This is a genomic window from Acidobacteriota bacterium (assembly GCA_009691245.1).
In the GTDB taxonomy this organism is placed as follows: domain Bacteria; phylum Acidobacteriota; class Terriglobia; order 2-12-FULL-54-10; family 2-12-FULL-54-10; genus SHUM01.
This window is the reverse complement of sequence record SHUM01000012.1, coordinates 1-57,671: the sequence shown is the minus strand read 5'-3', so window position 1 is coordinate 57,671 and position 57,671 is coordinate 1. Positions and strand designations below refer to the sequence as shown.

At 60.1% G+C, this 57,671-nt stretch carries 38 protein-coding genes (1 of these 38 running past the window's edge); 12 read left to right on the top strand and 26 right to left on the bottom strand.

Going from position 1 to position 57,671, the window contains the following annotated elements:
- Window positions 1-31 carry the 3' end of a 3-phosphoshikimate 1-carboxyvinyltransferase gene (aroA, locus tag EXQ56_04765; protein MSO19765.1) on the top strand. The gene continues 1,286 nt to the left of window position 1, outside the view, so 31 of the gene's 1,317 nt are visible here — the last part of the coding sequence; its start codon lies off the left edge, out of view; its stop codon occupies window positions 29-31.
- 128 nt (window positions 32-159) lie between these two features.
- On the opposite strand, the gene EXQ56_04760 is transcribed toward aroA, so the two are convergent.
- Window positions 160-2,172, bottom strand: coding sequence for a hypothetical protein (locus EXQ56_04760; protein MSO19764.1), 2,013 nt, complete (start codon window positions 2,170-2,172; stop codon window positions 160-162).
- Between the two features lie 106 nt (window positions 2,173-2,278).
- Between EXQ56_04760 and EXQ56_04755 the strand changes: the two genes are divergently transcribed.
- The gene (locus tag EXQ56_04755) at window positions 2,279-3,352 is read left to right on the top strand and encodes a hypothetical protein (GenBank protein ID MSO19763.1); all 1,074 of its coding nucleotides are present in this window, start codon (window positions 2,279-2,281) and stop codon (window positions 3,350-3,352) included.
- 15 nt (window positions 3,353-3,367) lie between these two features.
- On the opposite strand, the gene EXQ56_04750 is transcribed toward EXQ56_04755, so the two are convergent.
- Entirely contained in the window at window positions 3,368-4,378 is a 1,011-nt protein-coding gene (locus tag EXQ56_04750; GenBank protein ID MSO19762.1) for an ABC transporter substrate-binding protein, read from the bottom strand.
- Window positions 4,379-4,630: 252 nt separating this feature from the next.
- Here EXQ56_04750 and EXQ56_04745 point away from each other — a divergent pair, with 252 nt between their 5' ends.
- Complete coding sequence (locus EXQ56_04745; GenBank protein ID MSO19761.1) at window positions 4,631-7,945, top strand: hypothetical protein; 3,315 nt, start codon at window positions 4,631-4,633, stop codon at window positions 7,943-7,945.
- Window positions 7,946-8,300: 355 nt separating this feature from the next.
- On the opposite strand, the gene EXQ56_04740 is transcribed toward EXQ56_04745, so the two are convergent.
- The 7 genes from EXQ56_04740 to EXQ56_04710 form a co-directional block, all read right to left on the bottom strand.
- Window positions 8,301-8,651: a cupin gene (locus EXQ56_04740; GenBank protein ID MSO19760.1), complete on the bottom strand. Its 351-nt coding sequence runs from the start codon at window positions 8,649-8,651 to the stop codon at window positions 8,301-8,303.
- A 41-nt stretch (window positions 8,652-8,692) separates the two neighbouring features.
- A complete protein-coding gene (locus EXQ56_04735; GenBank protein MSO19759.1) occupies window positions 8,693-10,144 on the bottom strand; it encodes a 4-hydroxyphenylacetate 3-hydroxylase in 1,452 nt (483 codons plus the stop codon).
- Between the two features lie 36 nt (window positions 10,145-10,180).
- Window positions 10,181-10,870, bottom strand: coding sequence for a DUF2848 domain-containing protein (locus EXQ56_04730; GenBank protein MSO19758.1), 690 nt, complete (start codon window positions 10,868-10,870; stop codon window positions 10,181-10,183).
- Between the two features lie 30 nt (window positions 10,871-10,900).
- The gene (locus EXQ56_04725; GenBank protein ID MSO19757.1) at window positions 10,901-12,490 is read right to left on the bottom strand and encodes a UbiD family decarboxylase; all 1,590 of its coding nucleotides are present in this window, start codon (window positions 12,488-12,490) and stop codon (window positions 10,901-10,903) included.
- An 18-nt stretch (window positions 12,491-12,508) separates the two neighbouring features.
- The gene (locus tag EXQ56_04720) at window positions 12,509-13,933 is read right to left on the bottom strand and encodes a UbiD family decarboxylase (protein ID MSO19756.1); all 1,425 of its coding nucleotides are present in this window, start codon (window positions 13,931-13,933) and stop codon (window positions 12,509-12,511) included.
- Window positions 13,934-13,982: 49 nt separating this feature from the next.
- Complete coding sequence (locus tag EXQ56_04715; GenBank protein ID MSO19755.1) at window positions 13,983-15,341, bottom strand: MFS transporter; 1,359 nt, start codon at window positions 15,339-15,341, stop codon at window positions 13,983-13,985.
- Between the two features lie 217 nt (window positions 15,342-15,558).
- Window positions 15,559-18,855, bottom strand: coding sequence for a TonB-dependent receptor (locus EXQ56_04710; protein MSO19754.1), 3,297 nt, complete (start codon window positions 18,853-18,855; stop codon window positions 15,559-15,561).
- Between the two features lie 317 nt (window positions 18,856-19,172).
- Here EXQ56_04710 and EXQ56_04705 point away from each other — a divergent pair, with 317 nt between their 5' ends.
- Window positions 19,173-20,183, top strand: coding sequence for an amidohydrolase (locus EXQ56_04705; GenBank protein MSO19753.1), 1,011 nt, complete (start codon window positions 19,173-19,175; stop codon window positions 20,181-20,183).
- 155 nt (window positions 20,184-20,338) lie between these two features.
- Here the strand turns inward: EXQ56_04705 and EXQ56_04700 are convergent, their stop codons facing one another.
- The 4 genes from EXQ56_04700 to EXQ56_04685 form a co-directional block, all read right to left on the bottom strand.
- The gene (locus EXQ56_04700) at window positions 20,339-21,190 is read right to left on the bottom strand and encodes a xanthine dehydrogenase family protein subunit M (GenBank protein MSO19752.1); all 852 of its coding nucleotides are present in this window, start codon (window positions 21,188-21,190) and stop codon (window positions 20,339-20,341) included.
- A 104-nt stretch (window positions 21,191-21,294) separates the two neighbouring features.
- Window positions 21,295-23,715 (bottom strand): xanthine dehydrogenase family protein molybdopterin-binding subunit, encoded by a 2,421-nt coding sequence (locus tag EXQ56_04695; protein MSO19751.1) that lies wholly within the window; start codon window positions 23,713-23,715, stop codon window positions 21,295-21,297.
- Between the two features lie 8 nt (window positions 23,716-23,723).
- Window positions 23,724-24,215 carry a (2Fe-2S)-binding protein gene (locus EXQ56_04690; protein ID MSO19750.1) on the bottom strand — a complete coding sequence of 164 codons (492 nt, stop codon included), beginning with the start codon at window positions 24,213-24,215 and terminating at the stop codon, window positions 23,724-23,726.
- An 82-nt stretch (window positions 24,216-24,297) separates the two neighbouring features.
- Window positions 24,298-25,692, bottom strand: a complete 1,395-nt coding sequence (locus EXQ56_04685; protein ID MSO19749.1) for an amidohydrolase — start codon at window positions 25,690-25,692, stop codon at window positions 24,298-24,300.
- A gap of 164 nt (window positions 25,693-25,856) precedes the next feature.
- On the opposite strand from EXQ56_04685, the gene EXQ56_04680 reads away from it, so the two are divergent.
- Window positions 25,857-26,534, top strand: coding sequence for a hypothetical protein (locus tag EXQ56_04680; GenBank protein MSO19748.1), 678 nt, complete (start codon window positions 25,857-25,859; stop codon window positions 26,532-26,534).
- Between the two features lie 10 nt (window positions 26,535-26,544).
- On the opposite strand, the gene EXQ56_04675 is transcribed toward EXQ56_04680, so the two are convergent.
- The 5 genes from EXQ56_04675 to EXQ56_04655 all read right to left on the bottom strand — a co-directional run bounded on the left by EXQ56_04675 (window position 26,545) and on the right by EXQ56_04655 (window position 32,887).
- On the bottom strand, window positions 26,545-26,997 hold the full coding sequence (locus tag EXQ56_04675) for a homogentisate 1,2-dioxygenase (GenBank protein ID MSO19747.1): 453 nt from the start codon (window positions 26,995-26,997) through the stop codon (window positions 26,545-26,547).
- Window positions 26,998-27,105: 108 nt separating this feature from the next.
- The gene (locus tag EXQ56_04670; protein MSO19746.1) at window positions 27,106-28,707 is read right to left on the bottom strand and encodes an ankyrin repeat domain-containing protein; all 1,602 of its coding nucleotides are present in this window, start codon (window positions 28,705-28,707) and stop codon (window positions 27,106-27,108) included.
- Window positions 28,704-28,940, bottom strand: a complete 237-nt coding sequence (locus EXQ56_04665) for an addiction module protein (protein MSO19745.1) — start codon at window positions 28,938-28,940, stop codon at window positions 28,704-28,706. The genes EXQ56_04670 and EXQ56_04665 overlap by 4 nt, the downstream gene beginning before the upstream one ends.
- A 22-nt stretch (window positions 28,941-28,962) precedes the next feature.
- Entirely contained in the window at window positions 28,963-30,336 is a 1,374-nt protein-coding gene (locus EXQ56_04660; GenBank protein MSO19744.1) for a DUF1552 domain-containing protein, read from the bottom strand.
- A 106-nt stretch (window positions 30,337-30,442) separates the two neighbouring features.
- Window positions 30,443-32,887, bottom strand: a complete 2,445-nt coding sequence (locus EXQ56_04655) for a DUF1592 domain-containing protein (GenBank protein ID MSO19743.1) — start codon at window positions 32,885-32,887, stop codon at window positions 30,443-30,445.
- A gap of 304 nt (window positions 32,888-33,191) precedes the next feature.
- Here EXQ56_04655 and EXQ56_04650 point away from each other — a divergent pair, with 304 nt between their 5' ends.
- The 6 genes from EXQ56_04650 to EXQ56_04625 all read left to right on the top strand — a co-directional run bounded on the left by EXQ56_04650 (window position 33,192) and on the right by EXQ56_04625 (window position 40,839).
- Window positions 33,192-35,228: a glycosyltransferase family 39 protein gene (locus EXQ56_04650; protein MSO19742.1), complete on the top strand. Its 2,037-nt coding sequence runs from the start codon at window positions 33,192-33,194 to the stop codon at window positions 35,226-35,228.
- A 20-nt stretch (window positions 35,229-35,248) separates the two neighbouring features.
- Window positions 35,249-37,078, top strand: coding sequence for a hypothetical protein (locus tag EXQ56_04645; protein MSO19741.1), 1,830 nt, complete (start codon window positions 35,249-35,251; stop codon window positions 37,076-37,078).
- A 64-nt stretch (window positions 37,079-37,142) separates the two neighbouring features.
- Window positions 37,143-38,192, top strand: coding sequence for a phospholipid carrier-dependent glycosyltransferase (locus EXQ56_04640; protein ID MSO19740.1), 1,050 nt, complete (start codon window positions 37,143-37,145; stop codon window positions 38,190-38,192).
- Window positions 38,193-38,525: 333 nt separating this feature from the next.
- The gene (locus tag EXQ56_04635; GenBank protein ID MSO19739.1) at window positions 38,526-39,497 is read left to right on the top strand and encodes a hypothetical protein; all 972 of its coding nucleotides are present in this window, start codon (window positions 38,526-38,528) and stop codon (window positions 39,495-39,497) included.
- Window positions 39,498-39,596: 99 nt separating this feature from the next.
- Window positions 39,597-40,427 carry a glycosyltransferase family 2 protein gene (locus tag EXQ56_04630; GenBank protein MSO19738.1) on the top strand — a complete coding sequence of 277 codons (831 nt, stop codon included), beginning with the start codon at window positions 39,597-39,599 and terminating at the stop codon, window positions 40,425-40,427.
- 22 nt (window positions 40,428-40,449) lie between these two features.
- Window positions 40,450-40,839, top strand: coding sequence for a DUF2304 domain-containing protein (locus EXQ56_04625; protein ID MSO19737.1), 390 nt, complete (start codon window positions 40,450-40,452; stop codon window positions 40,837-40,839).
- An 11-nt stretch (window positions 40,840-40,850) separates the two neighbouring features.
- Here EXQ56_04625 and EXQ56_04620 read toward each other — a convergent pair whose 3' ends face one another.
- Window positions 40,851-42,614, bottom strand: a complete 1,764-nt coding sequence (locus EXQ56_04620; GenBank protein ID MSO19736.1) for a DUF2029 domain-containing protein — start codon at window positions 42,612-42,614, stop codon at window positions 40,851-40,853.
- A gap of 133 nt (window positions 42,615-42,747) precedes the next feature.
- Here EXQ56_04620 and EXQ56_04615 point away from each other — a divergent pair, with 133 nt between their 5' ends.
- Window positions 42,748-43,125 (top strand): DUF393 domain-containing protein, encoded by a 378-nt coding sequence (locus tag EXQ56_04615; GenBank protein ID MSO19735.1) that lies wholly within the window; start codon window positions 42,748-42,750, stop codon window positions 43,123-43,125.
- Between the two features lie 207 nt (window positions 43,126-43,332).
- Here the strand turns inward: EXQ56_04615 and EXQ56_04610 are convergent, their stop codons facing one another.
- The 7 genes from EXQ56_04610 to EXQ56_04580 all read right to left on the bottom strand — a co-directional run bounded on the left by EXQ56_04610 (window position 43,333) and on the right by EXQ56_04580 (window position 57,358).
- Window positions 43,333-46,572, bottom strand: coding sequence for a TonB-dependent receptor (locus tag EXQ56_04610; GenBank protein ID MSO19734.1), 3,240 nt, complete (start codon window positions 46,570-46,572; stop codon window positions 43,333-43,335).
- Window positions 46,573-46,855: 283 nt separating this feature from the next.
- Window positions 46,856-50,128 carry a TonB-dependent receptor gene (locus EXQ56_04605; protein ID MSO19733.1) on the bottom strand — a complete coding sequence of 1,091 codons (3,273 nt, stop codon included), beginning with the start codon at window positions 50,126-50,128 and terminating at the stop codon, window positions 46,856-46,858.
- A gap of 188 nt (window positions 50,129-50,316) precedes the next feature.
- Complete coding sequence (locus EXQ56_04600) at window positions 50,317-52,221, bottom strand: hypothetical protein (protein ID MSO19732.1); 1,905 nt, start codon at window positions 52,219-52,221, stop codon at window positions 50,317-50,319.
- Between the two features lie 37 nt (window positions 52,222-52,258).
- Window positions 52,259-53,113, bottom strand: coding sequence for an MBL fold metallo-hydrolase (locus EXQ56_04595; GenBank protein ID MSO19731.1), 855 nt, complete (start codon window positions 53,111-53,113; stop codon window positions 52,259-52,261).
- 288 nt (window positions 53,114-53,401) lie between these two features.
- Window positions 53,402-55,306 carry a hypothetical protein gene (locus EXQ56_04590; protein MSO19730.1) on the bottom strand — a complete coding sequence of 635 codons (1,905 nt, stop codon included), beginning with the start codon at window positions 55,304-55,306 and terminating at the stop codon, window positions 53,402-53,404.
- 173 nt (window positions 55,307-55,479) lie between these two features.
- Entirely contained in the window at window positions 55,480-55,740 is a 261-nt protein-coding gene (locus tag EXQ56_04585; GenBank protein ID MSO19729.1) for a hypothetical protein, read from the bottom strand.
- Window positions 55,741-55,828: 88 nt separating this feature from the next.
- Complete coding sequence (locus tag EXQ56_04580) at window positions 55,829-57,358, bottom strand: UbiD family decarboxylase (protein MSO19728.1); 1,530 nt, start codon at window positions 57,356-57,358, stop codon at window positions 55,829-55,831.
- Window positions 57,359-57,671 lie beyond the last annotated feature (313 nt).

Sequence of the window (57,671 nt, the reverse complement as noted above, 5' to 3'; positions counted from 1 at the left end):
CTATGATGATCTGAGCCGGGTGTCTGAGTGACCCTGTTACTTTGAGGTCGTCATTCCGAGCGAAGCGAGGAACCTGCTTTCCCATACTTCCTCATGAAATGCAAAAGCAGGTTCCTCGTTGCGCTCGGAATGACGACTATGGAATAATGCGGAGCACCCCTAGAACTCTTCCTTGAGTTCCAGCAGTTGCTGCAGATCGATGGTACGCGCGGGCAGGTCGAAACGGAAGTGGAGTTGCGGCCCTTCGGGCGCGATGCCCAACTGCTGCGCCAACTCCTCACGTAACACGCTTATCTTACCGCCCAACACGGTCATCAATGGAATCACGCTGGGAATCTCGCCTTCGGGAATGGTGAAGTAATCCTTGTCGAACACCACGAAATCAGCGAGCTTGCCCGGCTCCAGCGTGCCGATCTGTTTCTCGCGCAACAAGTAGGGCGCGGCCCACACGGTGGACATCTTCATCAGCGTTACGCGATCCACAGCCTCTTTCTGGGCAACCACGAAACCATCGGAGCGCTTGCGCGTGATGAAGGGGTAGTAGCGCGCGAACGCCGTGGGCACGGCCGCTTCCATGCCGTTGCCGCCGCCTTCATTGGCCACCATCAGGCCGCCGGAGATCATGCTGCGGATGGGCGTGATACGGTCGGCGTACTGCTCGCCATAGATGCGCAGGTACGCTCCCATGTCTTCAATCTGTGAAGCCCCACAACTGAAGGCCATGCCGAAACGCGCCATGCGCGGAATCTGATCAGCGCGGGGATAGAAGCCGCAGTGGTCTGAAGTGATGCGCAGCGAGCGAATATAATCGAGCGTGATGCTGGGATCATCGGCCATCACCTTGTCGACGATGTCCATGAAGATGTCGAGACTCTTGTCGCCCTTCACATGATTAATCACGTAGCGCAGCCGCGAGCGCAGCGCCGTGTAGATGGAGTCGTAGTAGTGCGTGCCGGGCACGGTGCGGCACAGCTCCAACTTTTTGATTTCGGGCGGCGCGGCGATGGTGCTGCAGAAGTTGGGCGGGTCAGTGTCCAAGCCGCCGAGCGTTACGCCGATGTTCCACATAGTGTCATTGCCGAGACCCGCGGCGTCGCCGAGGCGGAAGAAGCAGCCTTCGATGTCGGCGGAGGTCATCTGGCAGAAGCGGTGTGTGAAGGCGTAGCGCACGGGGAGGCGGCCTTGGCGCGATAGCATCAGGTAGCCATCGTGAATCGGGAAGCCGGTGGAGTGCGAGCTGAACGTCGTGAATCCCAGGGCGGAGAAGTGGTTGAGACCGTCTTCAAGTATGTCGGCCATCAGTGGGACGCGCGGGCGAAAGTATATCTCCGTAAGCAGCGCGCGGCTGAACTGCGGCGTGGTGAGCGCAAGAGCTTCATTCTCATCAGTCGGTTTGACGTGAAACAGTTTTAGGAAGGCGTCGCGGCCCGCGGTGTTCATCAGGAACGCGCCTTCAGATTCAATATAGACAGGCGTGGTGGGCGCGATGCTGTCAAGCTTTGCGCGCGTGATATGCTTTGCTGAAATAAACTCCTTGCCGATGCCGCGCTTCTTGGGGCCGGGCAGGTCAATGGTGATCCACTGGCCGGGCTTGAGCTGCGGAGCATTGTCTTTGAACAGCACCGTAATCCCCGCCGTGAGTTCGTCGAAGCTGCGACCGCTCACCGTGAACTGCTTGCGGTAAGTGAATATCTCCTGAGGATGCTTGCGCGCCCATTCGCCGACGTAGATGTCATGCAGATGATTGTGCGTGTCAATCAGGCCGGGAACAACCGTGCGCCCCTTCAGATCAAACTTGCGCGTGCGTGGACCGGCGTAAGCGAGTATCTGTGCGTTGGTTCCCAGCTGTTGTATCCGATCACCGCGCACAGCCATCGCTTGATAGACGCGGCCCACCGAAGTGTTCACCTGCGGATCATCCATCGAGACAATCTTGGCGTTGTGGATAATCAGGTCGGGGTACTGCACCAACTCCTGCGGCACGCGCACCATCTGCTGCGCATGGGCCTCGGCGAGAACAATGAACAGCACGGAGAGATACCATGCGAGGCTCAAACCGGCTCGGTAGACATGCTGGAACAGGGACAGTAATATACTGCCATGCAGACCAAGTTGTGACATGTGATGAACACCCATCTCAGGATTGCGTCTGGGCTGGTGCGGCAATCCCATTCATTATAATCCCACTCGTATTGTGAGTTGGTGAAAGTAGGGAAGCGGATTACAATAGGCGCAGGTGCACGCAGGTATTGGAGCAGGGACAAGGAGTCACTCGGCCATGATTTCCAAAATCAGAACTATAGGAATCGCTAATTGCTTGATGGGATCGGTGATGGTTTTGGCGTTTGCCGTAGGGCTTTGGCACGGTGGCAGTGTTGCGACTGCATACGCCCAGTCCTCCAGCGCCATTCCGGTGGCTATGGTGGCTGGGGAGCCGGTCTTCGAGAAGGAGTTCCAGGTCCAGGTCCGCCCGCAGGTCTATAAGTTGCAGTTGCAGGAATACACGGTGCGCAAGAAGGCGCTGGACGATGTAATCAACAATAAATTGCTAAAGGCCGAGGCGGATCGGATAGGGATCAAAGAAGACGAGTTGCTCAAGCGCGAGGCCGATTCAAAGATCAAGCCGCCAACGGATGAAGAAGTGGAAGACAACTTCGTGCAAATGATGTTTCAGGGCGGCGGGAACGTCACGAAGGAACATGTCCGCGAGCAATTGCTGCAACAGTTTTTGGGCGAAGCGCGGGGCGAATACTTTGCCGGACTGCGCGCCAAGGCGGGCGTGATGCTGCTGCTCTCGCCGCCGCGTATGCCGGTGGACATTGATATGCAACGCATTCGTGGTAATCCCGATGCGCCGATTACCATTCTGGAGTTCTCTGACTTTCAATGCCCCTACTGCCTGCAAGCGTATACCACGGTGAAGGAAGTGCTAAAGAAGTACGAAGGCAAAGTGAAGCACTCCTACCGTGATCTGCCTTTACGCGAGGCGGGCGGCGATGATGATGGATCCCCCGGTACTGCCGATGCGGCGCGTTGCGCGCAGGAGCAGGGCAAATTCTGGGAGTATCACGATCTGCTCTTCGAGAATCAGGATGACACCGGCAGCCGCGTATTTCTCAGCTACGCGGAGATGCTGAAGATCAATATGGAGCAGTATAGCGCCTGCCTGGAGACTCGTAAGTTTCGTGAGCCGATACAGGCTGATTTCCGCGAGGGAGTGAGCTTGGCCATTCCCGGTACGCCATTTTTCTACATCAACGGCATCCCGCTCAACGGCGCGCGACCCCAGCAGGAGTTCGTCGCGATTATTGACGCGGAGCTGGCCCGGTTGGAGATGGCCGCGAAGAAATAACTCTGCCGAATCCGACTATTTCGCCATCAGGCTGGCTGCTGCTTTTTCCTGATGGGAAGTATCCGCATATTTTTCCATGGGTGCCAGCGGCGGTTTGAGCAGATCACTCTCTGCCATCAATTCCAGCACCTGCTGGAAACCTGAGCGGCTGATGGCCGCCTTCGGTATCAATCCCGTTTTCACGAAAGCATCGTAACTTCCCGGCCAGGATTTCGGATCGATCTTTACGCGCCGCGCCGCGATGGCGATGGCCTCATCGCGATTGCTGGCGTCGAGCAGCCAATCGACCGCGCGGATGTAGGCGCGCAGATACTTCACCAGCGTGGCTTCATTTTGTTTGGCCCAATCGCGGCGCGCGCCGCCGGAGGAGCCGGGGAAATCGGGGAAGTGCTCGGCCAGGCTGGTAAGGCGGGTGAGACCATCGGCAACGGCTTCGAGGCTCGCCGGCGGATTCATGTAAGTGGCCTGCGCGCGACCCTCGATCACGGCCTTCAGGCGAAACTCCGGCCCTCCAGAATCCCCCTGAATCACGTAATCGCCCGGCTTGAGGCCATTCTGCGCCAGCACCTTGCGATAGAGCAGCCAATAGCCAGTGGTGAGTTGATCGAGAGCGATGGTCTTGCCGCGCAGGTCGGAGTAGTTGCGAATGCCCGGCGTTACGATGAAATCAAAGATGGGCCGCGAGATGGTCATGAAGACAAAGAAGTTCCGGCCCTGCTCGACCGACTTCACGAAGTGGTCGGCGGCCTGGTGCGTGATCTCCAACTCACCGCTGGCCAATGCATCGAGTTGCTTGATGGACTCGCCGGTGACCACCACCTTCACATCCAGACCTTCTTCGCGGAAGTAGCCGTTGGCTTCGGCCACCCACATGGGCCAGTTGTTGGCGGACTCGCTAATCACGCCCACGCGCAGCGTCTGGACAAGCGACTGGGCCAGCGGCTGGGCCTGAAGCGTGCCGCCCGCCAGGCAAAGAACCAGCAACCAACCAGTCCATGACAAGCGCATAAATTGAATCATAGGCATTCCTCCAATTTAGACCGATAATGGATGATATGCCGCTTGACTTGTTTAACCCAAAGTAATAATGTTTCGTTAGAGTTAGGGTCTATCTAGAGAATAATCGGGTGATTTCCTCGCGGGCTGAGGAAATCCGGTGGCCAACAGGATTTACGGATGAGGGCATTATTTTTGTGGGCCTCTTTGGATTGCTTCTGAAAGCCATTCAGTAACCGGAGGTTCTCCATTCAATTGAGGATAGAAACTGGACGAGTCGAAATGAGTCAGGGGAGGGTGAATATGCGTACTTTGCGAATCTGGCTGGCAATGAGCGTGGTGCTACTGATGGCTGCGGCATCCTATGCGCAGGTAACCACCGGAACTATTTCCGGCGTGGTGATGGATAGCTCCGGCGCGGTCCTGCCGAATACCAAGATTGAAATTACGAATGAAGGCACCGGAGTTGTTCGCGTTGTGGAATCCAACGCCACTGGGCGTTATGTAGCTCCAATGCTGCCGGTTGGCAACTACAAGCTAAACGCAGTGAAGGAAGGTTTCCAGACGGAGATTCGCAGCGGCATCGTGCTCACCGTCGGTCGCGAAGCCGCCGTGGACGTTCATCTGCAAGTCGGCGCGGTCTCGCAGACCATTGAAGTCACCGGTGAAGCCGCTCTGGTGCAGACCACCGAGGCCACCGTCAGCTACACGGTGGAAAGCTCCACCATCCGCGAGCTGCCTTTGAACGGCCGCGACCTCAGCCAGTTGATTCTACTGCAGCCTGGCGTTACGCAATCGAACACGGCGGGCGGCGAGGCCTACAACGGCTACGGCAAACGTATCAGCATCTCCGGCATGAGGGGCGAAGACAACACCTATCTGCTCGACGGCGGACTGATCGGCGATCACCGCCGGCACATTCCCGCCGGACCCTCCGGCGCTCTGCTAGGCCTTGAAGCAGTGCAAGAGTTCCAAGTGCTGACCAACGCCTTCGGCGCGCAGTACGGTCGCGCGCTGGGCGGCGTGTTCAACGCCGTGTCCAAGTCCGGCACCAACGAATTCCACGGTAGCGCGTATGACTATCTGCGCAACAGCGCGCTCGACGCCCGCAACTTCTTCGATAAGCAGGAAGACGAGAACGATCCCCGCCTGCCTCCCTTCCGTCGCAACCAATTCGGCGCGACCGGGGGCGGTCCAATTCAACGCGACAAGTCTTTCTTCTTCCTTGCCTATGAAAGCACCCGCGAAGTGCTTTCCGAAACACTCGCGCCCCTCACTATGGATGCCGATTGGCGTCAGGGACGGCGTCTGGGACCAATAGGCACTCTCGGGAGTCAGACTATCGGAATGGTCCAGGAAGTCAACCCGACTGCTGCCCAGCAGAGTCTGATGGCGCCGTATGTCAGACAATGGCCGTTCCCGAGTTCGCAGGGTCGCCAGTTTACCCGGAACGTAGTTTTGAACCAGGGCCAGCCAAACCAGAGCACCGTGTCTGTCCTGAGCGGTGTACAGGAATTAATTTGGGAGTACAAGAAACCAACGATCGAGCATTATGGCTTGTCGCGCGTGGACCTGCCAGCGCTGACCGAAAAGGACTCCATCTTCGGGCGATTCATTGGATCGAACTCTCAGGGTACGCAGGCGGAAACTTTCCCAGGCTTTGAACAGTCGTCCAACAACGGGTCGTGGGCGCTGACTCTATCAGAAACGCACATTGTTTCTCCGATGGCCTTGAATACAGCCCGCTTCCACTTCAGTCGCGTGGTTCCCTTTGACACCGGGAATGCTCCAGCTCCCGGACAAGGAATTGCAGTGGTGCCGGGACAGGCGGATGCTCCCGAGTTGACGGTTACCGGGTTGACAGGCTACGGCGGCGGCGGCTTTGCCACCAAGCCCACCTTCATGATCGCCAATCGCTTCACTTATCAGGACGACATGACTTGGAGGAAGGGCAATCACGGGCTGCAGTTCGGCGGCTTCATCGAGCGCCTACAACTGAACAGCCGTAAGGACAATCGCGGGTGGGGGGTATGGACATTCACCAGCGTCAATAACCTGCTGCTTGGTACCCCTGGTACCTATCGTGGAGCCATTCCCAATTTCTCGGGTGAAACCTACCGGCGCGGTTTCCGGCAGTGGTTCATGGCTCTATACATCCAGGACGACTGGCGCGTCACGGATCGCTTCACGTTGAACATGGGAGTCCGCTGGGAGCCCTACACGATTCCGACGGAAGTAAACGGACTGATCTCCAACCTGCGCTATCACACCGATACAGAACCGAGCGTTGGTGATCCCTATTGGATCAATCGGTCCTGGGGAGACATTGGACCGCGCCTGGGCATTGCTTGGACTCCTTTTGCCAGTGGGAAGACTTCGGTGCGCGCCGGATTTGGCATCCTCTATGCTCCAAATGATCCCAACACGTTCTACAACCAGATGGATCGCAATCCGCCGTTTGGCTACGATTTCACGCTGCCCATCGCTAACGCCGCGGCAAGCCAGTTCCCCAACGCCAGAGCCCAGATAGGGACTCAACGCAGCCCGGCCTATGCGCTGCCGTATGAAGACAATGATTCTTCCCGCGCCATTCATTGGAACTTCAATATCCAGCAGCAGCTCAGTGGAGATAGCTTATTGACGGTGGGGTACGCCGGCAATCGGGCCAACCATCTTATCTCCGTCGGCGATTTGAACACGCCGCGGGCATTCTACAATGGCCGGTCACTGGAGCTGCCCGCCAACGCCAGTCTGGTGAATCCCGCATGGCCTTCCATCAACTTTTTCGCTAATAACACCAACTCCTTTTACAACTCGCTACAGATGTCCTACCAGAAGCGTTTTTCGAGCGGGTTGCAGGCGGCCATGTCCTACACCTGGTCGAAGAATCTGGCGGGCGCCGATAGCGGTCAGACTGGTGGCGGTGTATCCGGCGGCGGCGGACGGCAGAAGGTTCCTTACGATGCATCCGCGCAGTGGGGCTTGAGCGGCTACGATTTCCGCCACATGCTCTCCTTCAACTACTCCTATGACATTCCCGCCGTACCCGGATTGAGCGGGATCCTTGGATCGATCTTCTCGGGTTGGCGCACCAGCGGCGTGCTGAGCGCGAAAACTGGACAACCGCTCAACCTTGTGGCAAGTGTGGCGACGGCGCTGCCTGCCGCCGGTACAGGTGCAACGGCAACTTGCTGTAGCTTGAATCAGTTGGCTGTGAATCCGCGTTCGCCAAACCTCGGCCGCACAGATGGTGAGACCACTGTTTTGTCCGATGGCCGCGATCCTAACGCCTACATCGATGTAACGGCCTACGACGCTCCCGGGCTGCGCGAGCTGGGTAATCTGGGCAGAAACACCATGATCGGCCCCGGCTCGATCACCTGGAATCCTGGGATTACCAAGCGAATAACCATCACTGAATCCACCAACCTTGAATTCCGGACGGAGTTCTTCAACGTCTTGAACCGGGCCAACTTCGGTCCCCCCGCCAACAATCTCTTTAATGCGGCAGGGGCACGAGTCGACACCGCTGGAGTTATCAGCACCACCAACACCACTTCGCGTCAGGTGCAGTTCGCTCTGAAGCTGAACTGGTAGTTCGCCATGCTAAATGGCGGAGCGTGCGACTTGGGTCGCGGCTACCGCTGATCTTAAAACTTGACGGGGCATTCGGTCCGCCAGTACTCTCTACTGGCCGTGGCTAGAATGCCCCGGTGTTTTTGTGCCCCTTTCAAATCGGCCATTCGGATAGGAACGTCATTCGTTCGCGAATTCATGGAGGTGTGAAGATGTTTGCATCGAATCGCAAGAGCGGCTTGCCCGTCATCCTGATGCTGCTGTGCCTGACGACTGGTTCGGGTGGTTATCTGCGCGCGCAGTCGCCCACGCTGGTTCTGCACAACGGCAAGGTGCTGACAGTGGACAAGAATTTCTCCATCGCGGCTCTGTTTTGCTAGGACTTCACGCGGTAGCGCACTTCAAACGTGGTGCAGCCATTGGGGGATTGCCACGGCCCGTGGTTCATGCCCGGCGGGCGGCAGGCGTACATGCCCGCGGTGAACTCCTTGCCCAGCGGCAGGTCGATGATCGATCCTTCCAGGATGTAGACTTCTTCCCAGAAATCATGAACCACCACGCCGTTCGCCGAAGTGTCCGTGCCCGGCGCAAAGGTGAGCATCCGAGTGGCCACGTTGTTCTCCGCGTCGCGCGCCAGGATGCGCTCGGTGAGGCCATCTATGGGGCCGGGACAGCGGGTCCACCCAATATCCGAGGTGGGGAAAAACTCCAGTTCAGGCTTGCTCACTTCTTCACTCCTTTTCGCGATGTCGATTCGCCAGTGCCGATTTACGCGTCGGGCAAGCCGTAGCTCGAGAGAAATTCATCGACGCTGCCCACCGCTTCGTCGTACCCATAATTGCGGTAGGCGTAGCCGCGTGAGATGAACGGCGCGCCTGCGTAGAACATCTCGTACTGTGTGTGCCGACCCGCGAACTCCGAGCCGATCATGTCCCAGGCCAGCTTGAACAGTTTGATCCGCTCGTCGTAGGTCGCGCGCGGCGATTGCAGGTAGCGTTCGAAATCCGGGCGTGTCTCCGGGTTGGTCAGGTCTTTGTAGGAGGAAGGAAGCTGGATCACTCCGCCGCCGGCCAGCTCGCGCAGGATGGAGATGGCGCGCGGATAGATCTCCGCTTGCAGGCCCATCGACCCATACAGGAAGCGCGCATTCGGCTTGGCCACTCCGTGCTTGTCGATAGTGCAAGCAGCCTCGGCGGCGATCACCATGCCTTCGACAATCGCCGCCAGCGAGGCCATCTCACCCAGCTTCTCCTGCACTGACGGGATCACGTCAATGCCGTTGACATGCGCAATTTTGCGCGCTACTCCGGCGATGAACTTCATCTTGGCGATAAGCCGCACCTGCGACTGATGATTGCCCAGCAAGTGCGCGGCTGTGTCGAAAAACTGATTGCGCAGCTTCTCGACATCGCGATAAACAAATGTGTTCTCCCACGGGACGAACACATCGTCGAAGACGATCAACGCGTCGGTCTCATCAAAGCGCGTGGAAAGTGGATAGTCGAACTGGCTGGGTTGGCCTGGAGCATAAGGACGCCGACAATAAATCTTCAACCCGCGCGTATTCACCGGCAGCACGAACGACAGCGCGTAACGCTCATCGGCAGGCGCAAGCGGCTTGATGCAACTGACGAACAGATAGTCAGAGACCGAGGTGGATGTGCCCAGCATCTGCGAGCCGCGCACGACAAAACCGCCTTCGCGTTCTTCCAGCACCCCCACCTGCAGCAGCTCTTCCTTCCACGCATGGGCCGTGGTCGCGCGGTCAATCTGCGGCGGGATGATCACATAGCTGACATACAAACTTTCTTCCAGCAGCTTCTGATAGAAGGCCGTAACATTGCGGCCATACTCGCGGTCCGGTTTATCAAACGTCTCCGGCGAGCTGGCGAACCCGGCCATGAATCCGCCGACGTGATCCGGGCTGCGTCCCACCCAGCCCTTGGTAAGATTGGCCCAGCGCGCGATGGCCTGCCGCCGCTCCTGTAACTCGGCGGCGGAGCGGGGAATCATAAAGACTTTATTGGCTTCGCCGTCTGTGTGCGGGGAGTGGAAGAGCATCCCATTGGCAGGGTCGGCGGCGTAGTCATAGAGCGAGCCGACAGTGCGGGCGATCCCCTCGAAGGCCGGGTGTGCAGCGACGTTCGCGACGCGCTTGCCGTCTATGAATACACTTCTGCCGTCGTCGAGCGAATCAATGTACTGGCGACCTGTCCTCATGGTGAATCCTTCTGAGCGGTTAAATTATCATCACCCTTATCGGGGGTGCTTCACTGCGCATGAATACGCCAGCTTCAAACCCGCCGGCGTTTCCAGTTCGCAGCCAAAGTATGGCGCGTAGCGAAACTCTCCATCGCACAGCGGCACCGTGCCCATCAGCATGATCGTTCCCGCAAGCTCCCCGGCGCGGCCCGAAGTCAGTTTGCTTCCGAGGTGTTCCAGCAAGACCGGCGGCGCGAGCAACTGCGAAAGTTTTCCGGACTGGTAGAACGGCTTGCCCGCTCCCTGCTCAACCCAACTGCGCACAGCGATGTCATCCCACACAGCAGCGACTTCACGGAACCGCCAGACCTCAGTGTTGATGGGCTTGGGCTGCTGCTTCGAGCGCTGGATGGACCGGCGCTCTTCGACACGATCCGTGAAATCTGAGCCGACACTGACCAGCGCATCTTCCAATCGGTCAGTAATAAAAAGCAGCACGGCTTCGGCTTCGCCAGAGACGGTTGCCGAACTTGGAGTAATCTCGTTCCGCGTGGTGAGCAAGGAAAGCTCAATCTCGTAGAGAGTGGGAAAGCTCTCCGGCGCTGGAATGCCTTGGCGCTCCAACTCCTCGATGTGAGCGCGCACATGATCCTGGTTCCGCCCCGTATAACCGGCGGCCACCAATCGACGCGCGAGAAATTTTATTGGCTCGCCAGTTAATACGAGATTAAGTTCAATGGGCATTGTCTTTTCACAAAATATAATTTCGCCGTGCTACCAGCCGTACTCTTTCCAGCGGGCGTCGACGAGCGCTTCATCCTCCGCGCTGGGCTGCACGGTGGGAGGGAAGCGGCCCTCCCACTCGGGCATGGGGTCGAACATCCATGTGCGCGTGGCGTCGATCAGCACGCGGTTCCAGATGCCCGCGCCGAGTTTGGCGACGTTGCGCTCTTCGAGCGGCGTCGACGGGTCGGCGCTTGATCCGAACGAGCCGGGAAAGATGACGATGTCGTCCTTGCCCGCGTTCACGCGGTAGGCGATGGCCCAATCAATCTGCTCGTAGTCGCTGATGTCGATGTCATCGTCGGTGACGATGACGTTTTTGTAGCGCCATGCGGCGGCATTCGATCCCCACAGCGCACACGCCACCTGTTTGGGGTGTCCTTGGTAGCGCTTGTTGATGGCCACGCAGATATTCGTGCCATTGGTTACCGGGTGTACATGCACGTTGGAGATGCCGGGCACGCCTTGCGACTCTAGCACATTCCAGGCGATGGCGGCGCGCTGGATGGAGGACATCATGCTGTTCTCGTTGAACGAGCCCGGCAGCGTGCCTTCCTGCGTGCCACGCAGGATGGGATCGTTGCGGTGGGTGATGCACTCTACTTTGACCACAGGGCGCAGTGTCGGCACGTCGCTGTTGTGGCCGGTATACTCTCCGAACGAGCCTTCCAACTCGAATGTCTTCGGGTCGGGGTCCACAAATCCCTCGATGACAATCTCGGCGCCAGCCGGGACGAGCAAGTCATTGGTCTCGCATTTGACCAGCTTCATCGGCTCGTCGCGGTACCCACCCATTACGTCGTACTCACAGACACCGGAGGGCATGGGACTGCCGGCAATGAAATCCATGATGGGATCGTAGCCAATCACCGCCGCCACGGGCATGGGTTGCTTTCGCTGCCGGTACTTGGAGAAAGTTTGGCCGCCGCCCTGGCTGGCGAGGATCAGAATCGGGATGGTATCGCGAGTGCCCAACATGCCGCGATACACGCCCACGTTCAATACACCCGTGTCTGGGTCGCGAGTAACGATCGCTGCGAAAGTAAGGATGTAGCGGCCGCCATCGCGGTAGTGCCACTTGGGAACGGGGAATTGAGTCAGGTCCACATCCTTGCCGCGCAGGATGTTTTCCTTCACCGGTCCGGATGGAACAACCACAGGAGAGATCAACTTCTTGTTTTTCTCGCGCACATGGCGAACCAACTCACGCACCGGCGTATCCGGCGGAAAGCCCAGCAGCATCGCCATGCGCGTGCGCTTGTGAAATAGCGCGGTGGCCACCTTGCGGCCCACGGTATTCTTGTGGCCCTTCACATTTTCAAACAGCAGCGCCGGGCCTTTGCTAGTGAATGACCGGCGCGCAATGGTGCCGATCTCGCGGTCCCAATCGACTTCCGCCGTGACGCGCTTCAGTTCGCCGGCGGCCTCGAATCGCTCCAGCCATGTACGCAAATCCCCGAACGCCATTCCACACCTCGTTGCTACTGTTTTTCTATAGTAATTCTCAAAACCACAAATGCAAAATAATAAACCAGTCCGCGCTGCTACCATCAAGTCGTAAATCTCACGCACAAGAGTCATGCCGTGGCGACCGGCGCATTATTGCGCGACGGGGCGGATGCCGTAGCGCTCCCATTGCGCCGCTACTTTGTCCAGATGCTCTTTCGGTGGCACCGATGGCGGCGGGTAGGCGTGCTTGCGCGTGGCGTCGATGCCCAGCTTCGAGCTGACCTGTTCGGCGGCTGGGATTGGCTGGCCGTTCCGTAGCGGCTGCGAGGGGTCGAGCGTGATGGGATCGGTGTTGGAGATGATGCGGACGTCCTGATCGGGTTGGATGCGGAAGGCGATGGCCCAATCGACCTGGAAGGGGTCACGGATGTTGATGTCGTCGTCCACCACGATGACGATCTTGCCGATGCCGGCGTTCATCGACCACACGCCCGTCATGACCTTCAACGGCTGAAAGCGGTTCGCCTTGCGGAGGGACACGATCACCGTGGCCGTGGAGCTGCCGCTCTCCGGCAGGCAGACATCCTGCACGGGCAGGCCGAGATTATTCACGAGGTGGCGGCGAATCTCCAATTCGCGGCCGAAGGCCTTGATGCAACTGGATTCGCTCGGCGGCATCTGGCTGAGAAACGCTTGATAGATTGGGTTCTTGCGGTGCGTGATGCAGGTAACTTCAAAGACGGGATTGTTGCCGCCCGCGCCCATATATCCGGCGTACTCGCCGAAGGGACCTTCCGGCTCGTTGCCCAGATAGGGCACGCGGCCCTCGACTACAATCTCGGCGGTGGCGGGCACGTCGATATCCACCGTCTTGCAGCGGACCACTTCCACCGCCTCGCCGCGAATGCCGCCGGCAGCGGCCAGCTCGTCCACGCCCGCAGGGAATGGACTCACGGATGTCAGTCCGATTACCGGGTCGGTGCCGAAGACGATGGCCGCTTCGGTGGCGCCGCCCTTGGCTTCGTTCTTCTGCATGTGTACGCGCATGCCGCGTTGCGGGTTGATCATCAGGCCGCCGCGATGAGCGTTCTTCACTTGCAGGCGGTAAGTTCCGACGTTCTGCACGCGCGTCTCCGGGTCGCGTGAAATGACGAACGGCGAAGTGTGGTAGGGGCTGGGGTCCTGGCCGACGGTCCAGATGGGCGCGGGGAGCATCTCCAGATTCGCATCTTCGCCCATGTGCACCACTTCCTGACACGGCCCGCTGCTCACTACTTTTGGCGCAATGGGATTTTTGCCGCGCGCCCACGTGTCCCAAACGCCCTTCTGGTCAGTCCCGAGCGCGGTGGCGTAGATCTCGCGCGAGCCGCCCAGTATGCCCACCACGAGCGGGATGTCGTGGCCCTTGATCTTGTCGAACATCAGCGCAGGGCGGCGCTCCTGCGGAATGCTGCGGAAAGTGTGGCGACAGACCGCGCTGATCTCCCAATCCTTGTCCACTTCCGCCGTAATGTGGCAGAGCAGTCCTTTGCTCTCTAAAACCTTGAGATACTCACGCAGGTCCTTGTAGGGCATTCGGGAAATTCCTTTTTACATGATCGAAAGAATTGAGGGGCAGCGGATGCTAGGAAGCAGTCTGCGCTGACGGTACCGCGAGTCCAGTCTTGGCAATGGTATCGCGCGGCGCAATGCGGTCCTTGTCGAGGTCTCCCACTACGAACACATAAGATATCGCGCCGAAGGTAGCCATGCCTCCGGCCACGACGAGCGAACCGATGAATGATCCACCGCTGGCTTGAACCATGTAGCCGGTGACGATAGGCGCGAGCAGGCCACCGATATTGCCGAAGAAATTCTGAATCGACGTAACCGAGCCCAGCACGGTGCGCGGTGCCAGATCAATCGGCAGCGAGTTCGCCGAAGCCGTCGCCAGGCGCAGCGAGCCGACACAGAGAGTAATTAGGGTAACCGCCAGCCAGACATTCTCGATGTAGGCCGCGGCGATTACCATCACCGTAGATCCCACCAGTCCGCCACCAATGATGCTTTTGCGCGAGACCGTTGGACTGACGCCGCGCGCGATCAGGAAGTCGCCGAGCCATCCGCCCGCAAGGGTTCCAAGCACTCCGGCGAGGAAGGGAAGCGAGGATACGAATCCTGATTTGAGTATGGTCATGCCCCGCGCGTCGACCAGATAAGTGGGCAGCCAACTCACGAAAAAGTAGTAAGCATAGAGATAGCCGCACTGTCCGAAAGCGATGCCCCAGGTGGAGCGATAGCGGAATAGCGAAAGCCACGCCATGGGCGGGGCTTCATCAGCTCCCGCGGCGGACGCCGGAGCTTTTACCAGGCCGATCGTTTTGTTCGGGTAGAGCCAGAACCACAGCGCGGTCAGGACCAGACTGGCTCCGCCGATGATGTAGAATATCCACTCCCACCCCCAGCGCGACAGAATCATCGCGGCAACGGGCGCGCCAATGGCCAATCCTACCGCATTGCCTGTGAAGGCCACCGAGACGGCGCGCGTTCGCTCATTTGCGGGAAAGAGGCTGGAGACCGAAGTGGAGGTGGTGGGGATCAGGATGCCCTGGCCGATGCCGAACACAAAGCGCATGATGAATATCCCTGTGAAGCCCGCGGCGAGCGGCAACGCCATAGTGGAAATTCCCCAAATCGCCGAGCCGATGCCCATGGAAATCCAAGGACCAAACTTATCCACGATGGGGCCGGCCAGCGGCAGGGCACCGGTGTAGGACCAGTTCCATCCGGAAAGGAGGTAGCCCATGTCCTTCGGAGCGATTTCGTAAATTTGCCTGAGCTTGGGCGCGGCCACGCCAAGGACTAGGCGAATCATGAAGGAGAACATCATCGCGCCGCTCAGCAGGCTGAGCATCACGAGCTTGGTCTGGCGACCCGCGCCAGGGTTTCCCGAGGCTTGGGTTGGTGCTTGGTCTGGCGCGGCATTCTTCGAAGCGGGACCCATAAACTCCTTTGCACGCCAACGGTCGGCGGCTTACGGCGCGGAACTCACCGGATGATTATGATATGTCAGAAGGGGGCGTTCAAGAGCAGGAATATTCAGCTTAAAAGATGTAACGAAACCATTTTCAACTGGGCTGGTTGTATGCGGCAACCCCCTCGCCGACTTATGGAGTTTTCCCATAATTGGGCGAAGAGGCTGCCACTGCAATAACGTCGCGCTAATAAACCAGCTTCAGAGCAAATTGCATCTGCCGCGAAGTGGTGCTGGTGCCGTTGATTACTCCCGCAGTACCCACTGCGGCGCCGGTGCCGTTGTAGACGGTGCTGGCGGGGATGCCCAGGTTCGGTCGGTTCAGGATATTGAAGAATTCAGCGCGGAACTCCAGGCTGGTGCGTTCCGTGATGGATGTCTTCTTGGACAGCGCGGGGTTCCAGGCGATTGCGCCAGGGCCGATCAGCGTATTGCGTGCCAGATTGCCAAGCTGCCGTGCGCCCGGAGCGGAATACGCGCAGGGATCGAAGTACAGTTCCGGCGTTCCCAATGGCGCGCCTGCGGCGATCGTGCGTGACAGCGCCGTGCCGGCTGGCGGAGTGTCCGGGCTCAAGTAGACCACGCCTGTGCTGCTGATCGAGCAGCCGACGGACCCGCCCTTATTGAATTCGCCTTTGTAATTCGGATTGGCATTTGGCGAGCGGGGTGTCACCGCCAGCGGAGTGAGTGCGGCGGAAACGGTTGCCAGCACCGACTGCGCCTGTCCATCGCGAATGGTCAGCACGCCGGTGGTCTGCCAGCCGGAGAGCACCTTTCCGAGCACTCCACCCATATTCTTGCCGAAGGGCAATTCATAGGTGTAGCTGAAGGTGAGGATGCGGCGGAAGTCGTAGCCGCTCAGTCCGCGTTGCGCGAAATGATCATGAGGATATTTCATGCGTCCGCCGCCGGGGGTAACCGCCGAGGCCGTTTGTCCGGCATCGGTTTCGGAGATGTTCTTCGACCAGGTAAAGGAGACCTGACCCTGGAGGCCGGCAGAGAATCGCCGTTGATAGGTCGTCAGCAGGCCGTTGTAGAAGGAGCTGGTGTCATTGGCGTAATAGACCACAGAGGACCACGTTGGATTGCGCAGCGTGGCGCCATCGGGCATCGCCAGCGAAACGCCGTCCCACACCGCCTGCGGCATGTTGATGTCGCCCACCGACAGAAGATTGATGCCGCGGCTGCCGACGAATCCCACCGTCACCAGATTCGCCGCACCGAACTGTTGCTGGAGGTTCAGGTTGTACTGCAATGCATGGGGACTCCGCATGTTATCAAAGGGAATTGCATAGCCCGGCCCGGAGGTGTTCTGCGCGTTGATCTGGGCCTGCGCATCCGGGAAGCGCTGTAGATTGGCCGGGACCGCGATGGTGAAGTCATATCCCAGCGGAGGGTTGCGTACCATCTGGGTGTAGTAGAGGTTCGGATCGTTGGGTTCATAGAGCATGCCAGCTCCACCGCGAATGGAAGTCTTGCCGCCATCGAACGGCGAATAGGCGAACCCGACGCGCGGGCCGAACTCGTCCCACGACGTGTTCTTCCAATACGGCGAACCGACAGTCCCCTGATTGTCCGTGATGTAACGAAGGTTGGAGATGCGGTTGGCGACTTCGGTGGGAACGGTCTGCGGCTCCCAGCGCACGCCGAGGTTCACGGTCAGCTTCGGCGTTACGCGCCAGTCATCCTGCAGGTAAAGCGCAAAGGCCCAGTTGCGGAATCCCCGCTCGTAAGTTCCCTGGCCGGGGATTGGTCCGCGATAGGTGTTGGCGACTCCCGCCAGAAAATTCGGCACGTTAGTGAAGCCCCAGACGCCGAAGCTGCGGTTCGGGAAGCTGCCGTTGAACTGCAACCGCTCGAGCATACCGCCCACTTGCAGCGAATGCCCACCTATCGTTATGTTGACGTCGTCCTGAAACGAAAAGCGATTGCTGACCATGTAGGTGGGGTCGGTATCGAATCCCGCGCCGCCGTAAGAAGTAAGCCCGGTGGGGCTCACCATCGGGAGGTTTTCCTGACCCGGCGTCAAGGTGATGCCTGGTCCGGGAGCCGGCGCGTTGCCGGTATCGAGGGGAATGACCCGATTGAAGTGGAAGCGAAAGGTATTCAACGTTGTCGGCGAGACGATGTGCGTCTCGGACAGCGTGGCCAGCCAGGACTTCAGGCTCGAAACCTGCTCAAAGCCGGGGAACGAGTTGGGGGCATTGCCCGTCGAGCTGGATCCGGTGAAGCGGACGAAGAACGAGTCTTGCGCCGTCAGACTGGGCAAATCCACGCGCGTCTGGCCAAAATGCTCCGTGCTGCGCTGCTTGTAATCGTACAGAAACTCAGCCGTTCCATCGCCGAAGGCGCGCCCCTGCGGGCTGGGCAGCGGATACTGATTGATGTAAGGGATCATGATCGGATTAATCGGCGCGGTCACTCCCGTGGGGTTTCCATTCAACTTGAGAATTCCCCGGCGTAAGTCGGCGTCCATGGTGGCAGGGGCCTGCAGGCTCGTCTTTACTTCGCGCGTGCTCTCGTAGGCCAAAAAGAAGAAGGTCTTGTCCTGCTGGACCGGTCCGCCAAAAGTTGCGCCGAACTGGTTGCGGCGGAACGGAGGCAGTCGCGGGCTGTCCGCGAAACGCTTGCGGTCGAAAAAGTCGCGGGCGTCTACCGCGCTGTTGCGCAGAAAATCATATGCGTTGCCGTGGAATTCGTTGGTGCCGCCCTTGGAGACGGCGTTGAACACGCCGCCGAGAGCGCGTCCGTACTGCGCGCTGAACGAACTGGTAAGCACCTGGAATTCCTGCACGGTTTCGATGCCGAGTAGCGCACCGGAAGGTCCGGCGGGAATGTGGCGGCGGAAGTCGCCGATCAATCCGCCGTCCAGCAGATAGATGTTGTCCTCGCCCCTCATGCCGGAGATGCTGACACGCTTGCCGTAGCCGCTGAAGGCCGAGTTGGCCGGGCTGTTCACGGAGATCGTAACGCCGGGGTTCAGCAGGATGAGCTGCGTCATGTCGCGGCCGTTGAGCGGCAACTCGCGAATGGTTCGGTCGTCCACGATATAGCTGACCGTGGACTCGGTGGTCTGCACGAGTGGCGCTTCGCCGGTCACTTCCACCGTCTCCGCCACTGCGCCGACGGACATCTGCAGGTCGATCACCGCTTCGCGTCCGATGGTAAGCACCACGCCGCTGCGCACCTCAGTCTTGAATCCTTCGAGCGTGGCCGAGACTCGATATTCGCCGACGGTGAGCTGCGGAGCTGAGTAGTGTCCCGTGGCGTTGGTCACAACGGTTCGCGTCAAGCCAGTGGTTTCGCTCATGACTTCAATCTTGACGCCGGGCAGCACCGCGCCGCTGCTGTCGGTCGCCGTGCCAGAGACCGTTCCGGTGGTAACCTGCGCCAATGCCCAGTTGCCTCCCAGCAACACCAGAACCATAAGCGTAAGGATCTTGCGGCCTGACAAATAACCGCGCACAAATGCCTTTAGTGTCATCGCATAATCTCCCGATTGATACCCAATTTCTACAATTTAGACCCGTGGCCGGACTATATAAAATTGATGGATTACTGTCAAGCAGAATGATTGGAAGCGACATCACTTACTGGGGAGCCCTGGCGCTGCAGCCGCGTTTGCGCCGCGAGCTTCAAAAGTATCTTAGGAAAACAGTGGCGAAGCTGTTCCACATGCCGTAAAATCCTTGATTCCACTGATACGGACATGGCCGTGGTGCGCGACTGGCGCAGGCGCGGTCGCGGTCGCGGCATGGCCTATTTCTGGAATGAGTCCAATTCCTGCGTGACGAGGGTTGCATGAAAATCGATATCTTTCCCCACATCTTTACCCAGGGCTTCTACGACCGCATGATGACAGTCTCGGAGGCCGCGGCCAAGTACCACAATAACCGCGTGCGCGATCTGCCCATGCTGGTGGACCTGGAGCTGCGCTTCAAAGTGATGGATCAGCATGAGGGCTATCATCAATTTTTGACGCTGGCCGGGCCGGGCATTGAAAATTTCTGCGATCCCAAAGTTTCTCCGGAGCTGGCGCGCATCGCCAACGATGGCATGGCCGAGTTGTGCTTGAAGTATCCCGATCGCTTCCTGGGCTTCGCCGCCTCATTGCCCATGAACAATATGGATGCCTGCCTGAAGGAAGTGGATCGCGCCATCACGCAGCTTGGCGCGCGCGGCGTGCAAATATTCACCAACGTCAACGGACGTCCGCTCGATGAAGTCGAGTTCCGCCCACTGTTTAAGAAGATGGCCGAGTACGACTTTCCCATCTGGCTGCACCCGGCGCGGCCCTCGACTTTTCCGGATTATCAAAACGAGTCGCACTCGAAATACGAGCTGTGGTGGGTGTTCGGCTGGCCTTATGAGAGCAGCATCGCCATGTCACGCCTGGTGTTCACGGGCATCTTCGACGAGCTGCCCAATCTGAAGATCATCACGCATCATCTGGGCGCGATGATCCCTTACTTTGAAGGCCGCATCGGCCCGGGCCTCGACATTCTCGGCAGCCGCACACCTGCTCACGATAAGCATCTGTGGGAGCACTCGCTGAAGCTGCGTCCGCTCGATTACTTCCGCAAGTTCTACGCGGACACGGCCGTCTCCGGCCCCGGCGCAATGGAGTGCGGCATCGCTTTCTTCGGTGTGGACAACGTGGTCTATGGCAGCGACATGCCCTTTGATCACGAGGGCGGCGCGTTCAACGTGCGCGAGACCATGCGCTCACTGGATTGCTGCACCTTGGCGCCGTCAGACCGCGTGAAGATCTACGAGACCAACGCGCGCAAGCTAATCAAGATTCCTCGCTAGCCAGGGCTACGGTGCAAACGCAACCCCACGGCATCGCGAAGATACCGTGGGGTTTTGCTTTTAACAGAGCCGCGACCGGGAGGGAGCGGTTGGTTGAAGTCTCGATACGCTCCAGCAACCGCTCCCGTCCCGGTCGCGGCTCTGTTCGATCTTCGCTACTGGGCGGCGGCGATCACGCGTCCCAAATAGACGCCCGCCAAATGGCGGCGAAAGTCGGCGGAGCCGTGCATGTTGCCCACCAGGTCAATGTTCTCTGTAACCAATGGCGATGCGGCTTCAATCGACTTGGCCTCGAGCTTCGTCCCCTTTAACTTCGCTTCCGCCGCTGATGCGCGATAGGGCTTGTCGGTAACGCCGGTAACCGCGATGGCGATGCTCTCGCAGGTCATATTCGCAGCCAGCTTGATGTATGCAGCCATGCCCACGATGGCGAAGTCCGACGGGCGCCGCGCTGCCTTCATATACGCGGATCGCGCGCTGCCTTGTACAGGAACGCGAATCTCGGTGAGTATCTCATCCACGGCCAGCCCGGTAGCATACATGCCCTCGAAGAAATCCGCCGCTTGCAGCCAACGATCACCATTAGGACCGGTTGCCTTGATCTCGGCATCGAGCGCGAGGATTGCGGCGGGCACATCGCCAGCGGGATCGGCGTGCGCGATGCTGCCTCCGATGGTCCCGCGATTGCGCACCTGAACGTCGCCCACTACGGCGGCGGCCTTCGGCAGCAGCGGACACTGAGCCTGCAGGAACTTGGAGTCCTTGATGTCGGCGTAGGTGGTCATCGCGCCGATGGCGATCTTGTTGCCCTCCTCGCGGATGTAGCTCAGGCCGGCGAGGCCGGCGAGGTCCACCAGGCAGGTGGGGTTGGCGAGCCGCAGCTTCAGCATGGAGATCAGGCTCTGTCCGCCGGCGAGGAGCTTGGCGTCATCCTGGTACTTCACCAGCAGTGCAATGGCATCCTGAATCGTCTTCGGGCGATGATAATCAAACCGATTTGGGAACATTCTTTCCGTCCTTAATTGACAAACTTGACCAAATTGCCCACTTTCAGTTTTCTAGCGGTTCTGACCACAGCGACCAACCCACAGCGACCAACTTCGTCGAATCGTCAAATCACCTTCGTGCGCAGAATCGCGTTCATGATTTTTTCCGGCGTCAAGGGTAGGGATGTGATCTTCACCCCGAACGGAGTCAGCGCGTCTTCCACGGCTCCCGCGACGGCGGCGAGTGAACCGATCGCTCCGCCTTCGCCAGCCGACTTCGTGCCCAGCATCGTCGTCGGGCAGGGCGAGTGCATGTGGCCTAGCTCGATGTGCGGCAATCCGGCGGCGACCGGCTTCAGGTAATCCATGAAGGTCGTGGCCAGCAACTGGCCGTTGTCATCGTAGACAAACTCCTCGAGGAACGTCGCGCCCAGTCCATGCACGGTGGAGCCGATGGCCATGCCGTCCACGATGCCGGGATTGATCTGGTTGCCGCAGTCATGCACGATCACGTATTTCAGGATATTGACGAAGCCGCTCTGCGCGTCCACCTCGGCCACCACAATGTGCGCGGAATTGGAGTGCGTCAACTGCACGTTGAAGTTGTCCTTGTTGGGCATCTTCGCGGCCTTGTTGCGATAGAAGGCGATCTCCTTGAGTCCGGGCTCCATGTCGTCGGGCAGCATGGTGATGCGCTTGTAGGCGTATCCGGCAATGTCCTGGAACGACATCTGCCGCGCCGCGTCTCCCTTCACCCCAATGGCGGTGCCGCCGGGTACGAAGCGCATCTCGCTCAGCGGGGCTTTCAGGATATGCGCCGCGATGAGCAGCATCTTGTCGCGGACCTTCTCTGTCGCGCGAATCACCGCGCCGAGGTCCACGTCATTGAACTTGTTCGAGTACGACCCCGAGTGCCCAATCGACGGCGACACAAACGAGTCCAGCGTGTTGTCCACCGAGATGTGCGCGGGCGTGGTGCCCAGCATGTCCGAGATCACCTGCGCGATGGTGGTCGCGTGGCCCTGTCCGGTATCCACCGAACCGATCATGGCGCTGATGTTGCCGTCGTAGTCCAGCGCCACCATCGCGCCCTCGCCGCTCCCCATGTACTCCGGGATGCCCGACGACGTGTAGTAGTAGCCCAGGTTCGACGTGCCCGGCTCCACGCCCGTGCTCATGCCGATGCCGATATGCCGCCCCTGCTTGCGTGCCTCGGCCTGCATCTTGCGCAGACCTTCGTAGTCCGCCATCTTCAACGCTTTGTCCAGCGTCGCGGGATAGTTGCCGCTCTCATAGACTTCGCCCGATGGCGTGGTGTAGGGCATCTGCTCCGGCTGGACGAAATTCTTCCGGCGTATCTCTACCGGGTCCAACCCCAATTTTTTCGCGGCGATGTCCATCATGCGTTCCAGCGTGAAGATCGCGGTCGGTTTGCCGACGCCGCGATTCTGCACCGTGGGGCCTTTGTTCGCCGCCACGCTCACCAGCTCCATGCGCGACGCCCGGATCTGATAGCACCCGACCAGCGTGGCGAACTTAATCAGCGAGTAGATGCCGGCGGTGTGAATGAACGATCCGTCATTCTCCTTGTCGATCACCGAGATGCCCAGCACGGTGCCGTCCTTCTTGAGCGCCATCTCCATGTCCACCGTGCAGTCCGGCGCGTGCGTGCCGCCCAGCAAGTGCTCGCGCCGCGTCTGTACCCACTTGATGGGCTTATCCACTTTTTTCGCCAGCAGACATAGGATGACCATGTAAGGCCATATGGCCAGCTTGATGCCGAAGCCGCCGCCGGATTCAGGAACGATCAGGCGCAGCTTGTTCATGGGCACGCCCATCACCGCGCTCATGTTGGCGACGCTGCGACCGGGCTGCTGATCGTTGGCCCACATGGTGAACGAGTCATTGCCCTTGTCGTGCCGAGCGATCATCGCCCAGTTCTCCAGCGGTGTCGAGCTATAGCGATGCACCGCAAACTTTTCCTTGAGGACTAGATCGGCGTCCTTGAAAGCCTTGTCGATGTCGCCGTGCGTCATGGTGTCGTGCAGCAAGTCGTTGCTGCCATTCTCTTCAAACAGCAGCGGCGCGCCGGGCTTCAGCGCTTCTTCAATACGGGTCACGCCCTGTAGCGGCTCGTACTCGACCTCGATCAACTCCAGCGCATCTTCGGCGATGTAACGATCTTCGGCCACCACGGCGGCGATAGGCTCGCCCAGATAGCGAATCTTTTCGCCCGCCATCACATACTGCTTCAGCGGTTTGGCGATGGCGCGCGGCGGCACCGACTTGGTCTGCGCGACAACTTCCGGCCCGGTGATGACGGCCAGCACACCCTTCAGCGCTTCGGCCTTGCTGGTGTCGATCTTCTTGAGCCGCGCGTGCGGGAAGATGCTACGCAGAATGGCCACGTGCGCGCAGTCCATGTCAATGTCGTCCACATAGACCGCTTCGCCCTTCACGAACTTCTCGTCCTCGTTGCGGCGGATGGGCTTGCCGACGTAGTTGCGCGTAACGAATAGTTTGTCGTAATCAAGTAGTGTGGTCATGTGCTTCCCTATTTGCTCGCCTTCATTTTCTCGGCGGCGTACTGGATGGATTCAATGATCTGTTGATAACCAGTACACATGCAGAGATTGCCCTCGAGCGATTCGCGAATTTCGTGCTCGGATGGATTGGGATTCGATTTCAGAAGTGTGTGCGTGTTCAGCACCATCCCTGAGGTGCAGTAGCCGCACTGGAATCCGAACTTTTCGAGGAACGCGTCCTGAATCGGGTGCAGGCCGTTCTTCTGCTTCTCCGGGTCCTGCTGGCTCATGCCCTCAATGGTGAGTATCTCGGCGCCGTCGGCCTGCACGGCCAGCATCAGGCAACTCTTGATGAGCTTGCCGTTGTAAACCACGGTGCAGGCTCCGCAGTTGCCCGTGTCGCAACCGACGTGCGTGCCGGTCAACTGGGCCTTCTCGCGGATGTAGTGGACCAGCAGCAGCCGCGGCTCCACCTCATGTTCAAATGCCTTGCCATTGATGGTGATCTTTACCAGTTGCATAAATTACCCTTCCGCGAAGCGCGTGACAGTGCCGCTCGCTGACGCTCGCGGCACCGCACCGTAAACCAAATCGCAACGAATCTTATATGATAGGCCAGGTCGGCTTGATTTTGTCTGCTAGTTTCGTCTTCTCGAGGATGCCTGGCATCAGCCGCTTCACTTCGCGGAAAATCTCCTGCTCGTTCAACGTCTTGAGTTGCTTGTCTTCCATCAACACCTGCCCGTCGCAGATCACCGTATCAACGCTGGCGCCCGTGGCGGAATACACCAGATTAGCAACGGGATTGTAGAGCGGTTGCCACTGCGCCATCTGCGTGTCGAACAGCGTCAGGTCGGCCTTCTTGCCCACTTCGATCGACCCGATCTCGTCCTCCCACAACGCGCAGCGCGCTCCGTTGATGGTGGCCATTTCCACCACGCGCTCCGGCGGCATCACGCTGGTGTTCAACCGCACTTCCTTGTAGACGCCGGCGACCAGGAACATCTCCTGCAACAGATCAACAATCCCCGACGACGCATGGTCGGAGCCGAGTCCCACGGCCACGCCCATCTCGATAAACTCAGGAATCTTTCCCATCAGAATATTGCCGTAGGAATTGTGCAGGCTGGAACTCGGCGCGGCCACCACTTTGCAGTCGTATTTGCGGATGAACTCGAACTCATGCGGACTCACCCAGCCGGAATGGACCAGCAGGATGTTCGGCCCCAGCGCGCCCAGGCGCTCGAGGCGCTGAATCTCCGTAACGCCGAATGAGGTCTTGCAGGCCTCCAGCGTGTCTTTGGCGAAACAAGCGTGAGTCTGCACCCCGGTCTTGTAGCGGTCGGCAAGCTCCTTCATGCGCGTAACCAGTTTGTCAGTGGAGTTGGGGATGCCGCGAAACTGGAACCATCCGCGCACACGCCCGTTGTGAGTGCCGTGCAGCCGCTGCACGGTTTCCTCAGATCGCTCGATGGCCTGCTCGGTGGATTCCCGGAACCGCTCGGGCAGCGCGCCGAAGGGCGACTTGGCGATGTCCATGGCCGACTTGGCCAGCGCGCAGCGTATCCCCGCCGCGCCCACCACGCGCGCGGTAACATCAGGAAAGTAATTACCCGCGTCAATGAAAGTGGTAACGCCGTTGCGCAGCAGCTCCAGCACGCAGAGCTGCGTGCTCCAATAACTTTCTTCTTCCGTGAGCAACCCCTCGTAGGGATACATGCGCTCGAAGAGAAATTTTTGTGCGCTGACCTCATCGGCCAGTCCACGCGCCAATTGAAATGAAGTGTGGATGTGGCAGTCGATCAACCCGGGCAGGACCACCCGGTTCCGCGCGTCGATGGTTCGCTTCGATGTGGAGTACCGCGCCTCCATGTCGCGCGTCTTTCCGACGGCGACAATCTTCCCGCCCTCAATGGCCAGCGCGCCATCCGTGATGATGCGCCGCTGCGGGTCCACGGTAATCAGCCAATCGGCATTGTGCAGAAAAATATCAGCCATGTGTTAGTGTCTCGGTTAATTCTTTATGTCGTCATCCTGAGCGAACCGAAGAGGACCTGCTTTTACGTTGCGCGATGGGGACAGCAGGTTCCTCGCTACGCTCGGAATGACGACGTTAAGCAGTTTGTCGGCGATCCGCCACGAGAGCTAATGGCCATTTTACAATGGCGGGCACCGATGCTTGTGCGAAATCGCGAGGAAGTTCCAGCGTGGCCTCACGTCGCCTTGTGATTTTCCGCCGCTTCCGATACGCTGGCCCTTGTACTAATTCCTCCAATTTGCAACTTATGGAAGGGCTCGCGGCGCATGAGTGCTTCTGCCCGCCTGCTGGTGAACTACAAATGAATTTTACCAATCATTGCCTGATCAGCGCGTCTCCCCAAAAGCTGTGGGAGTTTCTCACCGATATCCCCAAAGTAGCCACCTGCCTGCCCGGCGTGGAGGAAGTCACCAAGCAGGATGAGACCCACTACGTCGGCGTCATCACGCAGAAGGTGGGCGTGGTCAAGCTGCGCCTGTCGGGCAGGATCGAGATCGAGAAGATGGATGCGGCATCTCACACCGCCATCATGCGCGTGGAGGCCAACGACCAGCGCATCAGCGGCATGATCCAGGGCAAGCTGACCATGAACCTTGAGGAAATTTCCGCCAACGAGACGCGCCTCATCGCCGGTTCTGATATTAATCTCTTCGGCAAGATCGGTGAGTTCGGCGGGCCGATGATCAAGAAGAAGGCCGATCAGATGATGGCCGAGTTTGCCTCGAACGTCGCCTCGCGCGTCGGCGGAACCGCCGTCATGCAGGAAGTCCCCACCAAGCCCACCTCCATGCTGGGTATTTAGCACTGTCACGCTAAATCAGTTTTGCAATGTCCCCGCGAATTTTCAGCTCAATGATAATGTTGTCGTCGGTATTGTCTTCCGGCAACAGCGAGCGATGTGCGATGCCCTTGGGGATGACAAACATCTCGCCGGGCTTCAGTTCCAGATTGCCGAGTTCCGTCTCCCAGCGAATGCCGCCTTTGTAGCAAAAGATCAGCTCATCACACTCCATGTTGCGATGCCAGAAAGGCATGTCGTGACTGGAGCGCTTGGAAAGATCCACACGCACGCCGTCGGCCTGAAAGATGGGCATCACCGAGCCATCGGCCTGGTCATAGTTGGCGGGCCGCAGCGCGGGATCGTTGATATTGATCTTCTCGATCTTGACCTTCGCGCTCTCCGTCGAGATGTTCTCCACCGGCGACTGCTCGCGCCTCAGCGTAAGCTCCTTGCCCGCCCAGGTAAACTTTTCGGTGTACGACATGATCGTCTCCTCAAAATGACTTGCCACGGAGGCACGGAGACGCAGAGATAAGAACGAGGGTAAAAAAAACTTACCCTTCTTAAACTCTGTGCCTCCGTGTCTCTGTGGCTAATTCTTTTCCGCGATGGGCTTGGCGCCCAGCTTGAGCAGCAACTCTTCGGTGGATTGGTGCCCGCCGCTGCCGCGGAATCGCTTGTCCTGCCCGGTTATCTTCGCCGGCAGTCCCTTGGCGATGCTCAGTGCGGATTGCCCGTAGCGGTCCTGCATCTCCAGATTCGCGCCCTTGCCGGCCAGCAGTTCCACAATGGAGTTCGCGCCGAGAAATGCCGCCGCGCCCAGCGCATTGCGGCCATCCTGATTGGCGGCGTTGACGTCGTTGCCCAACTCCAGCGCCATCCGCGCGGCGACCAGCGCTTTGGCCTCTTCCTCCGGCGAAAGGTCTTCGAGGCGCCCCATGCCCGATGCGGTCATCAGCGGCGTGGTGCCTTCATCGGTGGATAATTTGGGATTCGCGCCGTGCTCAATTAGCAGCTTCATCATCGACGCGTCGAACGCGGCGGCGGCCAGCAGAAACGGCGTGGCGCCGGGCTGGCGAATCTGCGGCATCGAATTGCCCGTGGTGCGCGCGAAAAACGGATAGTCAAACGGCGGCAGCCCTTTGCCGATGCGCGCGTTGGGATTGGCTCCATGCGCCAGCAGCGACTTCGCCAGCTCAGGCAGGCCGGGTTTATGCCAATAGCGGTCCGTGCGAATGCGGTCGCGCGACATGCCGATGGCGATGATGCCCGCGCGCAGCGAGTAGTGCAGTGCGTTCAAGCCCCAGCCGTCGGCCACGTTGGGATCGGCGCCCTTCTCGACCAGGTAGAGCGCGAGCGGCTCATGTCCGCTGGCGGCGGCCACCACCAGCGCGCTGCCGTACTCCGTGCTCACGTCATTCACGTTCGCCCCGCCCTCCACCAGCGCGCGCGCCGAGTCCAGATCGCCCTGCTGCGCCGCGAACATCAGCGCCGTGTATCCTCCGCGCGAACTGGTGGGATCCAGATGCGCGTCGCCGGCCTCGAAGCGGTCCACCGTGGTGGGATCGCGCCGGTACACGCCATAGGTGAGATACAGAATCGGCTTCATATCGGCGGGCAACTGCGACTTGGCGTTGACCTCCGAGCCGGCCTTCACCAGCGCCTTCACCACGGCGGAGTGTTTCTGCGCCGCGGCCCACATCAGCGCGGTCTGCCCGCGCCGCGACTCCTTCGCGCTGGGATTCGCCTTTGCTTTCAGCAGCGCCTCGACGGCCTCCGCGCTACCGGAGCGCGCGCAACTCATCAGCGGCGTCGCGCCGTTCCATTGCGCCTTGTTGGGATCCGCCTTGCCTGAGAGCAGCTTTGCCACCATGGCCGCGCTGCCCTTGGCGCAAGCCAACTCCAGCGGCGTTACGCCATAATCGTTGGCGATGTTCGCGTCCGCGCCCGCCGCGATCAGCAGTCCAGCCATCTCCACGTCATCCTCATGCGCGGCCCACGCCAGCGCGGTCGCGCCATCGGCCTGAGGCTCATTCACGTCCACCTTCTGCGCGATCAGCGCGCGCACCGCCGCGATGTTGCGTGCCTTGGCCGCCTCCACCAGCCGCAGATCGTTCACGGTCGCGTACAACTGAGTGCTGACCATCATGAGCACTACGATGATTGCGTTACGTGCATTATTGCGTCCGGTCATTTTCTTTCTACTCCAGACTTGTGCTTGTTTCGAATATTTTCCACGACTTCCTCCCAGGGAGTGCCGGATGTATCTCCCGCGTCTATCTCATCCGCACGGCGATTTAGTTCTGCCTCCTGCGCCGCCGTCAGTTGGAATGCCTCCGGTGACTCCGAGAGGCTATCCCAGATTTCTTCTAGTAGCAGCAGTCGCTGCTCCACGCCCAGGCTGGAGATATCAATAGTAGTCCCCATAGAAAAACTCCATCTCCATCTTCTACGCGATGGGCAGCAGGTTCAGCTTGCCGTTGCTGTCGCCGAAGTTGTCGAGGCGCACGCCGGCGATATCGAGAACCGTCAGGTACAGATTGGCGAGCGGCGTGTCCTTGGCGTAGCGGATGTGGCGGCCGCCCTGAATGCGTCCGCCGCCGCCGCCGAACAGCACGATGGGCAGGTTGCGCCGCGAGTGCGCGTGGCCGTCGCTGATGCTGCTGGCGAACAGGATCACGGAATTATCAAGCAGCGTGCGTCCCGCCTCGGTGGTGGACTTCATCTTCTCAAGGAAGTAAGCGAACTGCTTCGATTGATACGTTTCAATCTGCACGCACTTGGCCACCATGCCGGCATCGTAGCCGTGATGCGTCAGCGCGTGATGGCCCTCATCGAGCCCGATCTCGCGGTAGGCGCGCTCGCTTTTTTCACGCGCCATGGCGAAGGTGCTCACGCGCGTCATGTCGGTCTGGAACGCCAGAACCTGCAAGTCGAACATCAGCCGCGAATGCTCTTCGTAATTCTCCGGCATCCCCGCCGGACGTTCGATCACCGGCAGATCGCGCACCGTGCGCTCTTCAGCCAGGTGGATGCGCCGCTCGACATCGCGCACCGCTTCCAGATACTCATTCAACTTGGCGCGGTCGGGCGTGCCCAGCCGCGCGGTCAGGCCGCTGATCTGGCCGGTGACCACATCCAGTACGCTGCGATCCACCGCCCAATTGCGTTTCCGCTCGGCGGGGTCAGTCGAATCGGCCTCGCCGAACATGCGCTCGAACAGCCTGCGCGGATTATTTTCGGTGGGCAGCGGTGTGGTCGCGCTGCGCCAGGACATGGTGTTCAGATAGGCGTCAGAGTCCGCGCCATCGCCGCCGCCGCCGGTCTCGCCGGACTCCAGCGACAATTCAAGCGATGAGAATTGCGTTTGCTGACCCAACTCCTTCGCCGCAATCTGGTCGATGGAGATGCCCGCCTGTCCGGGCGGCTTGGGATAGACGCCGGTCAGGAAACAGCCACTCGCTGTCGCGTGCGGCCCGGCCTCGCCGCTGACGTTTTGCCGCTGGTTGGACATGTTGTTCAGGTCGCTCATCACCAGCATGTTTTTCTGGAACGCGGCCAGCGGCGCCAGCGTGGTGGGCAGCGTGAAGTTCGCGCCCTCGGCCTCCGGCGTCCAATGCTTCATGATGCGGCCATTGGGAACAAACACCACCGAGAAGCGCACCGGCGACAGATTCGAGCGCGTGTCGGGACCGGCGGCGCCAGAGGCTAATGCCTTCGCCGTCAGCGCGGGGATCATGGAATCCAGCAGCGGCAGCGCGACAGTCGCGCCCACGCCGCGCAGAAAACTTCGCCGTGGAATCGTCTTCTTGAATATCATCATGGCTCGTTTGCCCTCCTCATTCTTTTACAGTGCCTCGACCGTCAGGGAGCGAGGGTTGGCCTCACCTGGAACCAACCCCCGCTCCCTGACGGTCGAGGCACTGTCACTACCGCGCGACGCGCGACTGAAACGGCGCGCTGCGCACCACGCCGCTAACAAGCGCCGACCATTTGTAATTCTGCGCCGCCGCGTCGCGCAGGATGCCGCGCACAGCGGGCTGATCGTAATATTCCACGCCGCGTCCCAGCGCGTACATCATCAGCTTTTCCGTAAATGTGGAAACAAATTGCTCGGAACGTCCCAGCATTACTTTCTTCAGTTCGCCGGCGCCGTTGAACTTCGCGCCGTCCGGCAGCGCGCCGGAGGCGTCGACAGGCGTGGTGCCTTCATGCGTGCGCCAGCGGCCGACGGCGTCATAATTATCGAGCGCAAATCCCAGCGGGTCCATGCGCGAATGGCAGGTGCTGCAAACGGGATTGACGCGATGCTGCTCCAGCCGCTCGCGCATACTGCGCTGCTTGCCATTGCCGGCGCTCTCTTCCACCAGCGCGGGGACGTTGGGAGGCGGCGGTGGCGGCGGCGTGCCCAGCAAATTGTCGAGCACCCACTTGCCGCGCAGCGTGGGCGAAGTGCGATTCTCATACGACGTAACGGTCAGGATGCTGCCCTGTCCGAGCAGCCCGCCGCGTGTGCCGTCCTGCGTCGTTCCCTTGAGGGCCACGCGCTGGAAATCGCTGCCGTAAATGTTGGGGATGCCGTAGTGCCGCGCCAGGCGCTCGTTCACAAACGTATAGTCGGCGGTGAGGAAGTCCAGCACGCCGCGGTCTTCGCGCGCAATGGTCTCGGCCAGCATTAAAGTTTCCTGGAGCATGGCGCGGCGCAGATTGTCGTCGAAGTCAGGGAAGGCCAGCGGGTCCGGCGAGACGGCGGCCAGACGGCGCAAGCCCAGCCACTGCGAGGCGAAGTTGTCCATCAGCGCGCTGGAGCGCGGGTCGGCCAACATGCGCCGCGTCTGAGCGTCCAGCACTTGCGGATCGCTCAACTTGTTCTGCTCGGCCAGCGTGAGCAACTCATCATCGGGAATGCTGGACCACAGGAAGAACGAGAGGCGCGAGGCCAGCGCGACATCGCTGCTGCGATAGACCGCTCTGGGCTTCACGCCCACCGGATCGGCCTCCACGCGAAACAGAAACTCCGGGCTGACCAGCAGCCCTTGTATCGCAGTGCGGATGCCTTCCTCGAATCCGCCCAGTTTGCTCCCGACTTCATGAAATTTCAGCAACGCCTTCAGGTCGGCATCCTGCACGGGACGGCGATAGGCGCGCCGCGCCAGCGCGGAGAGTATCTGCTTCGCGCAGGTAGCTGGCGGGATGCTGAGCCGGCTCTCCGCCGGATCGACTGGCTTCTGGTTACAAATGAATATTCGCTGGCGGCTTTCAGTGAGTCCCAAACCCTTCGTGCTGAGCGGGCCGGTGATGGCGACGGTGTCCACTGCGGGATCGCCGCCTTTGTAAGCGTACATCTCGTCGAAGTTTTGCCGCGGCATCAACTCGCCTTCGTACTCGGTCAATTGATTCAGGAAGGCCACTGCGATCGTGTGCGTGCCCGCCGTCGCCGGGAAGCGGACTTGCAGGTGCGCGTCGGCGGTGAGTTCGTAGTTCTCCTGCTCGGCGTCGCCCTTGTAGTCCTTGTTGATGAAGGCGTAGACCGGCCCGGAGCGGCCCACCGATTCGCCGCCCACGCTGAACAGCTTCACGCGCGCGCCGTCCATGCGCACGTCCAATTGATGGCGGTCGCCGAGGCCGCGAATGTAGTTGTCATTGTTCTTCATCAGGCGGACTTTGATCGAGTACTCGCCATCGACGGGGAAAAAGTGGCGCACGGCCAGGCCGCCGCGCGAGCCGAAGGGCAGGTCTTCGCTCATGCGGTCGTCCTGCGTCAGGCGGCGCGGGACGTCGTAGGTGGCGGTGAAGGTCTTGACGTCGGCGTCGCCCACGGCCAGCGTGCTGATGCGCCGCGCTGCGACCATGTATTTTTCCAGCAGCAGCGGCGAGACGGAAAGGATGTCGGCATTATTGTCGAAGCCGCGGCTCGAGTCATCGGCGGGCAGCAGCGTAGACGAATCGATCTCGACCGCCAGCAAGTCGCGCACCGCGTTGGTGTACTCGGTGCGATTCAGCCGGTGCGCGGCGGCGGTGCGTCCGGGATTGGGCGCGGTGGTCGCGGCGCGATCCAGTTCTGTTTCCAGATACTCAGTCAAGGTATTGTAGGCAGCCTCGTCGGGCCTGGGCGCAGCGGCGGGCGGCATGGCGCGTGCGCTGAGTTTGCGCAGGACGCTCTCCCAAACTGGGGCATTATCCGCGGGACGATCCATGCGGATCGTCTGTAGAGTGAGACCGCCGGTCTTGAGCTTATCGTTGTGGCAACCGACGCAGTACCGCGCGACGATATCTGCGGGGGCTCCGTGCGGCGCGGCGAACGGCACCTGTGCCAGCATAGGCGTGGCTGCTGCCAGAATCACGCTCAGATATCTCACTAGAGTTCGGAACACCGTTGCGGACCTCCGACAATTCACCGATCTTTCGCTCAGCCAGGACGGATGCAGTACACCGCAGCGGAGCCGTAATTACGCACTTTTATAGCCTCAGTGTACACGAACCTATCTCCATAAGAAACAGAGTTTTTGTTGGTCAGGAAGGGAATCAGATAGGGGTCTGGGCAGGAGGTGTTTTCAGGTTAAGCGGCTTCCCAGGAAGGGCTTGCTGTGCTAGTCTCGGTTGAATCTGCGGCGCAGGCAACGCGCCCGCCCGGAGGGCAAGTCCGCTGATCAATACCGCTTACACGAGGCCTCGAACGTGGCAGATAACCTAGGGCTGTCAGACCGGGGCCAGCCGGACAGAATTGTCCCGAGGCCGCCACGTGCGGATCGCACGGAGAATTCGCACCCGCCCGCGTGGCTCGGACCTTGCTGGGCGGCGCTGTTGCTGGCAGCGATGTGCTGGCTCATGGTGTCTGGTGCGCTGGAGGATGCTGTAACCTACGACGAGCAGCCCCATGTCGCCGCTGGTTACACTTACCTGACGCGCCGCACGGTTGACTTCAACACGGAACATCCTCCGCTGCTGAAAGACCTTGCCGCGCTGCCGCTGCTGTTCATGAAGCTGGATCTGTCGTGGGAAAAGTTAGGGGACGATCCCAACTGGTTCAACGGCGATCCGTGGGAGTTCGGCCGGAAGCTGCTCGACCACTCGACTGGCGATCCCGATCGCGCGATGTTCGCCGTGCGCGCGCCCATCATCGCGCTCACCCTGTTGCTCGGCTGGGCGCTGTTCGCATGGACGCGTCGCCGCTACGGCGATGTGGCAGGGGTGATCGCGCTGACGCTCTATGTCTTCTCGCCGACCATTCTGGCGCATGGGCGGCTGGTAACCACCGACCTCGGTGCTGCGGCTGGATTCTTCATTGCCACCATCATGTTTCTGCGATTTCTGGAACGGCCGTCGGGCGCGAACGTCCTGCTGGCGGGTACGGCGCTGGGTCTTGCGCTGCTGACTAAGTTCTCCACCATTCTGCTGGTGCCCATCTTCATCGTGCTGGCCGTGGCCTGGCATCTGCTGATTCAAAAGCGCGCGCGCCCTCTGCCGGAGAGCGTCCTTGGGAGCCTGACGCCATTGCGCAAGCAGTGGGGTTCGCCCATCCGCTGGACGCGGCGCACGCTGCTGATCGCCATCCCGTCATTTGCAAAGGCGTGGAGGCAAGCGTGGAGGAAGTCGAGTGAAGTCGCGCCGAGTGCCGCGAGAGTGCCTCGGTTGACGGCGGCGCGCGTGGCTGGCGTGATCTGCGCGGGGTTTCTCTTCGTCTATGCCTTCTACGCGCATCACCTTGGGAACATGCCGCAGGAGCGCCAATTGGAGCGCGCCAAGTTCAGCCTTACCGGGCGCGGCGTGGGCAATACGCCCAAGGACCTTGTGCTGTGGGCGGCGCGGAAGCCGCTGCTACGGCCGTGGGCGGCTTACTTCGCCGGCGTGATACAGACAATGATCCGCTCTGCTCAGGGCAACGGCCCCTATCTGCTCGGCGAGTTCCACACACAAGGTGTCCGCAAATATTTTCCGGCTGTCTATTTGATGAAGGAACCTGCGGCGCTGCATGTGTTGAGCGTGATCGCGATTCTCTCCGCGCTGACAGGCCTGTTTCTGCTGCGCGGGATGCCGCTGGGGTGGCGCGGCATGATATCCAAATCGCTGCGGCTGGATTTCGCGCCCGCGGCGATGCTCTTCGTGCTGGCCGTCTACTGGCTGGTCTCGATCCGCTCGAATCTGAACATCGGAGTGCGCCACCTGCTGCCGGTGCTGCCGTTCACATACGTACTGGTGGCGCGCGAGTTGCGCGAGTTCGCCGTGCGCCTGCCGCTGGCGATGAACCTGCGGGAAAACTTTATCGTTCACACCGGGCTTGTGCTGATCGGCTATTTCGGGTTTGTTGCCGCGCTGCTCGGCTGGCAGGTCAGCAGCGTGCTGCGCGTCCATCCCTATCACATGGCCTACTTTAACGAATTCGCGGGAGGCCCCGAGAATGGCTGGCGAAACGCGGTTGATTCGAATGCCGATTGGGGGCAGGACATGGGGCGGCTGGCGCAGTTCGTCGAGCAGCGCGGCATCGAGAAACTCGCGCTGGACTATTTCGGGTCAGCGGACGCGAATCGCTATCTGCCCGGCAAGTGGGAGGCGATCAACACCTGCTTCCCTCCGCGCCATGGCTGGGTGGCGGTGTCGGTGATGTCCTATCAGTCCTCCACACAGAACCCTGCGTGTGACTACCGGCGTTGGATACCGCTGGAAAACCTGACTGCGAAAGTAGGTTACTCCACGCTGATCTTTCACGTTGAGTGAGTCAATGAGTAAGAGTAGGAATGCGCCGCATAAAAATGGCATTGCATCGACAATTCGCATCAATTGCAGCGGCGGCGCTGCTCGTGCTGATGGGCGCGCTGATGTTCTTGAGCGCCTGGGATGACACGGCCAATTCGGACGACAATGTCGCGCTGATCTCCGGCTACAGCTATTTGCGCACGCAGCAGTTTCGGCTGGAACCGCAGAATCCGCCGCTCATCAAGTCCCTGGGCGCGTTGCCGCTGCTGTTCATGGACCTGAATGAGCCGTGGGAGATGAGCGGCTGGGCGCAGGAGGACCCAGACATTGTGGGCCGCGAATTTCTGTATCAATCCGGCAATGACGCCGACGCCATCTTCCACGCCGCGCGCCTACCGATGATCCTGTTCGCGCTGGGCTTCGGCGCGGTCCTATTCTTCTGGACACGCAAGCACTACGATGACTCAGTCGCCCTACTCACTCTTTTTTTCTACTCACTGTCACCTACATTCATCGCTCACGGTCGATTTGTGGCCACTGACTTAGGCGCCACCGCCGGCTTTTTCGTGGGACTCACTGCCTTCCTGCGCTTTTTGCAATCGCCGACTCGGAAGAATATTTTATGGGCAGGCCTCGCGCTGGGCTTCGCGCTGCTGACGAAATTCTCGACGATTGCCTTGCTGCCCATCTATCTGTTTCTGGCGACTGTATGGGCCTTCATTGGCGCAGGCCGCGAGCGGCAGCCACTGTTTGAGTTGCGTCGCGGCGCGGGCGATGAACGCATAAAAGCGCTGGCTCTACGACTACCGAGCGCATCGCAGTGGCGGGGTCTGGGTGCTACGCTGGCGCGGACGGGAGGCATCCTGGGCGTGGCTCTGGTGGTGATTTACGCGATCTATCTCCACCATGTTTGGAGTTATCCGCCGGAGATGCAGCGCGCCTCGGCTGAGTATCATCGCTTGATTTACGGCATGGGCGGCACGGCCAAGGACATCGTCATATGGGCCTCGGGGCATCCGCTGATGCAACCCTGGGCTGAATATTTTCTGGGCCTGTTGGTCGCGCTGAAAGCTTCCCGCTGGGGCCAACCCCTGTTCTTCTTTGGCCAGGTACATGAGACTGGCCTGCGCGTCTACTTCCCGGCGGCGTATCTGTTGAAGGAGCCGCTGGCGCTGCATCTATTGACGCTGGCGGCCTTGGGCTTTTTGTTTTGGCGAATGCAACAGCGCGACCGTACTCGCGGCGCACTCACGCGCTGGCTCCTCACTCACTTCACTGAGTTCGCGTTTCTGGTGATGCTGGCAGTGTATTGGACGGCGCTGATCCGTTCGAATATGAACATCGGTGTGCGCCATCTGCTGCCCGCGTTTCCGTTCATGTTTATACTGATCTCGCGTCAAGTAGTCAAACTATATGAGTCACTCAAGTCACTCACTGCTCGCCGAGCAGCGCTTGCCACACTGGCTATCCTACTCACTTGGCAGGCCATTACCGTACTACGCGTGTTTCCCTCCTACCTTGCTTACTTCAATGAGTTAGCCGGCGGGCCGCGGGGCGGCTGGCAGTATCTGAATGACTCAAACCTCGATTGGGGTCAGGATGTGAAGCGATTGGCGCAGTACGTCGAGGAGCAGGGCATCCCCGGCCTGCACGCGGAATTCTTTGGTCCGCCGGATGCGGTCTATTATTTCAGGGAAAAGTATCTGGGTCCCGTCGGCTGCGGCAAGCCACCCAAAGGCTGGGTGGCGCTGTCAGCGATGATTTATACCGGCGCCCCGTGGAATCGCCATTGCGACTACCGCAGCACTCTTCCCATCAAGACAGCCAAGGCCCGCATCGGTCACTCCATCTTCGTCTTTTACGTGGAGTAGAATTAGACCAACAATTATGCGCCAGAGGCTGGTGAAGCATTTAAGAGGAGAATGATGTACGGATATGGATCAGACTTGGTTCTTTGTTGAACATTATGCGCTGATTGCTATGTTCGCCGTGGTGGCCTATCTGCTGGGCGCGCGCCTTACGCGTGGCACGGATTACCGCGGGGCCGCGGAGAAAGTCTCCTTCTGCACAGCGCTGGGCCTTGGGCTAATCTCTCATTTCGTGCTGGCTGCTGGACTATTGCACATTCTGAGCAGTGGAGTGATGTTAGCGGTATTGACGGCGATTACCTTGATTTCACTCCCTCCAGTGAGTGTAACTAGAGAGTGGGTCGCGCGGCTTCCCGGAAGGGTTTCGCCTCTGAAGGTTACTCTCGCTGCACTGACCGTTGCGCTTGCTATTCCTATTCTGCAAATGCCGCTATATCCGCCCACGCAATGGGATGCGATCAGCTATCACCTGGCATCGGCGAAGATTTACGTTCGAGAGGGAGCGGTCGTTTACACGCCTTACCTGCGCTTCCCGGTATTCCCGCAGTCGAGCGAGATGCTGTTCACGCTGATGCTACTGCTGGCTGACGATATTGCGGCGCAACTGACGCAATTCCTGATGATGGCGCTGACTGCGCTGGCGCTATATGGCTGGGGCGCTCGAATGTTCACGCAGCGCGCTGGAGCGCTGGCCGCCGTCTTGTGGCTATCCAACCCCTTGGTTCTCTGGCTGGGCACGGCAGCCTATGTGGATGCGGGGCTTGCCCTGTATCTGACCCTCGCCTTTTTTAGTCTGTACAATTGGCGAAAAATTGAGGCGGAGAATCAACGTCATGGCTGGTTGGCGATTTCCGCCGCGCTATTCTGGTTTGCGGCGACGACGAAGTACCTCGCGCTGTTTCCCATACTTTGCGCGGGGACGTATCTTCTGGCGTATTCCGTCAAGCAACGAAGTCTTCGTCCGGCGCTTATTTTTTCGGTGATCACGATTGCCGTGGCCTGCCCATGGTATATCCGCAATGCCTGGTACACGGGAAATCCCGTGTGGCCGTATTTTCCAGAATGGTTTGGGTTTGGTCCGTGGACCGGTGTCGACATTGCCAACCAGAAATTTTAACAGAGCATTCACGGCCTGGGGAGAGGAATCTCTGCGCTGGTCATGTTGCCGTGGAATGTGATTGTACGTGGCGAAAGGTTTGGTCCGGTGGGATCTTTCCTGTCGCCGATCTATCTGGCGGCGCTACCACTGGCTGCTGGCTATGCATTGTGGAATCGGACATGTAGAGTCCTTTTGGTCAGCGCAGCGGTCTACACAGTTTTTTGGTTCGGAACCGTACAGGTCTTGCGCTACCTGATTCCAGTGGTTCCCCTTATCTCGCTTTGCGGCGCTGCGGCGCTGGATGCACTGCTTTTCTGTTGGAGTTCGCGTTGGAATGCGCTGCGCCGTCCTGTGGCTTCCGCAATTATCACCGCCATCCCTGTTCTCTTGATTATTGGCGTTGGACTGATTCTTCAGGCGCGTTTCAATCCCACGGGGAAAACCGTTTTTGCAAACGGCCTGCCGCCCGTTACGCTGGAGCAGCGCAGCGCATATCTAAGGGCCGCGATTGAACCCTACGAGGATATTGAATATCTGAATCAGCTTCGCGGGCGAGATTACCGAGTGTACTCACTTCCCACCACGAAAATCACTTACTTTGCCGATGGCGCTTTTATCGGAGACTGGATAGGGCCAGCGCGCTATGTCGACTTCGTAAAGCATCTTGAACGGCCTGCGGATTTGCAACGGGAGCTGGCGCGCTATCAGGCGAATTTTTTTCTGGTGCATACTCTGGAGGCAGTAGGCCGCGGAGTATATGAGCGGATGCTGGAAACGGAGATGTTGCAGGGGCGTCTGAAGTTGCTGCGGGCGACGGCCTTCACTTTGCTATTTGCCGTGGAGGCCGCAACTTTGGGGAATACGGTTGGTCCGGAGTTATTGAGCAAGGGCGGGCTGGCGGGCTTGTCGCAAGGGGAGGCCAGTGAGTGGAGGGCTTCGGAAGAACCGGGTGCCGGGTCGCTTAGCGATATTCGCCATGCAGGTTTGATGGCGTATCGTAGCGATGGTCTGACGCACTTGTTCCAAAGAGTTCCGGCAAAACCGGGGGTGCTCTACCGGCACGCGCTCTATTCGCGAGCGGATCGTTCGGGGCAATATGTGCGCCTCCAGTTGCGCTGGTTCGACCATCAGGACCAGCAAATCTCCGAGGATGTGCGCATTGTGCCGGCTCGGGAAAATGAGGGCCTCGACATTTGGACGCGTCGCGCCGTAGCCGCATGTGCGCCGGCGAGCGCTGTGGCCGTGGAGGTTTTCGCCACGGCGAATGGGGGTTCGGAGGTTTGGGTGGATGACCTCTCACTGATGGAGATACAGTATAAGTAGAATTGCAGACTTCCAACGCAATCACCTTGCGGCGGATCGTGAGACAATCGGCACTTGCTGAAATATTGCCGACGATGTTACCCAGACGATGATACCCAGATGACTTCGCAAACATCCAATGGATCAGCCTCCACCAGCCCCAACGCACACAGCAGATCGCACTCAGCCGCTTGCGCGCCGTCAGCCTTCCTGCCGCCGCGCCTGCTGGTGATTATTCCCGCGTATAACGAAGCCGGATCGCTACCCAAACTAATTAGCGAGTTGGCGGCAATGCACAGTTCCGTTTCCGGGGCCGCGCCTTGGCAAATGGACGTGCTGGTGGTGAATGACGGCTCGACGGACAACACTGCCGAGGTGGTCGCGGGCCTGCCGGCTCGTCTCATCACGTTGCCCTGCAACCTGGGCGTGGGCGGCGCGGTGCAGACCGGCTTGCAGTTTGCCGCGCGGCAGGGCTACGATCTGGCGGTGCAGGTGGACGGCGATGGCCAGCATCCGCCGTCGGAGATTCCGCGCCTGATCGAGAAGATGAACGAGGGCGGCTGGGACATGGTGCTTGGCTCGCGCTTTCTTCAGGCGGAAGGGTTTCAATCCTCCGCCGGGCGCAGGCTGGGCATTCGATTGTTTTCGTGGCTACTCTCGGTGCTCTGTGGGCAAAAGTTTACGGACACGACATCGGGGTTCCGCATCTGGAATCGCCGCTCCATTGCCGTGCTGGCGGAGGAATATCCGGAAGACTACCCGGAGGTGGAGGCGATTCTACTGCTCCACCAGGCGGGAATGCGCATGACCGAAGTGCCGGTGCGCATGGCCAGCCGTACCGCCGGGCGCTCGACGATTGGGATGCTGCAAGCGATTATTTTTCTGGTGAAGGTCCCGCTGGCGCTGGCGATGAATCTGATTCGCAAGCCGGCGCCGCGAGTTGCCCGATAGCTCGTGAAGATAGGAGGTTCATATGCAGGAGCATGGCCAGACGTTTGTTTTTCTGATTACGCTGTGCATCTTCGCGCTGGTGCTTTGGCTGGTCCGCCAGCGGCACATCACGGAGCGCTTCGCGGTGCTGTGGGTGGCCATCTCCGTGGGATTGCTGACGGCCTCCTCGGTGGGATACCCATATTTGTTCCGCCTCTCCGAGTTCCTGGGCATACCCACTCCCACCTCGGCGTTGTTTTTGGTGGTGATCTTCGGGCTGACGCTGCTGGTGATCCAGTTGTTCGCCTCCACCTCGAAGCTGAACGAGCGTAGCCGCGTGCTGGTGCAGCAGGTGGCGCTGCTCGGCGATGAGCTGAAGCAAGTAACCGCGCGCACGCGGGAGTTGGAGAAAATGTTGGAGCAAAACAAGTAGCCGCAGCCGCGTTACTGCGCAGGACTCCGCCGCAAGAGCGGGCAGGTGGTGAACGGGGTTACGTCGGTTGCGAACTGCGTGCATTCGGCCTCCACCTGCGCCAATCCGAAGCGCGCCAGGTAGGCGCGATCCTGGTCGACGAGCGGCATGCCCGGCGGAATAGAAGTCAGGCTGCGCAGCGGGCCGTTGTGGCGGGCAATCAATCGTGCGGCGCGGCGGGTGAGATCGGTTTCCGGCCCATTGGGCGGAATGGTCAGATCGTTGAACCGCACCGTGGTGGTGGACGCGGGAAGATACGCAGTTAGATAGCCCATGGGGCCGCCGCCGATCACCACGAATAGGGTGCGCTCCTGCCGCATTGCGGCGGGCAGTCTCACTCCGAACCAACTCTTTCCATACGGCACACGCCATCCCTGGTCTTCGCCGCGCATCCACAGAACGCTAAACACCACCAGGCATGAGAACACAGCCCACTTCATGCGCCGGTTGGTCAGCAGATAATCACACAGCAGCCAGAGCATCCAGCCGGCCAGCAGGGCGAGCGGCTCCAGGTAGCGCTGGATGGCGAACATCCAGGCCCACAGCGCGTAGGAGACAATCCAGAAGATAACCACCAGCCACATCAGCGTGGTGGTGGTGAGCAGTCCTTCGCGGATGCCTGCCTGCCCGGCGGCGGTGTCCTCGCCGTGCCGCCAATTGCTGAGGAAGCGCACCAACGCGGCCTTGCCCGTCCGCATCGTGGCCACCATCACCAGCAGCGGCATGATCACAAAGATGATGGCGAAGATGGCGATGCGGAAAGGGCCCTCGCTGGTGGGATGCTCGCCGACGAGCCACTGGAACGGGAAGCGCAGCATGGCGCTGAACGACTGCGTGGGGAAGCGTGTATCGCGGAATGAGAAGTCCATCATCCAGGGCGAATGGAAGATGTCGTTGAAGTAGGGCATGAAGGGATTGCGGTAGCGCGACCACATCAGCCAGTTCCAATAGCCGCCGGTCAACGCATATCCGCCTAGTCCTCCGGCGGCGAAGCACGCGAAGCGCCGCAGGTTCATGCGCAGCCCGCGCCAGAGAAGCAGCACGGCGACGGTCATCGCGATGGCGTATACGAAGTAAGTCAGCTTAAGTCCCGCGGCGGCTCCCAGCAGCGCGGCGGCGGCGGCGTACGACCATCGGCGCTTGGACTCGCGGCGGTATTTGTCCCATTGCTCCGCCCATTGCCCAGAAAGTTCATCGCTCGCCGCCCAGCATATCAGGCAGAGGCTGCCGATCACGTGCAAGCTCAGGAAAACATCGGCGTCGCTGGACCCCAGGTTGGAGTGGAAGAACGGGTCGGATAGCCCCGCGATGGCGCTGGTGAGCGCGATGGTGGCGGCCATAAGAGGCGAGACATTGCGCAGGCTCAGGCAGGCCAGCGCGAACAGAAGCGCGAGATTCAGGCCCGCCACTCCGCCGAAGATCGCTCCGGTCGTCCACGGCGGCAGATGATTTACCATCCAGTAGCTCGGCAGGTAGAGCAGGGGATTGATCCATGTGTGCATCCCAGCCGGAGCCAGATGTGCGTCCATGCGGCCGGAGAGCCACGCGTAGACGTTGTAGTGGTGATAGTTCATCTGATCCCAGCCGACGCCTTTGCCCACATGCACGGCCCACCACGCCGCGCCCGCGCATCCGGCTATGGCGCACATCCAGAAGCCCACGCGCAGCACCCAAGACTCCCACGGAGCTGGCTGGGCGCGCGGCGTATCGGGAGGGTCGTTATCGAATTGACTCATCGGCGAATGACTCACAAGGAAGAGATCGTTTGGCCTGCGCTACCGGCGGACTGCGCTGCCGGGTTACGATGGAAATATTGCCGGCAGGGAGCGAGTATAGCGCGATTCCGGCAGGCCGCGCGCGCGGAGAATCATGACGAGTTGGAGGGATCAGTTGCGGGCGCTGCGGCAAGGCCGCTGGGAAGTCTACTACGACGGCAACTGCGCATTCTGCCGCAAATGGGCGCGGCGCACGCAACGCATTTGCTGGTCGAGCGTGAGCTGGCGCGATTTTCGCCGGCACAGCCACGATGTCGCGCACCTGAAACCGGATTTCGCGCGCGCCGCCTATCTCATCATCGACCGCCGTGAGGCCTATCCCGGTTTCTCTGGATTCCGCAAACTGCTGCTGGCCATGCCGCCCCTATGGCCGCTGCTGCTGATCGTGTATCTTCCCGGCGCGCGGCGTGTGGGCGATGCACTCTATCGCCGGATCAGCATCCGCTATGGCCCGGTGCAGTCCGCCAAATAGAGCCAGTCCATTTTTACAGTTGCTGTATCAGAGCCCCGACCGCCAGGGAGTGGGCACGCTCGCCGAATATTACGCACCGTTGAACGTGCCCCCTCCCTGGCGGTCGGGGCTCTGATGGCTATATAGCAAAAGTAAAAATGGCCTAGTCCAAAAACAAGAGAGGCTCTGCGCAAGCAGAGCCTCTCTTCTGTGGTGGATGGTTATCCGTTAGAACGTCAGCTTCAGACCAAACTGAATCTGACGCGCGCTGGCGTCGAGCGATTCGGTGATCAGACCGGCGGAGGCGGAAACGCCCGTGCGGTTGGAGAATACGCGTGCGGCGGGATTGCGCATCTGCACGCGGTTGAACAGATTGAAGAACTCGCTGCGGAACTGCAACCGCATACCTTCCGTGATGTTGAAGGTCTTGCCGAGGTTGAAGTTCACGTTGCGCAGATCGGGTCCAATGAGCGTGTTGCGCGTGACGTTGCCGATGGTGCCGGCTGCCGGCGCTCCGAATACACAGGGATCGAAATAGCGATCGCGTGTTCCAATCGGCGTGCCGGCGGCGATCGGGGTGGTGGTTCCCGCCACGACACATCCCGCCGAGGTGCCGCTGGTAACGGTATTGATGTCGACACTGGAATTCATGTTCGGGCGATTGGCGCGGAACGTGTAACCCGCGTCGGCGATTAACGATCCAACCGTGAACGGCAGTCCCTGCTGCAGGGTGAGAATGCCTCCAAGCTGCCAGCCGCCCACAATGGCGTTGACCACGCCACCCGAGTTCAGGTGGGCTTTCCCATGGCCGAGGGGCAGCTCGTAGACGCCGTTGGCGACGAACACGTGAGGAATATTGAACGTGGAGCGCGCACGGTCCAGTACACGGTCCGGCCCGAACTGGCCATTGGCTCCGGTCTCGCCGGCGTAGTTGGTCTCCGATTGCGAGTAGTCATCAATCGATTTCGAATAGGTGTAATTAGCCTGGAAGGTAAGTCCGCGGCTAAAACGCTTCTGGATGGAAGTAACCATCGAATTGTAGGATGAATTCACGTCGCTGGACATCCACTCGATGCGCCCGAAGTTTGGATTGATCACCTGCGGGATGGGGCTGGCGCAGGTAGCCGATACCGCCGGTCCGCAGCCGAAGAACAAGCTGCCGTCGGCGCGCGCCACCGGATTCGGGAAGGTATTCAGCAACTGGCGGCGCGCCAGGTGCCGGGCGAGCGAGCCGACAAATCCCAGCTTCACCACCAGCTCGCCGGGAAGCTGATGCTGGATGGTCAAATTGGCGCGGTAGTAGGTGGGCGTCTTGAAATTATCAAGGTCAAAATGCCGGCTGGCGTTGAAGTTCTGGCCGGACTGCAACACCACCTGTTCAATATTCGGGAAGGCGGCGAAGGAAACATTCGTCGCGGTGGCCCGGAAGTTGAACGGGAGCTGATCGCGGAACGAGACGAAGCTGTTATGCAAAATCTGATTGTGGTAGATGCCGATGCCGCCGCTGAGCGAGGTGGTCTGGTTGGCGCCCAACGCCCAGTTGAAGCCGAAGCGCGGCTCGAAATTCTTGATGTGATTGTTCCACAGCTTGCCGAGCTTGATGTCATTGGGGGTCGAGGTGATCGGGCCATTGGCGAGGTAGGAGATATTGTTGTGGACCTCGCTGACGCCGGTGGTGAACTCCCAGCGCAGGCCCACGTTCAGGGTCAGGCTTGGACTTACACGGTAGTCGGTCTGGCCGAAGAAACCCATCAGCCATGTGCGCAGTCCGCGATTGGTGCTGGAACGGGGCAGCCGGTAGGTGGCGCTGGCGTTCCCGAGTCGGAGCATTGTGGGCAAGTCCGTGAAGGAGAACTGGCCCTGCCAGAACGCCGGGTTGTCCGTGTTCCATTGGAACCTCTGGGCCAGCGCGCCAAACTTCATATTGTGATTCCCACGGGTATAGGAAACCGTGTCCTCATACTGAAAGCTATTCTGCTTATCGTCCACGATGCCGATGCTCATCGGGCCGATGTTGGACACTGCGGAGCCCGCGCCCATCTCGCCCAACGGCACGCCGGCGGCGAATCCCAGGCTCTCGCCGCCTTCCACCTGTCCCGGGGCGGAAAAGCCCAGCGACCGATTGAAGGAGAGCCGCAGCGTATTGACCATGGACGGGCCGAAGATGTGGTCCTCCTGCATGGTGAGCAGATGCCGCGAAGTGGTGGAGATCTGCTTGGACAGAAGATTACCGTTGGAGTTGGACTCGGCCCGGCTGATGGTGTAGCGCGAGAAGAACGAGTCGTTGCTCGATAGGGCGTAGTCTACACGTCCCGAACCAAAGTTCTCAGTTGTGGGGCGGCTCGCATCGTTAGCCAGCAGGGCTGTGCCGTCGCCCAGATCGCGGCCATTGGGCAGTGGGTAGAGATTCATGTAGGGAACCATGCGGGGATCGACCACTACATTGGTGCGCGCCCCATTGACGATGGGGCCGACGCCGATTCCGCGCTTGCCGTCCGCCGTGGGTACGTTATAAACCGCCGACTCGTTCAGCCGCTGGCGGAGACCCTCGTAGCCGAAGAAGTAGAAAGCCTTGTCGCGCGCGATGGGGCCGCCGATGGTGCCGCCAAACTGGTTGCGCTTGAACGGCGGAAGGGCTTTGGGATTCTCAAAGCGCCGCGCGTCCAGCTTGTTGTTGCGCAGAAAGTGAAACAGCGCGCCATGCATGGTGTTCTCGCCCGAGCGGCTGACCGCGTTGATGACTGCGCCGGCGTTGCGACCGTACTCGGCCTTGCCGTTCGCCGTGATCACCTGAAACTCACGAATCGTATCCACGCCCAGCTGCACGCCGGCTGCGCTGCCGGGATTCATGTTACGGGTGTCCATCATGTCCGTGCCGTCGAGGCGGAAGCTGTTCGAGTCGGTGCGCGCGCCGGCCACCGAGAGTTGGGTGGCGAAGCCGTAGTTGGCGCCGCGGCCCTGCGCGACGTGCGGCGTAACCGCGCCGGGGTTCAGCGTCACCAGGTCGGTAAACGCGCGACCGTTCAGCGGCAGCTCGCGGAGTTGTTCCTGGGTTACGTTGGAGGCCACCGACGAGATGGTGGTCTCCACCACCGGCGCTTCTCCGGTGATGATGATCTCCTGCTCGACTGCGCCGACTTGCAGCGCGAAGTTCACCGAGAGTTCCTGGCCCACCAGCAGCGTAACGTCCTTGCGCGTCTCGCGCGAGAAGCCCGTCATCGAAGCGGTGATCTGATAGCTGCCGGGATTGAGCTCGCCGACGCGATAGACGCCCGAGGCGTTCGATGTGGCCGTGCGCGTTAGGCCGGTGTCCATATTGGATACGGTTATCTCCGCGCCAGTTATCACCGCCGAGCTGGGATCGCGAACCACGCCGCTTAGCGCGCTGCTATTGGACTGCGCAAAGATCATGGCTGGTATCGCCAGCGCCAGCATCAGCAGTGCAAGAATCTGTTTCAATTTCATCATTTTCCTCCAAGTAAATGCCGAGGCTTTCCGCCGCTCACTCCGCGGGAAGCGCTACGGCCCATTGCAACTGCAAATGCCCCATCAAATTAGCTGACCAAGCTGTTACCCCATAATAATTCAATCAGGGGTGGAATAGGCAAGAACAATCAGGGGGGCCTGCCGGGGCGTTCAATCCTCGTGACGACCTCGCGGCCGAGGGCCGGCTATAGCGAACGACAGGGCAAAATAAAAAGAGGCTCCGCCAGCGGCGGAGCCTCGCAATTTCAATGCAATGGTCGAGTGACTAGAACGTCAGCTTCAGCGCCAACTGGATCTGCCGCGCCTTGGTGCTTGTGTCGGTGATCCGCCCTGCGCCGGCGACGTTGATGTTGGTTGCCGGGAAGGACAAGTTGGTCTGGTTCAATGCGTTGAAGTACTCGCTGCGGAACTGCAGCTTGGTCTGCTCGGAGATCGAGAACGACTTGCTCAGGGTGAAGTTCAACTGCACCAGCGGCGCTCCCAGCAGGTAGTTGCGCCCGGCCGTGCCCAGCGTGCCGCCGGCGGGATTGCTGAAAATGGAGGTGTCGAAGAACTGCTCACGCGTCCCGAACGGCTCCTGGGTAGCTTTCGTGGCGTCCGCGTTGGGCGAGGTGTTGGGCCGGTTTGCGGCGAAGCCGGTGAAGCCCGGCGCGCGGAAATTGGTGGTAACGGTGAAGGGCAGGCCTTGCTGAATGGTCAGCACGCCGCCAATTTGCCAGTTGCCCAGCACCCAGTCGGCCACGCCGCCCGAGTTCATGAAGCTGCGCCCAGACCCGAACGGCAACTCGTACAGGCCGTTGGCCACGAAGGCGTGCGGGATATTGAAGTTGCAGCGCGCCCGCTCCAGGGTGCGGTCCGGCGACCACTGGCCCAGCGTGGCCGCGGTCGAGTAATTGGTTTCGGAGGACGAGGCGTCGTCTATGCACTTCGAGTAGGTGTAGCTCGCCTGGAAGGACATGCCGTTGCGGAACTTCTGTTGCAGGTTGGCGGTGAGCGCGTTGTAACTCGAATTAGCGTCCGACGACATCCACTCGATCTGCGAGAAGTTCGGATTAATGAACTGCGGCGCCGGCGTCGAGCAAACCGCCGAGGCCGTGGCGCAGGGGAAGAACAGCGAGCCGTCGGCCTGCTTGATGGGTTGCGGGAAGGTGTTCAATCCCTGCCGCCGCGCCAGATGCCTCGAGAAGGAGCCGACATAGCCCACGCGCGCCACCAGCTGGCCGGGCAGCGCGCGCTGGATGGTCATATTGTAGCGATAGTAGGTCGGCGTCTTGAAGTTGTCATGGTCAAACGTTCGCGTAACGCGAAATGCCGCCGCGGTGGGCTGGTCGGCGCCGTTGGCCGTGGTGGCAATCATGGCGCGCACATTCGGGAACACGCCCACCGAGTTGATGCCGGCGAACGAGCCGCGGAAATAAAACGGCTGCTGCGCGCGGAACGAGACCATCGAGTTGTGCAGCACCTGATTGTGGAAGATGCCGAGGCCGCCGCTGAGCACCGTCTTCGACTCCTCGTCGAGCGACCAGTTGAGGCCCAGGCGCGGCTGGAAATTCTTGATCTTGTTGTCCCACAGCTCGCCGACCTTGACGTCCTCGAGTCGCGACGTCTGCGGATCGAGAATGTAGGAGACCAGGTCGTCGGTCTCCTTCAGGCCGGTGGTGAACTCCCAGCGCAGGCCGTAATTGATGGTCAGCCGGGGGCTGACGCGCCAGTCATCCTGCCCGTAGAACCCATACATCGTGGTGCGGATGTGGCGGTAGGTGCTGGATTCGGGCAGCAGGAACGTCGCGCCGGTGCCGGTCGGGCCGGCCAGCAGAAAGTTCGTAAAGCTGTTGAAGGTGATGCTGCCCTGCACAAAGGCCGGCTGATCGGAGTTCCATTGAAAGCGCTGCACCGCGGTGCCGAACTTCCAGGTGTGCGCGCCGCGATTGATGGTCAGGTTGTCGTCGAACTGGAAGGAGTTTTGCACCTGATAAAGTCGCACAATGCCGGCCGGGCCCAGCGTCGAGAGCGGCGTTGGCCCAAGAGAGCCGATGGGCTGGCCGGGCGTGAAGCCGAGATTCTCGCCGCCGGGCGCCTGGCCGGGCGAGATGTCGTTGAATGAACGGTTGAATCCGGCGCGGAACATGTTCAGCATTGTGGAGCTGATGATGCGGTCGTACTGCGCGGTGATGAATTGATTGGCGGAGAGGAACGAGCTGTCCGAGAGCAGTTGCGACGGGATCACGCTGTCGCCGCGGCTGGTGGTGTAGCGCGCGAAGAGGAAATCCTTCTCCGAGTAGGTGTGGTCAAAGCGCGCCGAGCCGAAGTTTTCGTTGGTCGGCTGGACCACCGGACCGAAGTAGTCCGCCGTGCCGTCGCCGTAGCTGCGGCTGCCCAGGCTGGGCGACGGCCACAGATTCACGTAAGGGACGATCGAGGGATGAACCACTACATCGGGTCGAGTGTTGGTTACGGTATTCAGAACTCCGGCGCCGATGCCGCGGCGGCCGTCGGCGGTGGGCACGCGATAGACCTGCGTCTCGGTCAGGCGCTGGCGCAGACCTTCATAGGCTAGGAAGTAGAACGATTTGTCCTGTTTGATGCGCCCGCCCAGGGAGCCGCCGAATTGGTTGCGCTTGAAGGGCGGCAGCGACCCGTTGGGGTTCTGCGCCGTGGGCAGGTCGATGAAGCGGCGGGCGTCCAGCGTCTTGTTGCGCAGGAACTCGAACAGCGTGCCGTGCATATCGTTGGTGCCCGAGCGCGTTACGGCGTTGACGATGGCGCCGGAGTTGCGCCCGTACTCGGCCTTGGCGTTGGCGGTGATCACCTGAAATTCGCGGATGGTATCGACGCCAAGTTGCACGCCGGCGGCGCTGCCTGGCGATCCGTTGGCCGTGCCGTTGATGTCGGTGCCGTCCAGCGTGAAGCTGTTCGAGTCCGACCGCGCGCCGGCCACGGTGAGCTGGGCCGAGTTGCCGTAGTTCGCCGTGCCCTTGGCCTGATTGCCCGGCGTGGAGGCCATGGTGTCCAGCGTAATCAGGTCGGTGAAGCTGCGGCCGTTCAGCGGCAGCTCGCGGAGCTGCTCCTGGCTGACCACGCGCGCCACCGAGGCCGTGGTGGTCTCCACCACCGGCGCTTCGCTAGTAACTACAATTTCCTGTTCCAGCGCGCCGATTTGCAGAGTGAAGCTCAGGCCGAGTTCCTGGCCTACTTGCAACACCAGGTCCTTGCGCGTCTCGCGATTGAAGCCCGCCATGGATACGGTGATCTGATAAGTGCCGGGTGGGAGTTCGCCGACGCGGTAGCGGCCCGCCGGGTCAGACTCGCGCGTGCGCGTCAGGCCGGTCTCCGAGTTGGTTACGGTGATGGCCGCGCCGGTAATTACGGCCGCGCTGGGATCGCGGACCACGCCGCTGAGCGCGCTGCTGTTGGCCTGCGCGAAGATCATCGCCGGCATGGCCAGCGCCAGCATCATCACGGCAAGATTCTGTTTCAAATTCATTTTTTCCCTCCCATAGCGCCGCAGGTGCGCCCCGCTGATTTGGCGGTAGCGCATCGGCCTGTTCGATTCGGAATTGCCCCGTTCAGTTGACTGACCAAGCTGCACCCATAGTAATTCAAAACCAGATGGAGTTGGCAAGAAGTTTATTGATCTATTTATCGAATCCTGTACAAGCTCAACAGCCGAACCAAGAGCTTGTTGAGGGCTTGTTGAAAAAAGCGGCTTGGAATGACACCCGCAACTTACTGCGCGGCGTAGCGTCCGCCGGAGAACTTGAACTCGATCTGCGGGCCCTTCGCCTGCAGGCCCAGGTCGCGCGCCGCTTCGTTGCGCACCACCAGAATCTTGCCGCCCACCACGGTCATGACCGGATAGACGGTTGGAATCTTGTCCTCGGCGACGGTGAAGTAGTCGGCGTTCAGCACCAGCAGGTCGGCCAGCTTGCCGGGTTCGAGCGTGCCGATCTGCTTCTCGCGCAGCATGTACTCCGCCGGCCAACTGGTCATCATCTTCATCAGCGTGATACGGTCCACGGCCTCTTCGGGAGCCACCAGCGCGCCGTATTCGTTCTTGCGGGTGATCAGTGGATAGGCTTCCTTGAAGTAGGTCTCGCTCACCAAGCCGTCCACGCCGGCTTCGTTCTCAAAGGTGGTCTTCACCCCGGCCTTGAGCAGGCTCTTCACCGGGGAAATCCAGTTGGCGTATTTCAGTCCGTACATCTCCAGCCACGGATAGCTCCGCGACAGCACGTTGCCGCCGCAGGAGATGTACATGCCCAGCTTGGCCATGCGCGGAATCTGCTCCGGGCGCGGATAGAAACCGCAGTGGTCCGACGAAAACCGGCGCGAGCGGATGTAGTCGAGCGTGATCGTCGGGTCAACCTTCGAGGCGTTTTCGAGCGCGTCCATGAAGTAGTCCACCGACTTATCGCCATAGGAGTGGCCCAGTGCCACGCGGCTGCGCGACATGATCGCCGCGACCATGCCCTTCCAGTAGGGGTTGCCCGGCGTGTTGCGGCACCACTCGCGCTCTTTCAGTTCGGGCGGCGCTTCCATCGTCGAGCAGAACATCGGCGGACCGGAGTCCACGTTGCCCATGCCCACGCCCGCCGACCAGAAGTAGTCATTGCCGAGCCCGGCCATGTCGCCCAGGCGCATGTAGAATGCCGCCGGGTCGGGATTGTTCTGGAAGCCGAAGTAATGCGTGTAGGCAAAGCGGATCGGCATGCGGTCTTCGCGCACCAGCTTCTGATAGGCGTTCAGGAACTGCAGGCCCATCATGTGCGAGGCGAATGAGGTGATGCCCACGGCGGCGTTCTTCAGCAGGCCCGACTCCACGATCTCGGCCAGCGTGTCGGGGTGCGATTTGAAGTAGCCGTCCACCATCAGCGCGCGACTGTATTCGGTCAGTTCGCCGAAGCCGGTGTCATCGGCCACTTCCATCGGCGGGTAGAAGCCGTAGAGCTTCTCCATATACTTCTTGCCCGCCTCATTCATCATGTAGGCCGGATGCGCCGCCAGCAGTACGGGATTCTCCGGCGCGAGCACGTTCAGATCCTTGGCGGTCATCTCGCGCTTCTGCACGAACTTCACACCCTGGCCGGTGCCCGAGCCGGGATTCTTGGGATCGTTGGTGGGGAGCGTCAGCACCGCCCAGATCCCTGGCTCGGCGTCCGCCATGCGCTCCTTCAGCACCAGCTCGATGCCGCGCTTGATGTCGGCGTTGGTCTCGCCGCCGACCGAAAAGTTGCGCGCCATGGTCGCCAGTTCCTTGGGATGATGCTCCACCCAGTAGGCCACTTCGTTATTGTGGATGTGAGTGTGTGAGTCAACAATGCCGGGAATCACCGTGCGTCCCTTCAAGTCAATCTTCTGCGTATTCGGCCCGGCATACGCCAGTATGTCAGCGTTCGAGCCGATGGCCTGAATCTTGCGGTCGCGGATGGCCACGGCCTGCGCAATGGTGCCCAGCTCCGTGTTCATCTGCACGTTGTCCATGGTGACAATCTTGCCGTTGTGCAGAATCATCTCCGGGTAGGAGATGATCGCCGTGGGCACCGAGGCCCGCTGCTGCGCGAAGGCAGCGGCCAGCGTCAGCGCGACGACCATTGACAAAAGTGAAAATCGGATAATCTGTTTCATCGCCATCCTCCTGAGAACCTTTGCTGTTTGCGAATAAAAATTGCTATTTCAATTCCTGGAAAAAACCGGGCAAGCTCCACTCCATCTGGAGGCTATTGGGCTGCCAGCCAAACTCGGCCATCAAGACCTTGCCAATCTCCTCCTGGGACTTGCCTTCGCGGATCAGTCCGCTCACACGGTTGCGCAGCTTCTCGATATTGTCGCGATAGGATTTGAGTCCGGCCTTGGTGTTGACCGGGCCGTGGCCGGGGATCACGGTCTCGAAGTCCATCTGGAGAACTGCGTCCAGCGTGCGAGTCCACTCGACCACGCTGCCGCCGCCGTTGTAGTCAATCAGCGGCGTTGTTCCGGACATCAAATCGCCGGTGTGGATGGTGCGCAGCTCGGGGAAGTAGATCACTGCGTCGCCATTGGTGTGGCCGCGTCCGAAATGCCGCGCGCGAACCTCCATGCCGCCGAGAAACACGGAGGTCTCTTCGGTGAACACGATGCGCGCCGGCGCAAGATTCGCCGGGGCGTTCGGCTGCTTATGATCGAGGATATTCTTCCGCGCGTTCAGCGTGGAGATAACCTCGGCCGAGGGCAGAAACTTCACGTTGCCGCCCGAGTGATCGGCATGGTAGTGAGTGTTGATGACGTACTTCACCGGCTGGCTGGTTACGCTCCTCAGCTTCTCCATGATCTCATCATAGTTCGGCTCGAACTTGTCATCAATCAGAATTACGCCTTCCCGGGTTACCAGCGCGCCTACGTTGCCGCCGCTGCCGACGATTACATAAAGGTTGTCCTTCACCTTCTCAATTGTCAGCGGTGGCGCCTGCTGCTGCGCGAAAGCAGAGTTGACCAGCGCCGGCGCGACCGACGCCAGTATCAAGAGAGTACGTATAAATGATTTCATTTAATGTCTCCCATATTAACTCTCAGCCACTCACTAACCCCTTTCACAACTGGTGAAGAGATTACGAGTTCCAACTGAGCCCCGTAGGGGCGATAGATAGTAGCCCACGGCGCAAGCCGTGGGTGGCGGATGCAAGGAGGAGGCACCAGCCCCGGCAGGCGCGAAAGAGAACTTATTTAGGTTCTTTCGCCCCTGCCGGGGCCGGGTGTTCTTTCCTTCCGTAAACTCCGGGCTTACGCCCGGGGCTACTATATGCCGCCCCTGCCGGGGCTGAACGCATCACGAAACTTATTCATACCGCGAACTGTTCTCAAACGTGATTTCAATGCCGGTCTTCTGTTTGCCGATCTGCGGGGCGAACTCACTGTGCAGGAAGCGAATCTTGCCGCCGCTGACCGTCATCCAGGGATAGATGCCGGCGATGTCATCGACCGGCACGGAGAAGTAATCCTTGTTGAGCACCACGAAGTCGGCCCACTTGCCCGGCGCGATGGTGCCAATCTTGTCCTCGCGCAGCATGTAGTAGCTGGGCCACGACGACATCATCTTCATCAGGATCACGCGGTCCACGGCCTCCTGCGGCGCGACCATCTGGCCCGCGTGATTCTTGCGGGTGATGAGCGGGACTACATCATTGAAGTATGTCCGGCCTTTAGTTCCGGCCACGCCCGCTTCATTCTCGAAGACTACTCGCACGCCGCCATCGACCAGGCTCTTGATGGGCGAGATGCGGTTCTCGTATTGCTGCAGGCCGTAGAGCTTCAGCCACGGATACGAGCGGTCCAGCACGTTGCCGCCGCAACTGATGAGGTAGCCGAGCTTGGCCATGCGGGGAATCTGATCGGGCCGCGGATAGAAGCCGCAGTGGTCAGACGAGAAGCGGCGCGAGCGCACGTAGTCGAGCGTCATCCAGGGCTGCTCCTTCATGCCCTGCTCGATGGCGTCCATGAAGTAATCGACGCCCTTGTCGGCGTAGGCATGGCCGAGCGCCACGCGGTTGCGCGACAGGATCGCGGCGTAGATGCCCGCGCCCTGCGACGTCCCCGGCGCGTTCTTGCAATACTCGCGCTTCTTGACTTCCTGCGGCGCCTCCATCGTGGAGCAAAACATGGGCGGGCCATCGTCAATGTTGCCCACGCCGACGCCGGTGGTCCAGAACCACTTCGAGCCCATGCCGGCGAAGTCGCCCAGGCGCGTGTAGAACGCCGCCGGGTCAGGGTTGTCCTGGAAGCCGTAGTAGTGCGTGAAGGCGAAGCGCACGGGGAGCCGCCCGGCGTTATCCAGATGGCGATAGCCGTCCATGAAGCGCAGGCCCATCATGTGCGAGGTAAAGGTGGTGATGCCGGTCGCGGCGTTCTTCAAGAGGCCGTCCTCAATGATCTGCGCCAACTCGGGGATGTGGTCCTTGAAGTAGCCGTCCACGATCAGCGCGCGCGCGTAGAGCACCAGGCCGCCCTGCTGATTCTCGTCCATCTCCTCGCCGATGCCCACCACCGGCTCGAAGCCGTAGAGTTCCTTGATGGCTTTGCGCGCCGCGTCATTAATCATATAGGCCGGATGCGCGGCGACGAAGACGGGATTGGTGGGCGCCAGCTTGTTCAGATTGGCCAGCGGCATGATGTGGTCCTGCACATAGCCGACGCCGCGCCCCATGCCCGAGCCGCCTTCATTGGCATTCAGGTTCAGGAATGCCCACTGGCCCTTGGGCGCGTTGGACATGCTCTCCTTGAGCACGATCTCGATGCCCTTGGTGATGTCGGCGTCCTTGTTGCCGGGGATGACGAAGTTGCGCGAATACTTGTCGAGAACCTCGGGATGCTGACCCACCCAATAGTTCAACTCGTTGTTGTGGATGTGGGTGTGCGCATCGACGATGCCGGGGATGACCACCTGCCCTTTGAGATCAATCTTCTCGGTGTTGGGCCCGGCCAGGTCCAGCATCTCGGCGTTGGTGCCGATGGCCAGAAACTCATCACCGCGAATGGCCACGGCCTGCACAATGGTCCCCACGCGCGTGGTGGTGGACTCGTCGTCCATGGTGTAAATCTTGCCGTTGTAGACGATCATGTCGGGATAACCGACCAGCTTGGGATGCACCGACACCCGCTGCTGCGCATATGTCATGCGAGCGCCCGGAATTGCCGCCAGCATGATTGCCACGAAGTAAATCCAGATGCCAAGCCTTTTGCGCATGTAGTCGCTCCTCAAATCATATCTTCATGGTCTATATACCGAGAGTCTTGCAGCGCAGGAAGCCCCACGAACAGCGGTCCTCTGCACTGAAAGCCAAGTGTGGCCATTCTACTTTCCGGGTCCGTGCTGGTCAAGCGGCAATCCACGGGGGCAGGGAAGAGATGCTCGAAGTACTAAACCCTATTCCCAAGCAAATCCCAAATTCCAAAGACAAAATCCCGAACGGTGGCGCGATCAAGGTTCTCCGGATGCCTGTAATCCCGCGGTACAAACCCCTCCGCCAAAGTGTAAACATGAATGCGCAGCCGATCCGGAACTACTGTGACAGCGCGCGGAATTCTGTTTCCCGTGAAGATCGGCTGCGTTAATGCGAACCAGACACCGACCAGCAGCAAAAGAAAGCCGATCATCAACGAAACGATTACTCGTTTCATAGTTTTCCTGTCTAGGTATCCACGGCATCCTTTTTGTGCCGTGGGTTCCAGCGGGCGAAAAGCCCACGGCACTAAAATCGTGCCGTGGCTACATCCCTTCCGGGTGCTCGCTCTTGCCGGCCACTTTGTACTGGCCGAAGTCGAGTGACTTGTCTTCCTCGAAGTTGCGGATCACGGGCGGGGCGAAGTTGAAGCCGAACTCACTCCACTCACTTACGATCTTGTCGTAGACTTCTTTGCGTATCCGGTTGCGCTTGGCGAAGACCTTCAGGTACTTGTGCTCCTTGGTCGCGTTGATGAGCACTTTCGAGCCCCAGGGCCGCTCTTCCGGCGGATTCTTGGTGGGATCAAGATACGTCGACCAGGTTGAGCGCAGCACGTCGAGGTCGGTCTCCGGATCGCAGCGCGTGGACATGGCCCACATCACTTGATGAATGTCCGTGCAGTCGATGTCGTCATCCACCACGATGATGAACTTGGTGTAATACGCGCCGCTGGGCACCTGCGCCGCCAGCGCGGCAACTTGCGAGGCGTGACCCGCGTAGCGCTGCTCGATGGAGATGGCCGTCGCGCCGAATCCGCCCGCCGCTTCCGGGAACGCATAGACACCCTTGATGCCCGGCACGCCGACTTGTTCGAGGTCGGTCCAGATGCGCGCCGAGCGGGCCACGGCGAACAGCAGGCTCTGCTCGCAGGCCGGGTAGTCGGCCATCAGCGCGCAGGTGAGGATGGGATTATTGCGGTAGCGCACGCACTTCACGTCGATGATCGGAGTGCGCGCCTCGGGCCGACCGTAGTAGCCGGTGAACTCGCCGAACGGTCCTTCCAAGCCCTCATTGCCGGGGCGCATCTCGCCCTCGATGATGATCTCGGCGGAGGCCGGCAGCAGCAGCCCGGTAACGTCGCTCTTGAAAACTTCAATCGCCTCGTTGCGCAGTCCGCCGGCGTAGTCGTACTCGGACTCGGTTTTGGGCAGCGTCTGGCAGCCCACGGTGAACAGCAGCGGATCGGTGCCGTAAGCGGTGGCCACGGGGAAGGTCAGGCCCTTGGCCCAATAGCGCTCGGCCATCAGGCGCGCGTCCTTGCCCGGCGACCAATAGACGAACAGCTCGCGCGCCGACTTCACCATTTGCCGATAAGTCCCGAGATTAATGTGGCCGTCCTCCAGATCGCGTGTGAGGAAGACATCCCACGTGCCGAGGTAGCGGCCGCCATCGAGCGGCCACATCTTGGGCGCGGGGAAGATGGTGATGTCGGCATCGGCGCCCATCTTGATGTTCTCATTCACCGCCGCTGCGCTGGCGTCGATCACCTTGGGCGGAATCTTGCGGCGAAAATTCTTGCGCAGCATGTCGGTCAGCTCGGCCACCGACTTGCCCGTCGGAAATCCAAAGGCCGTGGCGATGCGCTCCTTGCTGGTGCCGAAGAGATTGTGCAGGGTGCGGAAGCCGGGCTGCGCGTCCTTGATATTCTCAAACAGCAGCGCGGGCGCGCCCTCGCGCTGCCCGACAATATAGTTCAGCGCCGAGGTCTCCTCGTTCCAGTCCATCTTCTTCTTGATGGTGGCCAGCTCGCCCATCGCTTCCACTTCCGCCAGCCAAGTCCGCAAATCCCGCATGTGTCCCCCGAAAAATAGTTGATTAGAAGCTATTGCATAACCTCGCTCCAGGAGCGTAAGGGCACGGTTTTAACCGTGCCCTTACAATGCTGTCAATCAGGTTGTGCAACAGCTACTAGTATCCCTCAACTCAGTCAGATATTCCCAAAGCTTCGCGTGTCCCGGTGACCTGCCCGGCGATTTCGATACCAGCCGAAGTGAGAGAGAATCTCATGAAGGAGGTATTTGAATATGCCGATGCAGAGGTACAAACCAGAGCAGATCGTAACGGTGTTGCGGCAGGTTTAAGTGGCGGTGGCCAGCGGGAAGACAA

What these genes read in the sequence shown, in the direction of transcription:
- EXQ56_04760 (MSO19764.1), bottom strand. Translation starts at nt 2,172, where the DNA reads ATGGGATTGCCGCACCAGCCCAGACGCAATCCTGAGATGGGTGTTCAT.
- EXQ56_04755 (MSO19763.1), top strand. Translation starts at nt 2,279, where the DNA reads ATGATTTCCAAAATCAGAACTATAGGAATCGCTAATTGCTTGATGGGA.
- EXQ56_04750 (MSO19762.1), bottom strand. Translation starts at nt 4,378, where the DNA reads ATGCCTATGATTCAATTTATGCGCTTGTCATGGACTGGTTGGTTGCTG.
- EXQ56_04745 (MSO19761.1), top strand. Translation starts at nt 4,631, where the DNA reads ATGAGTCAGGGGAGGGTGAATATGCGTACTTTGCGAATCTGGCTGGCA.
- EXQ56_04735 (MSO19759.1), bottom strand. Translation starts at nt 10,144, where the DNA reads ATGAGGACAGGTCGCCAGTACATTGATTCGCTCGACGACGGCAGAAGT.
- EXQ56_04730 (MSO19758.1), bottom strand. Translation starts at nt 10,870, where the DNA reads ATGCCCATTGAACTTAATCTCGTATTAACTGGCGAGCCAATAAAATTT.
- EXQ56_04725 (MSO19757.1), bottom strand. Translation starts at nt 12,490, where the DNA reads ATGACTCTTGTGCGTGAGATTTACGACTTGATGGTAGCAGCGCGGACT.
- EXQ56_04720 (MSO19756.1), bottom strand. Translation starts at nt 13,933, where the DNA reads ATGCCCTACAAGGACCTGCGTGAGTATCTCAAGGTTTTAGAGAGCAAA.
- EXQ56_04715 (MSO19755.1), bottom strand. Translation starts at nt 15,341, where the DNA reads ATGGGTCCCGCTTCGAAGAATGCCGCGCCAGACCAAGCACCAACCCAA.
- EXQ56_04710 (MSO19754.1), bottom strand. Translation starts at nt 18,855, where the DNA reads ATGACACTAAAGGCATTTGTGCGCGGTTATTTGTCAGGCCGCAAGATC.
- EXQ56_04705 (MSO19753.1), top strand. Translation starts at nt 19,173, where the DNA reads ATGAAAATCGATATCTTTCCCCACATCTTTACCCAGGGCTTCTACGAC.
- EXQ56_04700 (MSO19752.1), bottom strand. Translation starts at nt 21,190, where the DNA reads ATGTTCCCAAATCGGTTTGATTATCATCGCCCGAAGACGATTCAGGAT.
- EXQ56_04695 (MSO19751.1), bottom strand. Translation starts at nt 23,715, where the DNA reads ATGACCACACTACTTGATTACGACAAACTATTCGTTACGCGCAACTAC.
- EXQ56_04690 (MSO19750.1), bottom strand. Translation starts at nt 24,215, where the DNA reads ATGCAACTGGTAAAGATCACCATCAATGGCAAGGCATTTGAACATGAG.
- EXQ56_04685 (MSO19749.1), bottom strand. Translation starts at nt 25,692, where the DNA reads ATGGCTGATATTTTTCTGCACAATGCCGATTGGCTGATTACCGTGGAC.
- EXQ56_04680 (MSO19748.1), top strand. Translation starts at nt 25,857, where the DNA reads ATGGCGGGCACCGATGCTTGTGCGAAATCGCGAGGAAGTTCCAGCGTG.
- EXQ56_04675 (MSO19747.1), bottom strand. Translation starts at nt 26,997, where the DNA reads ATGTCGTACACCGAAAAGTTTACCTGGGCGGGCAAGGAGCTTACGCTG.
- EXQ56_04670 (MSO19746.1), bottom strand. Translation starts at nt 28,707, where the DNA reads ATGACCGGACGCAATAATGCACGTAACGCAATCATCGTAGTGCTCATG.
- EXQ56_04665 (MSO19745.1), bottom strand. Translation starts at nt 28,940, where the DNA reads ATGGGGACTACTATTGATATCTCCAGCCTGGGCGTGGAGCAGCGACTG.
- EXQ56_04660 (MSO19744.1), bottom strand. Translation starts at nt 30,336, where the DNA reads ATGATGATATTCAAGAAGACGATTCCACGGCGAAGTTTTCTGCGCGGC.
- EXQ56_04645 (MSO19741.1), top strand. Translation starts at nt 35,249, where the DNA reads ATGCGCCGCATAAAAATGGCATTGCATCGACAATTCGCATCAATTGCA.
- EXQ56_04640 (MSO19740.1), top strand. Translation starts at nt 37,143, where the DNA reads ATGGATCAGACTTGGTTCTTTGTTGAACATTATGCGCTGATTGCTATG.
- EXQ56_04630 (MSO19738.1), top strand. Translation starts at nt 39,597, where the DNA reads ATGACTTCGCAAACATCCAATGGATCAGCCTCCACCAGCCCCAACGCA.
- EXQ56_04625 (MSO19737.1), top strand. Translation starts at nt 40,450, where the DNA reads ATGCAGGAGCATGGCCAGACGTTTGTTTTTCTGATTACGCTGTGCATC.
- EXQ56_04620 (MSO19736.1), bottom strand. Translation starts at nt 42,614, where the DNA reads ATGAGTCAATTCGATAACGACCCTCCCGATACGCCGCGCGCCCAGCCA.
- EXQ56_04615 (MSO19735.1), top strand. Translation starts at nt 42,748, where the DNA reads ATGACGAGTTGGAGGGATCAGTTGCGGGCGCTGCGGCAAGGCCGCTGG.
- EXQ56_04610 (MSO19734.1), bottom strand. Translation starts at nt 46,572, where the DNA reads ATGATGAAATTGAAACAGATTCTTGCACTGCTGATGCTGGCGCTGGCG.
- EXQ56_04605 (MSO19733.1), bottom strand. Translation starts at nt 50,128, where the DNA reads ATGCGCTACCGCCAAATCAGCGGGGCGCACCTGCGGCGCTATGGGAGG.
- EXQ56_04600 (MSO19732.1), bottom strand. Translation starts at nt 52,221, where the DNA reads ATGGCGATGAAACAGATTATCCGATTTTCACTTTTGTCAATGGTCGTC.
- EXQ56_04595 (MSO19731.1), bottom strand. Translation starts at nt 53,113, where the DNA reads ATGAAATCATTTATACGTACTCTCTTGATACTGGCGTCGGTCGCGCCG.
- EXQ56_04590 (MSO19730.1), bottom strand. Translation starts at nt 55,306, where the DNA reads ATGCGCAAAAGGCTTGGCATCTGGATTTACTTCGTGGCAATCATGCTG.
- EXQ56_04585 (MSO19729.1), bottom strand. Translation starts at nt 55,740, where the DNA reads ATGAAACGAGTAATCGTTTCGTTGATGATCGGCTTTCTTTTGCTGCTG.
- EXQ56_04580 (MSO19728.1), bottom strand. Translation starts at nt 57,358, where the DNA reads ATGCGGGATTTGCGGACTTGGCTGGCGGAAGTGGAAGCGATGGGCGAG.